Source organism: Ohtaekwangia kribbensis (assembly GCF_042676245.1).
Lineage (GTDB): Bacteria > Bacteroidota > Bacteroidia > Cytophagales > Cyclobacteriaceae > Ohtaekwangia > Ohtaekwangia kribbensis.
The window spans coordinates 230,686-288,356 of sequence record NZ_JBHTKA010000016.1; the positions used below are offsets into that span (position 1 = coordinate 230,686).

Annotated in this window: 41 protein-coding genes (2 of these 41 only partly in view); 23 read left to right on the forward strand and 18 right to left on the reverse strand. The window is 44.9% G+C overall.

Going from position 1 to position 57,671, the window contains the following annotated elements; genetic code table 11:
- From ACFQ21_RS29520 to ACFQ21_RS29530, 3 genes are all read left to right on the forward strand, one after another.
- Positions 1–1,099: the 3' portion of a S1C family serine protease gene (locus tag ACFQ21_RS29520; protein WP_377586270.1), read on the forward strand. The gene continues 335 nt to the left of window position 1, outside the view; the window shows 1,099 of its 1,434 coding nt (coding positions 336–1,434); the start codon falls outside the window, past its left edge; the stop codon is at positions 1,097–1,099.
- A gap of 156 nt (positions 1,100–1,255) precedes the next feature.
- Positions 1,256–2,797: an L-piperidine-6-carboxylate dehydrogenase gene (gene amaB / locus ACFQ21_RS29525; RefSeq protein ID WP_377586272.1), complete on the forward strand. Its 1,542-nt coding sequence runs from the start codon at positions 1,256–1,258 to the stop codon at positions 2,795–2,797.
- A gap of 53 nt (positions 2,798–2,850) precedes the next feature.
- Positions 2,851–3,258, forward strand: a complete 408-nt coding sequence (locus ACFQ21_RS29530) for a response regulator (protein ID WP_079690394.1) — start codon at positions 2,851–2,853, stop codon at positions 3,256–3,258.
- 82 nt (positions 3,259–3,340) lie between these two features.
- Here the strand turns inward: ACFQ21_RS29530 and ACFQ21_RS29535 are convergent, their stop codons facing one another.
- Entirely contained in the window at positions 3,341–4,786 is a 1,446-nt protein-coding gene (locus tag ACFQ21_RS29535; RefSeq protein ID WP_377586274.1) for a hypothetical protein, read from the reverse strand.
- A gap of 126 nt (positions 4,787–4,912) precedes the next feature.
- On the opposite strand from ACFQ21_RS29535, the gene ACFQ21_RS29540 reads away from it, so the two are divergent.
- Both ACFQ21_RS29540 and ACFQ21_RS29545 read left to right on the forward strand, forming a co-directional pair.
- Entirely contained in the window at positions 4,913–7,507 is a 2,595-nt protein-coding gene (locus ACFQ21_RS29540) for a hypothetical protein (protein ID WP_377586276.1), read from the forward strand.
- Between the two features lie 94 nt (positions 7,508–7,601).
- On the forward strand, positions 7,602–9,356 hold the full coding sequence (locus ACFQ21_RS29545) for a family 43 glycosylhydrolase (protein WP_377586278.1): 1,755 nt from the start codon (positions 7,602–7,604) through the stop codon (positions 9,354–9,356).
- A gap of 240 nt (positions 9,357–9,596) precedes the next feature.
- Here the strand turns inward: ACFQ21_RS29545 and ACFQ21_RS29550 are convergent, their stop codons facing one another.
- Positions 9,597–11,264, reverse strand: coding sequence for a carboxylesterase family protein (locus tag ACFQ21_RS29550; RefSeq protein WP_377586280.1), 1,668 nt, complete (start codon positions 11,262–11,264; stop codon positions 9,597–9,599).
- Positions 11,265–11,417: 153 nt separating this feature from the next.
- Positions 11,418–13,298: a glycoside hydrolase family 3 protein gene (locus tag ACFQ21_RS29555; protein ID WP_377586282.1), complete on the reverse strand. Its 1,881-nt coding sequence runs from the start codon at positions 13,296–13,298 to the stop codon at positions 11,418–11,420.
- A 134-nt stretch (positions 13,299–13,432) separates the two neighbouring features.
- Here ACFQ21_RS29555 and ACFQ21_RS29560 point away from each other — a divergent pair, with 134 nt between their 5' ends.
- On the forward strand, positions 13,433–14,185 hold the full coding sequence (locus ACFQ21_RS29560) for an NUDIX hydrolase (RefSeq protein WP_377586284.1): 753 nt from the start codon (positions 13,433–13,435) through the stop codon (positions 14,183–14,185).
- Positions 14,186–14,267: 82 nt separating this feature from the next.
- Positions 14,268–14,807, forward strand: a complete 540-nt coding sequence (locus tag ACFQ21_RS29565; protein ID WP_377586286.1) for a transposase — start codon at positions 14,268–14,270, stop codon at positions 14,805–14,807.
- 105 nt (positions 14,808–14,912) lie between these two features.
- Here the strand turns inward: ACFQ21_RS29565 and ACFQ21_RS29570 are convergent, their stop codons facing one another.
- The gene (locus ACFQ21_RS29570; protein ID WP_377586288.1) at positions 14,913–15,242 is read right to left on the reverse strand and encodes a hypothetical protein; all 330 of its coding nucleotides are present in this window, start codon (positions 15,240–15,242) and stop codon (positions 14,913–14,915) included.
- A gap of 714 nt (positions 15,243–15,956) precedes the next feature.
- Here ACFQ21_RS29570 and ACFQ21_RS29575 point away from each other — a divergent pair.
- Positions 15,957–16,952 (forward strand): alpha/beta hydrolase, encoded by a 996-nt coding sequence (locus ACFQ21_RS29575; RefSeq protein WP_377586290.1) that lies wholly within the window; start codon positions 15,957–15,959, stop codon positions 16,950–16,952.
- Positions 16,953–17,273: 321 nt separating this feature from the next.
- On the opposite strand, the gene ACFQ21_RS29580 is transcribed toward ACFQ21_RS29575, so the two are convergent.
- The 3 genes from ACFQ21_RS29580 to ACFQ21_RS29590 all read right to left on the reverse strand — a co-directional run bounded on the left by ACFQ21_RS29580 (position 17,274) and on the right by ACFQ21_RS29590 (position 23,077).
- Positions 17,274–18,011 (reverse strand): GIN domain-containing protein, encoded by a 738-nt coding sequence (locus ACFQ21_RS29580; protein ID WP_377586292.1) that lies wholly within the window; start codon positions 18,009–18,011, stop codon positions 17,274–17,276.
- Between the two features lie 110 nt (positions 18,012–18,121).
- Positions 18,122–20,512, reverse strand: a complete 2,391-nt coding sequence (locus ACFQ21_RS29585; RefSeq protein ID WP_377586294.1) for an ABC transporter permease — start codon at positions 20,510–20,512, stop codon at positions 18,122–18,124.
- A gap of 174 nt (positions 20,513–20,686) precedes the next feature.
- Positions 20,687–23,077: an ABC transporter permease gene (locus tag ACFQ21_RS29590; RefSeq protein WP_377586296.1), complete on the reverse strand. Its 2,391-nt coding sequence runs from the start codon at positions 23,075–23,077 to the stop codon at positions 20,687–20,689.
- Between the two features lie 5 nt (positions 23,078–23,082).
- Here ACFQ21_RS29590 and ACFQ21_RS29595 point away from each other — a divergent pair, with 5 nt between their 5' ends.
- The 4 genes from ACFQ21_RS29595 to ACFQ21_RS29610 all read left to right on the forward strand — a co-directional run bounded on the left by ACFQ21_RS29595 (position 23,083) and on the right by ACFQ21_RS29610 (position 25,373).
- Entirely contained in the window at positions 23,083–23,214 is a 132-nt protein-coding gene (locus ACFQ21_RS29595) for a hypothetical protein (RefSeq protein ID WP_377586298.1), read from the forward strand.
- Between the two features lie 64 nt (positions 23,215–23,278).
- Positions 23,279–23,842, forward strand: a complete 564-nt coding sequence (locus ACFQ21_RS29600) for an NADAR family protein (protein ID WP_377586300.1) — start codon at positions 23,279–23,281, stop codon at positions 23,840–23,842.
- A gap of 19 nt (positions 23,843–23,861) precedes the next feature.
- On the forward strand, positions 23,862–24,209 hold the full coding sequence (locus ACFQ21_RS29605) for a VOC family protein (RefSeq protein ID WP_377586302.1): 348 nt from the start codon (positions 23,862–23,864) through the stop codon (positions 24,207–24,209).
- 270 nt (positions 24,210–24,479) lie between these two features.
- Positions 24,480–25,373, forward strand: a complete 894-nt coding sequence (locus ACFQ21_RS29610; protein ID WP_377586304.1) for an aldo/keto reductase — start codon at positions 24,480–24,482, stop codon at positions 25,371–25,373.
- A gap of 65 nt (positions 25,374–25,438) precedes the next feature.
- Here ACFQ21_RS29610 and ACFQ21_RS29615 read toward each other — a convergent pair whose 3' ends face one another.
- The 3 genes from ACFQ21_RS29615 to ACFQ21_RS29625 all read right to left on the reverse strand — a co-directional run bounded on the left by ACFQ21_RS29615 (position 25,439) and on the right by ACFQ21_RS29625 (position 27,475).
- A complete protein-coding gene (locus ACFQ21_RS29615) occupies positions 25,439–26,602 on the reverse strand; it encodes a sensor histidine kinase (protein ID WP_377586306.1) in 1,164 nt (387 codons plus the stop codon).
- 89 nt (positions 26,603–26,691) lie between these two features.
- Positions 26,692–27,144 carry a response regulator gene (locus ACFQ21_RS29620; protein ID WP_377586308.1) on the reverse strand — a complete coding sequence of 151 codons (453 nt, stop codon included), beginning with the start codon at positions 27,142–27,144 and terminating at the stop codon, positions 26,692–26,694.
- Between the two features lie 133 nt (positions 27,145–27,277).
- Positions 27,278–27,475 carry a cold-shock protein gene (locus ACFQ21_RS29625; RefSeq protein WP_079690413.1) on the reverse strand — a complete coding sequence of 66 codons (198 nt, stop codon included), beginning with the start codon at positions 27,473–27,475 and terminating at the stop codon, positions 27,278–27,280.
- A 211-nt stretch (positions 27,476–27,686) separates the two neighbouring features.
- On the opposite strand from ACFQ21_RS29625, the gene ACFQ21_RS29630 reads away from it, so the two are divergent.
- Complete coding sequence (locus ACFQ21_RS29630; RefSeq protein ID WP_377586310.1) at positions 27,687–28,964, forward strand: DEAD/DEAH box helicase; 1,278 nt, start codon at positions 27,687–27,689, stop codon at positions 28,962–28,964.
- Between the two features lie 66 nt (positions 28,965–29,030).
- Here the strand turns inward: ACFQ21_RS29630 and ACFQ21_RS29635 are convergent, their stop codons facing one another.
- Together ACFQ21_RS29635 and ACFQ21_RS29640 are read right to left on the reverse strand one after the other, a co-directional pair.
- Positions 29,031–31,865: a PD-(D/E)XK nuclease family protein gene (locus ACFQ21_RS29635; RefSeq protein ID WP_377586312.1), complete on the reverse strand. Its 2,835-nt coding sequence runs from the start codon at positions 31,863–31,865 to the stop codon at positions 29,031–29,033.
- A complete protein-coding gene (locus ACFQ21_RS29640; protein WP_377586314.1) occupies positions 31,862–35,074 on the reverse strand; it encodes a UvrD-helicase domain-containing protein in 3,213 nt (1,070 codons plus the stop codon). The genes ACFQ21_RS29635 and ACFQ21_RS29640 overlap by 4 nt, the downstream gene beginning before the upstream one ends.
- A gap of 278 nt (positions 35,075–35,352) precedes the next feature.
- On the opposite strand from ACFQ21_RS29640, the gene ACFQ21_RS29645 reads away from it, so the two are divergent.
- The 5 genes from ACFQ21_RS29645 (at position 35,353) to ACFQ21_RS29665 (ending at position 45,594) form a co-directional block, all read left to right on the forward strand.
- Positions 35,353–37,656, forward strand: coding sequence for a patatin-like phospholipase family protein (locus ACFQ21_RS29645; protein WP_377586316.1), 2,304 nt, complete (start codon positions 35,353–35,355; stop codon positions 37,654–37,656).
- A gap of 194 nt (positions 37,657–37,850) precedes the next feature.
- The gene (locus tag ACFQ21_RS29650; RefSeq protein WP_377586318.1) at positions 37,851–39,797 is read left to right on the forward strand and encodes an AAA domain-containing protein; all 1,947 of its coding nucleotides are present in this window, start codon (positions 37,851–37,853) and stop codon (positions 39,795–39,797) included.
- A gap of 95 nt (positions 39,798–39,892) precedes the next feature.
- The gene (locus ACFQ21_RS29655) at positions 39,893–40,558 is read left to right on the forward strand and encodes a uracil-DNA glycosylase family protein (protein WP_377586320.1); all 666 of its coding nucleotides are present in this window, start codon (positions 39,893–39,895) and stop codon (positions 40,556–40,558) included.
- A 221-nt stretch (positions 40,559–40,779) separates the two neighbouring features.
- The gene (locus tag ACFQ21_RS29660) at positions 40,780–43,194 is read left to right on the forward strand and encodes an ABC transporter permease (protein ID WP_377586322.1); all 2,415 of its coding nucleotides are present in this window, start codon (positions 40,780–40,782) and stop codon (positions 43,192–43,194) included.
- Between the two features lie 30 nt (positions 43,195–43,224).
- The gene (locus tag ACFQ21_RS29665; RefSeq protein WP_377586324.1) at positions 43,225–45,594 is read left to right on the forward strand and encodes an ABC transporter permease; all 2,370 of its coding nucleotides are present in this window, start codon (positions 43,225–43,227) and stop codon (positions 45,592–45,594) included.
- Positions 45,595–45,653: 59 nt separating this feature from the next.
- On the opposite strand, the gene ACFQ21_RS29670 is transcribed toward ACFQ21_RS29665, so the two are convergent.
- Positions 45,654–46,457 (reverse strand): transporter, encoded by an 804-nt coding sequence (locus tag ACFQ21_RS29670; protein WP_377586326.1) that lies wholly within the window; start codon positions 46,455–46,457, stop codon positions 45,654–45,656.
- A 212-nt stretch (positions 46,458–46,669) separates the two neighbouring features.
- Here ACFQ21_RS29670 and ACFQ21_RS29675 point away from each other — a divergent pair, with 212 nt between their 5' ends.
- The 3 genes from ACFQ21_RS29675 (at position 46,670) to hutI (ending at position 51,702) form a co-directional block, all read left to right on the forward strand.
- Positions 46,670–49,186 (forward strand): GAF domain-containing protein, encoded by a 2,517-nt coding sequence (locus tag ACFQ21_RS29675; RefSeq protein WP_377586328.1) that lies wholly within the window; start codon positions 46,670–46,672, stop codon positions 49,184–49,186.
- Positions 49,187–49,295: 109 nt separating this feature from the next.
- A complete protein-coding gene (locus tag ACFQ21_RS29680) occupies positions 49,296–50,372 on the forward strand; it encodes a hypothetical protein (RefSeq protein WP_377586330.1) in 1,077 nt (358 codons plus the stop codon).
- A 91-nt stretch (positions 50,373–50,463) separates the two neighbouring features.
- The gene (hutI, locus tag ACFQ21_RS29685) at positions 50,464–51,702 is read left to right on the forward strand and encodes an imidazolonepropionase (RefSeq protein WP_377586332.1); all 1,239 of its coding nucleotides are present in this window, start codon (positions 50,464–50,466) and stop codon (positions 51,700–51,702) included.
- A 32-nt stretch (positions 51,703–51,734) separates the two neighbouring features.
- On the opposite strand, the gene ACFQ21_RS29690 is transcribed toward hutI, so the two are convergent.
- Positions 51,735–52,844, reverse strand: a complete 1,110-nt coding sequence (locus tag ACFQ21_RS29690) for a hypothetical protein (protein WP_377586334.1) — start codon at positions 52,842–52,844, stop codon at positions 51,735–51,737.
- The gene (locus tag ACFQ21_RS29695; RefSeq protein ID WP_377586336.1) at positions 52,834–53,472 is read right to left on the reverse strand and encodes an ABC transporter ATP-binding protein; all 639 of its coding nucleotides are present in this window, start codon (positions 53,470–53,472) and stop codon (positions 52,834–52,836) included. The genes ACFQ21_RS29690 and ACFQ21_RS29695 overlap by 11 nt, the downstream gene beginning before the upstream one ends.
- 146 nt (positions 53,473–53,618) lie before the next feature.
- On the opposite strand from ACFQ21_RS29695, the gene ACFQ21_RS29700 reads away from it, so the two are divergent.
- Positions 53,619–53,987: a T9SS type A sorting domain-containing protein gene (locus tag ACFQ21_RS29700; RefSeq protein ID WP_377586338.1), complete on the forward strand. Its 369-nt coding sequence runs from the start codon at positions 53,619–53,621 to the stop codon at positions 53,985–53,987.
- Positions 53,988–54,034: 47 nt separating this feature from the next.
- Here ACFQ21_RS29700 and ACFQ21_RS29705 read toward each other — a convergent pair whose 3' ends face one another.
- The 3 genes from ACFQ21_RS29705 to asnS form a co-directional block, all read right to left on the reverse strand.
- A complete protein-coding gene (locus ACFQ21_RS29705; RefSeq protein ID WP_377586340.1) occupies positions 54,035–55,057 on the reverse strand; it encodes a threonine aldolase family protein in 1,023 nt (340 codons plus the stop codon).
- Positions 55,054–55,770 carry a DUF1003 domain-containing protein gene (locus ACFQ21_RS29710; RefSeq protein ID WP_377586342.1) on the reverse strand — a complete coding sequence of 239 codons (717 nt, stop codon included), beginning with the start codon at positions 55,768–55,770 and terminating at the stop codon, positions 55,054–55,056. The genes ACFQ21_RS29705 and ACFQ21_RS29710 overlap by 4 nt, the downstream gene beginning before the upstream one ends.
- An 81-nt stretch (positions 55,771–55,851) precedes the next feature.
- Positions 55,852–57,285: an asparagine--tRNA ligase gene (gene asnS, locus ACFQ21_RS29715; protein WP_377586344.1), complete on the reverse strand. Its 1,434-nt coding sequence runs from the start codon at positions 57,283–57,285 to the stop codon at positions 55,852–55,854.
- A 291-nt stretch (positions 57,286–57,576) separates the two neighbouring features.
- Between asnS and rpoN the strand changes: the two genes are divergently transcribed.
- Positions 57,577–57,671 carry the start of an RNA polymerase factor sigma-54 gene (rpoN, locus tag ACFQ21_RS29720; RefSeq protein WP_377586346.1) on the forward strand. It continues 1,366 nt past the right edge of the window, so 95 of the gene's 1,461 nt are visible here — the first part of the coding sequence; it begins with the start codon at positions 57,577–57,579; its stop codon lies beyond the right edge, outside the window.

Sequence of the window (57,671 nt, forward strand, 5' to 3'; positions counted from 1 at the left end):
TGGCTATATCGTTACGAACAATCACGTGATCGAAGATGCAAACAGTATCGAAATCGTGATGAATAATAATCAACGCTTCTATGCGAAGCTTGTCGGTGCAGACCCTACTACCGATCTGGCTCTTCTCAAAATCCGCGGACGCGCACTACCTTTTATTCGCTATGGCGATTCCGATAAAATTACTCCGGGCGAGTGGGTGCTTGCCGTGGGTAATCCATTCGATCTTAACTCTACTGTAACAGCCGGTATAGTCAGTGCCAAGGCGCGCAACATTGGTATACTTCGCGATCGCAGCAATCTGCAGGTAGAGTCATTTATACAGACTGATGCTGCGGTAAACCCTGGTAACAGTGGCGGTGCCTTGGTAAATCTGCATGGCGAACTCATTGGCGTGAACACAGCCATTGCTACATCCTCCGGAAGTTATCAGGGATATTCATTTGCTATACCGGTAAGTTTGGTAAAGAAAGTAATGGACGATCTGCTGGAGTTCGGGCAAGTACAACGCGGCTTGCTCGGAATTGTAATTACCGATGTAAACGCGAATGTAGCGGAAGACTTTAATCTGAAAGTGAACCAAGGCGTATTGGTAAATCGTGTAAATGAAGGGAGCGCGGCCGAGCAAAGCGGTATACTGATAGGCGATGTTATTATAGGTATAGATGGCCACGCCGTAAATTCAGTTTCGGAATTGCAGGAGTGGGTAGCACGCAACCGGCCTGGTAAAGAAATAAAAGTCACATACCTGCGCGGAGGTGAGCGCAACGAAGTAAAAGCGAAACTCAAGAACAACAACGGAAGTGTGGAGGTTGAGACAAAAGAAATTCGTTATGAACTCACCGGTCTTACGGTAGAAGATGTTCCCTATAAAGAACTGAACGAACTGCAACTGGAAGGTGGCGTGCGCGCGAAAAATGTAACGGCAGGTAAATGGAAAGAAGCCGGCCTCAAAAATAATTTTATCATTGCCTATATCGATAAAGTGCCGGTTGATAATGTGGAAGATCTGAATCGGATTCTCGATTTTAAAAAAGGCGGCATCCTCATTGAAGGATTTTATCCCGGAGGTGAGAAAGGCGTCTATGGCATGGAGTGGTAATTAAAACGGTGTAGGTCATTTTCAATTTACTTTTTTAGCTTTGTGCCTTCATCTTGTGGACACATAAGATGAATGAGCAACGCACGTTTTGTTTACAGCAAATACTTGCATGAATGTGACCAGGTGTTCCCCCGGTCATCACGATAACAATTACGAATGAAGAACTTTGGTATAAAAGAAGCATTGGATGCATTGGGATTGAAGAAGAACAACCTCGGTACATCCACCGGAAAGAAATGGTATAAAACATCAGGACAGGCTATTGAGTCATACTCACCTGCTGATGGCAAACTCATTGGAGCGGTATATGCTACAGATGAAAAATCATTTCATGCAGTAGTAGAACAATCCAAGGCAGCATTTAAAGAATGGCGCAAGTGGCCCGCACCAAAACGCGGTGAAGTAGTGCGGCAGATCGGAGAAGCGCTGCGTGAGTATAAAGAACCACTGGGTAAACTGGTGTCGTACGAAATGGGTAAGTCATACCAGGAAGGACTGGGTGAAGTACAGGAGATGATCGACATCTGTGATTTTGCTGTAGGACTTTCACGTCAGTTACACGGACTCACCATGCACTCTGAGCGTCCCAATCACCGGATGTATGAGCAGTGGCACCCCATTGGTATAGTAGGCATTATATCCGCGTTTAATTTTCCTGTAGCGGTATGGTCATGGAACTCGATGCTAGCCTGGGTATGCGGTGATGTATGCATCTGGAAACCATCTGAAAAAACTCCGCTATGTAGTATAGCATGTCAGACCATTGTACAGCAAGTGTTTGAAAAAAATGAAGTGCCTGAAGGTGTATCATCGCTGATTAACGGTGATTATACCGTAGGACAGTGGCTTGCACAAGACGAAAATATACCCCTGGTTTCAGCGACCGGCTCAACCCGTATGGGTAAAGCTGTAGCCAGTACAGTAAGCGAGCGTTTAGGCAGGGCATTGCTTGAACTCGGAGGCAATAACGCTATCATTGTAACAGAACACGCCAACCTGGATATAGCCGTGCGCGGTGCATTGTTCGGAGCTGTAGGTACTGCCGGCCAGCGCTGCACAACTACACGAAGACTTATTGTACAGGAAAGTGTATACGATGAAGTGAAGAATCGTCTTTCAAAAGCGTATGCACAATTAAATATAGGCAACCCCCTCGATACACAAAATCATGTTGGGCCTCTTATTGATAAGCAGGCAGTGAAGTCGTACGAAGATGCACTGAAGAAGATCAAAAAAGAGGGAGGTACATTTGTGATTGCCGGTGGTGTGCTGGATGGAAAAGGATACGAATCAGGATGCTATGTAAAGCCAGCGGTTGCTGAAGTAACAAACGACCTGAGCATTGTGCAGCAGGAAACTTTTGCACCGATCCTTTATCTCATTAAGTATAAAACTCTTGAAGAAGCGATCGAATTACAAAATGGAGTGAAGCAAGGTTTGTCATCATCCATTATCACCTCGAACATGTATGACATGGAACGCTTCCTTTCGCACGAAGGCTCCGATTGTGGTATTGCCAATGTAAACATCGGCACATCCGGAGCAGAGATTGGTGGAGCGTTTGGTGGTGAAAAAGAGACTGGTGGTGGTCGCGAATCAGGTTCCGATGCCTGGAAAGTGTATATGCGCAGGCAAACCAATACCATAAATTTCGGAAACAGCCTTCCTTTGGCTCAGGGAATCAAATTTGATATTTAGAGCCTTTTGCAAATAAGTATCAATACTGTATTTTTATAAAGCATTAACTAACTATGGCAGGAAAAAAATATCGTACCGTCATGCTCATTGATGATAATGAGATAGACAACCTCATTAATCAGAAGATGATTGAAGCGGCTTCTGTGACTGAGAACATTTATACGCATACTGGTGCTAAGAGTGCTATTGAATTCTTGAAAAACATGGAGAAGCTCGATGTAGCGGACCAGGTTTTACCGGATGTGATTTTCCTCGACATTGACATGCCGCTGATGGACGGGTTCCAGTTCCTCGATGAATTCGAAAAACTTTCGAATACAGCGAAGAAGAAATGCAAGATCGTAATGCTTACATCTTCTATCAATCCACAGGACTTTAACCGTTCTAAAAAATACGACAACGTAAAGCTATACCTCAACAAGCCGCTTTCGCACGAGAGCATTGTGAAGCTCGAAGTATAGTATAACTGACTTCATAAATTCCACCAAAAAAACAAAAGCCCGCACATGGCGGGCTTTGTCATTATATGGGGTGTTTTACTTACTATATTTCTGTAAGCAGGTTTACAAAACGATCGTCAAGCTTCACCAGTTTGGTAGGAGCAAAGTACGATACATTCAACGAGTTAAGACGTGGAATCACAGCGTTGATCTTCTTGGCCTTCTCTTTCTTCGCTTCACTGGTAGATATCTTCAGGATCTTCAGGAAGAGCTGAATGTTTTCGCAGCTGTCTTTTCCGAACAAACGGATCTGGCGCTGGATACTGTTGGAGAGCTGGTTGAAAAGTTCAACATCGCGCATCAGCGTATACTGAAGTGCCAGCAACGATTTGATCTCAAGCTGTGCGTACGGATATTTCTTGAGACTTACATCGTTAAGCAAGCCATTGATGAGGCGGGCCGCTTCATCAAATTTACCTACGTAGTATGATGACAGCGCGCGGTACACGGTATATACTATGTGCTTGGGTACATCCAGTGTATCGATCTCGTAGTCTATAAATATACTTTCGTTCTCTGCGTATAATTCAGCCTCGGTATTGGTGCGCAGGTGTCTGTCCAATTTGGACAACAGGAACTGAGCCGGAAACGTATAGGTTGAATAATTCACCATCAGGTTGGCGCAGGCATCGTTTACTTCTTCGTAATACTTCTCAGCCTGGCGGTATACTTTATAGTGATTGTAGTATTCGAGTTTCAGGAATTCGAACACCAGGTTAATGTGGTAGTAAATCGAATCGAGGTGATAGCTTTCGAAGATCTTCTGTACTTTATCAAAGATATCTTCGATCGATTCGCCTTCCTGGTTCATGTTGTCATCCACTTCTACAAACAGGCGGTGGAAGATATACATACAGCTCTGGTATACATACAACCGGTGCGATTCGTATAGCTTGGCAACATTCTGCATTTCTTTCATCAGCAACCCTAGGCCCAGCTTCTCTACTTCACCTCCGTTCAGCATATAGTCGCCATACTTTTTAAAGTAATCGGCAAGCAGGTCTTCGGCTTTATCAACGGCCAGCATATACGCCACGTGGCGGTTATACAATTGCGAGTACTGAAAGTAATCGGGCGAGTTGATGTTGAGTTTCTTGAGCGACTTGTAAATGATAGTCAGCTCGTTCGCGAGATCGTAATCCAGAAGTTCTTTCTCCAGTTTTTTAAGAGTGGCAACAGAGATTGCTTTCTTTTTGGTGAAGAGTACTTCGGTAATGTTGGCAACTTTACGGAGAACATCTGTACGCGGACTTTCCAATTGTCCCATCAGGTATTCTTCAATCTTAAGATTAAGTCGTGAGCGTAAAGTATAATACGCGTTCGCGTTTACTTCCAGCTCAGACATAATTTTGTTATCGGAAAGTTGTCGTTCACGGAGTGACTTCAGCAGGTATGCTGATTTCTCAGCGTTGCTCTCAATCAGAGAGTCATGAATCGCCTTGAAGTCTTTCTCGGATAATTGCTTAATAATGTTCTTGAGTTTCGCCATGTCGGACAGTTAACATCCTGAAAATTTACAAAATTTATTACATGTTCCAATATTGACAAGCTTTGTCAAGAATAAATCTTACCGTGAAGTTTGTAGTTTTACCCCGACACGAAGCACCGAAAGACTTTGATCAGGAAATTTACCATACTATGCGTTGTCATGCTGTTGTCGGGATACCTCAAAGCACAGCTCTCTTCCGAGCGAAGTGCATGGAGCAGTCTGTCGAAACAAAAATGGGTGCGTGCACATGAACAATTAAAAAAAATTCTTGAGAAGGACAGTGCTAATGCAGCTGCGCACTATGTTATGGCCCGCTACTTTTTTGCCCCGGCCAATCCGCAGTTTCATATCGACTCGGCACACCTGCATGCCACCGCTTCGCTTCATGATTACAGCAGGCTTACGTCCAAACAGCGTGAAAAAATGAAGCGTTTTCCGCTAGACAGTATAATAATCATACGTCTTCTTGAGCAAGTGGACAGTGCTGCTTTTCATCGTGCGCAACAACTTAATACTGAGGCTGCTTATGCGTATTTTATAGATGTATTTCCCTCGGCCCGCGAGCATTCTGAGGCATTGAAACTTCGTGAAAAAGCAGCCTTCGCGGAGGCGCAAAGTATCCATACGCATCAGGCATTCTCCGCCTATATATATAAGTATCCGGAGGGTAGCCAAGTGGCAGAAGCGAGGTCACTCTATGAGAAATTACTCTTCGAAGAAAAGACCCGCGACAAACGACTGGAGAGTTATGACATATTTTTGCGGGTACATCCGCAGACTACACACCGGAAGGAAGCCGAGCAACATATTTTCGAGATAGCCACAGCTTCGGGAACGATTGAAAGTTTCCGTAATTTTTTACAACGGTACCCCCAGAGCATGTTTCGTGAGCGTGCCGAACAAATTTTGTATTATCTGCAGGTTGAAGAACCACCAGCCCAACCGTTGCAAGGTAACGGAGCCGATTCGAGCCGTGTTTATACTTCATTGCCACGCCATTATCTCGTGCCCTTTCTGCAAAAGAACGGCTATGGTTTTATGGACGAGAACGGCTTCGATGTCATTGCACCGGAAGTTGATGAACTGAACGATGAATACCGTTGTGGTAATATTGATGAAGATGTAGTGGTGTTGCCGGGCAGGGTAGTAAGTCGCAACGGAACCCTGGTATATAAAGGAGAAGTTACTTCCGTTGATGATCTTGGCTCCGGTTTTCTACTCATTGAAAATCAGCACTGCGTAAAGGTGATGCATAAGACCGGCTTCAACCCGGGCGATCCGTGTGTAGAGGATGCAAAAGTGCTGAATGGAAAGCTGCTTGCGCTAAAGAAAGATGGGAAGTGGTCGGTTCGTACACTAACCGGTTTGCAACTCATTCCATTCGAATGGGACAACATAGCCTATACCGGTGATGTACTGATCTTTCAGCGTAACAAACAATTCTGGCTGGCTACAACGGAGACTATATCTGCCATTGCCAACCAGGAGTCACCGCGATTAAAAGATGCCTTTGAGGAGGTGAAGCCCTGGCCCAACGGACGCATCTGGGCACGAGCCGGAAAATTTGAAGGCGTGTTCGATCAGCAACTCAATGTATATATACCCTTCCGGGAACAGCGGCTGCTGCCTGCATTCTTTGGTGCGCAGGCTCGTATAGAAAATCAATGGATGATCTATAATGCGCAGGGTGAATATACTGAGCCGTATGATACAGTGCTTGTAAGCAAACCATGGGCAGCGGCACGCACGCAGAACAAATGGCGTCTACTCATACCGTTGCAACACCTTACAGCTCGCGCCACGTACGACTCTGTTTTCTTTGCCGGTACGTTTGCCGTTGGTATACGAAACGACAGCACATTTATACAGAGCACCGAGGGAAAAACGCTGCTGAAAGTAAAAGGACTCGCGAGAATAGAATTTGTTCCGGCACAGGATTCGTCTGCGTTTTTTATACTCGATCACGCTGACAAAAGGATTTTATACAATCACGCAGGACAAAAACTTTTCGCAGTAGTATATGATCGCATCCACCATGCCGGTAAAAATATATTTGTAGTTATCAAGCGCGATAAGAAAGGCCTGGTTGCTGCTGATGGAAAATTACTGCTACTCGTAGAGTATGATGCCATTGGTATGGAGAGTCATGGAACGGTATCGTTGCTGAAAGCAAAAAAGTTTGGACTATACGATGTTCAACGAAAAAAACTGATCAAGCCCGAGTATGGTAAAAATTTGTCGCTATATAATGAACGCATACTCGTTGCGCTGAAGAATGGCTCTTATGGTTTTATAGGATGGGACAACAAGCCGCTGAGTAATTTTGAATTTGCTGAAGTACAGCCCTGGAATGATACGCTCGCCTGGGTAAAGAAAAATTTCATGTGGATGCTGTACAATCTGAAAACAAAAAAGACACAGCTCGACAGGATCAGGAATATGAAACTGATATTGGACAAGGCAAATGAACGGCTTGCCATTGTGCAGCAAGACAATGCTTACGGTGTGATACACAATACAAAAGGAATGATCATCCCGTTAAACTTCAGCGACATTGTTAACGTAGGCTCTCCCGAAAAGCCAATGTATTTTACCGAGAAGCATGTGGAGGAAGCTTCTGTTTTTGTTGTGATCTATTATAATCACGAGGGTAAATTTTTGCGCAAGGAAATTTATGAGCAGGATGATTACGAGAAAATCTATTGCTCTGATCACAAGTAATAACCGGTAAAACGGTTCAATAGCTTTTTTAGTAATTTAGATTTTCCGTTCGGATTTTTTCGCTCAACTCTGCATCCGTTTTTAACCCGATTGAATGATGATGAAATATAGTTTCATGCTCGTAATGGTTGCCTGTGCGTATGGGATAAAAGCACAGCCCGCAACACAAAAGACGTACTGCAACCCGATGGATATAAACTATCGGTACAACTACGAGCAACTCAACGATAGTATATCGTATCGCTCCGGGGCTGACCCCGTTATTGTGAATCATAAAGGCGAGTATTATTTGTTCGTAACAATTTCCGGAGGTTACTGGCATTCCAAAGATTTAGTGAACTGGAATTATATCGTTCCGGACAAGTGGCCGATGGAAGATATGTGTGCCCCGGCTGCCATCTCCGTTCGTGACACACTTTATTTGTTCCAGTCAACATTTGAGCAGCGCCCTATATTATTCACCACTACACCGGAAAACGGCAAACTATATTTCTACAACCGCTGGCTGCCGCGTTTACCGAAAGATGTAGGTCCGTGGGACCCTGCGCTTTTCTACGATGAGGAATTGGACAAGTGGTATATGTACTGGGGATCTTCCAATGTAAATCCGATCTACGGAAGTGAACTCGATAAAAACCTTCGTCTCAAATATAAAGGCGACTATAAAGAACTGATATACCTGCATCCGGAAGAACATGGATGGGAGCGCTTCGGTCGCGATCACCGCTCAACTATAACTCCGTTTACCGAAGGTGCCTGGATGACGAAGCACAACGGTAAATACTATCTCCAATATGGAGCCCCCGGCACTGAGTATAATGTATATGCCAACGGCACATATATAGCTGACCATCCGCTGGGGCCTTTTACCTATGCACCCTACAACCCTATATCATATAAACCCGGTGGCTTTGTTACGGGTGCCGGACACGGCAACACGTTTCAGGACAACTATGGCAACTTTTGGAATACCGGCACACCATGGATTGCTGTGAACTGGAATTTTGAAAGACGCATCGCGATGTTCCCGACCGGCTTCGACAAAGACGGACAGATGTTTGCCAACACGCGTTTTGGCGATCTGCCCCATTATTTACCTACTAAAAAATGGCAGAGCAAAGATGAACTCTTCACCGGCTGGATGTTGCTATCCTATAAAAAGCCTGCCACGGCATCATCGGTATTGGACACTTTTAAAGTAGCCAACATTACCGATGAGAACCCGCGCACATTCTGGGTAGCGAAACAAAATAAAGAAGGAGAAAGCGTTACGATCGATTTACAGCACGTACAAACTATACATGCGGTGCAAGTAAATTTCACCGACTATAAATCAAACATCTACGATGGTTTTGATCCGAAGATATATACCCAGTTCAGAATATATACTTCAACAGACGGCAAACAATGGAAAAAAGAATTTGACCTGAGCAATGAAAAACGTGACCGTCCCAATGCATACCTCGAGTTGTCTCAACCCGTAAAAGCACGCTATATCAAATACGAACATATCTATGTGGCCGCGCCCAACCTCGCGATCAGCGATATACGCGTATTCGGAAAAGGCAATGGTAAAGCCCCGAAGACACCTGCTAAATTCAGTGCAGTCCGCGACACCGATCCGCGCAACGCCTTTGTAAAATGGCAGAAAGTGCCGGGAGCAACAGGCTACAATATACTCTGGGGAATAGCCAAAGATAAACTATATCAAACCTACCAGGTCTTCGCTGATCAACCCGAATCCCTCGAAGTGAGAGCGCTGACGAAAGGCGTAAGCTATTACTTTGCGATCGAAGTGTTTAATGAAAATGGAGTGTCTTCGGTGAGCGAAGCAGTCTTGGTGAAATAGCAGTTGAGCTTTGCGCAGCGAGAAAATAGAAGTAAGAAGCCAGAAGTAAGAAGAGTTGCTGGCTACTGGCCGCTAGCTGCAGGTGGAGATAAAGGTATACTTGCGTTTATACTCCTCTCAGTTTGCTCCAGGCAAACTATAAATCTTCTTACTTCTGTATTCTAACCCAGGCAACGCGCTCGTTTACTTAAGTCGACTCAAACTAGCAACTAGTAGCTCGAGGCTTCGCCTAACATGATTTTATTTAGTAAAAACAACTGCTCCCGTAGCCGTCATCGCTTTGTTCGCTTCGGGCGATAGTTTCCAGTTCTGATCAAAATAGCCTTCGGATATTACCGATGCTGTGGTGCCTTTGAATAATATATAGTCTTTAAACTGGTTTAGTGCCAGCAGCGCGGGAGGCAGGAATGGTAATGCTCCCGGTTGTGCGCCAGTCCACCACGGTAAACCTGAACTTACAATGATATAGTGTCCATCAACCGGAAGTACGTAGAGCAGGCCATATTCATTTGCAGAAGCGTTGTTCAGTTGTATCGGTAGCTTGTCACTATATTTAGCAACCAGCGAATTGGTTTCTTTTGTTCCGAACAAAATCAGGTTGGAGCTTTCAAGATCGCTCGGTCTTACTTCTTTATCTGACAATACTCTTGGGAATACCATAATTCTGCCGAGGAATGCATTGCGATAGAACGACCAGTTCGCAGCCTGTGTAGCTACTTCTGCGCGCGCTTTCAATTCGGCTTCAGAAGGATTTCCTCCGGTGCCGTACACATAGACGTGCCGTTGTGAGAAGGCGGCACCGATTGGTCCTTCAGCACCGGTACGTTTCGCTGTAGCAGCAGGTTCATATTTACCCGTAGCCCACTTGCCTTGTGCTTCTGCAAATGAAATCGACTCAGCGGTAGCGGTCTTTACTTTCTTGCCGTTGACGGTAACCTGCAGTGGTTTTGAAGCATCGAATTTCGGATGACCTTTCAGTTGCAGGGTAAATGCACCGAGGTTGCTCGCAGTAATATCCAATTGATTCGGCGCTGTAAATTTAGCATCGATCGTAGCCAGTGTGCCGGGCGTTAACTGATCGAAACGAACCCAGTAGGCACTGCTATATTTATAGTTCCTGGAATTGAAAAGAACGCGATCCGGAAATTTGTTACGCTTGAATTTACTGAACCATTCAAAAGCAGCTTCATCTTTATAGGCATTCTCCCAGCTGTTATGGTTCACACCAGGATACTCGGTATAGGACACATTAACACCAACATCTTTCAAACGCTTTGTCCAATCGCGTGAAACAGAAACAGGCACCGCCTGATCCTGATCACCATGATGGAAGAACATCGGTAAATTCAGTGCGTTGGGAATAAGATCATCGGTTCCTTTAGGAGGAGCCGGGCATACCGGGAATAGCGCAGCCCATATATCCGGACGCGTTAATCCGATCCACAACGTTCCGCCACCACCCATGGAAAGTCCGGTGAGGTATATACGATCTTCATCGATCGAGAAGCGGCTCTTTACATCTGCCAGTACATCCATTACATCTTTCTCGGCCACACCCTGGTAGCCCATGGTGCCGCGTGCATACGGAGAAGCAACGATATACTCTACATCTTTCCACTCCGGAAAAATGCGTGTAGCTTCTACGTCAGTTTCACCATTGGCATTACTCTTTCCAAACACCCTGCGTAAAGAGAGGCGGTGATTCGAGCCGGCACCATGCAGCATGATCACCAGTGGATATTTTTTCTTCTCATCGTAGTTCTTCGGGAGATATAGTCCGTAAGGTTGCTCGGTGTCGTCAACATCCGAGAAGAATGTTACTACCTGCGGACCACTTTTCAGTTTTTGTGCGGTTGCTGTCATTGCTGTTGCCAGCACGAGCAGTAAAATTAAGCGTATGGTTTTCATTCGGTCAATTGATTTATGGGAGTTGATTGTAATTTCAATGTAACACATTTATAGCACCACTATCAAATGATTTTTTATTAGAAAGATGCATACCAAAAGCAAGGCCCGGAATCACCCGGGCCCTGATAACCTGTAAGATGAAAAAAGTCTCAATCAATATGAAAGTCCGTGGCCGAACTTATATAGCGGCTCTTTCGAATCGTACGGAACATCTTCCTGCTGGTTGCGAACGGCTTCCATCGATGATGGGAGTTCTATAGGCAGTTTGCCTTCCGGTTTCGCTTTACCGAAAATAACATCCAGCACCGCAGCGTCACTCGCACCGAAGTCAGCCAGTAGGCCTTTTGCGTTTTCATTGATCTCCGGAATTACTGCGGGTCTGTCTATATAGATATCAACAATAGTTGGTATTGTCTTTAACAACATGAGAATGCTATCCTTTTGTGTTCCTTTAAAATCAAGATCACCATGGTGAAAACCTCTTGCAAAAAAGTTCTTGGTCTCAACCGGGTACCAGGGAGTATTCAGACGAACAATCGCTATATCTGCCTGCTCCGGTTTGGCAACCACTTCGCCATACTGTGCTGCTACCGTAGCATTTATATTCTTGATATATAGTTTGAGCTTACCAGACTCCAGCGGCAATACAGTTTTATCTTTTACCTTATCATTCTTTAATAGTGTGATCGCTCTGCGTTGTGCTGCTTCACCGGCTTTCATAAATTCATCTTTACCAATGGTAGCTACAGCTTCGTCTACATTTACATAAGGGTTCTCGAATAAGCCAAGCTCAAACTTCTGACGAAGTAATCTTCGTACGGATTGATCGATACGTTCTTCGGTGAGTTTCCCATCCTTTACCAGTTTCACAACGTGATGAGCACAATCTTCTCCACCAAACTGGTCAACACCGGCATTCAATACTTTGAGTACGCGATCTTCTTCCGAGAGATTCTCAACGCCCCATGCACGTGCAGGCCATACTACATCGCCCATCTTGGCATCCGTAATTAAACCCCAGTCGGTACATACCACACCATCATATTTATACTTATCACGAAGCAGTCCGGTAATTATATCTTTATTGAAAGAGAATGCAACGTTCTCGCTGGTCTGATCAGTCGGTATACCATAGTAAGGCATGATCGCAGCGGTGTGTGCTTCGAATGCAGCCTCGAACGGAATCAGGTGATAGCTAAAATTCTTGCCGGGATATACCTGTCCTTTTTGAAACTCGAAATGTGGATCGAGTCCTTCCTTCTGCGGGCCGCCTCCTGAAAAGTGTTTGGTCATACACGCCACACTGTTCGAATCAAGCTTGTCACCTTGAAAGCCTTTGATATAGGCCTTCACTAATTTAGCCGACAGCCTGGCATCTTCACCAAATGTACCGCTGATCCGAGGCCAACGCGGTTCTGTAGCAAGGTCAGCCATGGGGTGTAAAGCTTCGCGTATACCTGCCGCTATATATTCCTGGCGTGCTACATCGGCATGCTGCTCCATTAATTTTTCATCACCTATAGCAGCAAAGCCTAAAGGCTCTGGCCACTGCGAAAAATCATTGGCCGTCATGGAAAATATATTATTGCTAAAGGCATTGCGCGGATCAGACGCTATCGTCAGGGGTATACCAAGTCTTGTTTTCTCTTCTGCAAATTTCTGCAGGTTGTTATACCATGTTGCCAGAACTTTTTTAGGTGGTACAGCCCACACATTAAAGTGCGTCATGTACTTCTCCGTCATCAGCTTGCTCGCTACAGGCGCGAAGGCGAACATACCTTCACCGGGTTTATCATCAATAGAGCCATCGCTGTTGATGCGCGTTCCGTTGATAAAGAGCATACCTGCTTTTTCTTCAAGCGTCATTTGTTTCAACAAGTCATCGATGCGTTTGTCGATGGGCTCGCGTGAATCCTCATATACATCGCGTTTGCCATTTTTATTGAGATCACGATAGGGAGTATTATCCGAGCAGGACGATAATGCGGCCAGGGCGATCACCGAGCCGTATAGTAATTTAACTGGTTTGATCATAGAGTCTGGTTATTGTGTTGTGTATACACAATGATAAGTAATATTCATTGTGTTATCAATACGCAATGATAGGTGTAGAAACATTTTTATAGTATCCTGTAAAAATCCGCGTCCAATCGCGATATTTGAACGATATGGATAGGGAAAAACAGTTGCGGGATTTTTTGCTGAAAGGTGATAAAACCTATATGCCCCGGGTGTCAGTGGATTGCGTAATCTTTGGATTTCATGAAGACCAGCTAAAGGTGTTGCTGTTGCGCTGGAAGGATGGACGCTGGTGTTTACCGGGTGGATTTGTAAAATGGGATGAGTCGGTGGATGACTCTGCCGTGCGAACTTTACAGGAGCGTACTGCACTGAATAATATATACCTGCAACAGTTCCATACCTTTGGTGCACCGGATCGCGAACGTGGTAAAAAACTGAAAGGTATACCTGATAGCAAGAAGAGCTGGATGCACGACCGTTTTGTTTCTATCGGTTATTATGCACTGGTGGAGTTCTCGAAAGTAAACCCGATCCCCGACTGGCTGAGCGATGCCTGCCACTGGTGGGATCTGCATAAAGTGCCGGCCCTGATCTACGATCATAATGAAATGGTAGAGAAAGCGCTTGAGAAATTGCGCCTGAGTCTCAACGATCACCCGGTAGGGTATAATTTACTGCAGGAGAAATTTACCATGCCCGAACTGCAGCGACTCTACGAAACCATTCTTGACAAACGACTCGATCGCAGAAATTTTCAAAAAAAAATGTTGAGTCTCGGTATCCTCGAACGACTCAAGGAACGCAAGACCGGGGGCGCACACAAAGCTCCCTTTCTGTATCGGTTCGATAAAAAGAAATACGAACGCGCCATGAAGCAAGGTCTCAAACTCGGCTTCTGAAGTATAGACGGGAAAAATCCGGTATAGTATGCTATCAGGCATTTACTATATTTGAACCGTTTGCTTTATAAATCACCGTTACATGCAGCTAACAGCAGGAAGCATTTACCATGTATATAATCGCGGAAACAGTCGTGAACGTATTTTCTTCTCTTCAGAAGATTACCGACTCTTTCTGAAAAATGCGCGTCTTTACCTCAAACCACAGGCAGATATACTGGCGTGGTGTTTAATGCCAACGCATTTTCATTTTCTTGTTCATGCCAATGAAACCTCCGTGCAGGTAACGGAAGAAACTGGTTTTAGACGCCAGCAATTTTCGCAGGCGATGCGTCAATTATTGAGTTCGTATACGCACACGGTTAGTGAGCAGGAGGGAAGAGCCGTAGGACTTTTTCTGCAACGTACAAAAGCAGTTTGCGTATCGGATGACCGTGAGCATGCCGCCATCGCATTCCGGTATATACATCAAAGTCCGGTGCGTACGCGTTTGGTGGAAAAGCTGGAAGACTGGCCGTTCAGTTCTTTTGCAGATTATGCCGGCATACGCGATGGCAAACTTTGCAACCGGCTATTGGCCACTCGCCTGTTGGATCTTCGGGAAGAAAGCGTTCTGGTGTGAGAGTTCCTGTTGCAGAAGGAGGGAAGATATGTTGCAACAGATGTTTTTTTGGGGAATTTGATGAGATAGAGAAAAGAAGTGCAAAGTCACTTTTTAAAGACGACCTTACACTTCGTGCTCGTGCATGTAGTTGATGAGTTCAATTTCTTCCGGAGTAAATTTATCCTTGTCTTTTGCCGTTCTTGACTCGATAAAGTCTTCCAGCGTGATATAAAACCGCAGTCTGTACTTCCAGATCAATTTGCTACCGATTGCTTCCTTCAATTCTCGAAGGTCGGTTTCGTCATCGATCCAGTACATGTCATGCATATCGCGCGTGTCAGAACCTCCCCCTGTATAACCTGGCATAAAGCTGATACGGGAATGTTCCAGCTTTCGCAGAACTTCATTTCTGAAGTCCGATCTTCCGGAGATATATAATGTTGTCCAGTTCATTGTTCTTAGTAATAAAGTTGTACACAGCGTTTAAGTTTAAAAGATTGTATGGGTGCTATGTATAACTTCGATACAACCTTTTGTGCAGGTATATATTTATATGTTCGTAACATCGGTTAAAAAATCCCTACACTTAACCATACGCAAAGAAAACACCGAAGGTTTACTGCGAGCAACAAAACTTTTTACATTTTATTACACCCGACAAGCGAAAACGTGTGTGTGAAAGGAAGAGCATTTCGTGTAGATATACCGTTGTGTTTTGGGGAGGCTTTGGGACAATGTTGTTGGAAGCCGCTAGCTGCTAGTAGATTGCTATAGGTTGAAGTTTTTGCTATTCGGTAAAATGAGTAAGAACTATATAATTTTAATGTGACTATTTGGGTGACTTTCGTCATCTGTTAAATCTAAAGTAAATATATACTCCCCTGCCATCTCACAGGCGACACAAGGATATCGATATTAACTTCTTGCGTCTCCCGTCCACAACCAGAAGCCGTCCTTCTTACGTCTTATTTCTTACTTCTGGGTCTTACTTCTAATTCGCAGCTCACAACTCAAAGCTCGCAGCCATAAAGTATCCCAAGCCCCAACGAGAATTTTCCAGCAGCCGGTAGCCTGCAGCCAGCAACTTCTTACTTCTGGCTCTATTCTCACAGCTCAAAGCTCACGGCTCGCAGCTAATTTTGACTATCTTTAGCAAAATCTACCCGTATGACTTCGAAGCGCATTATTAAAATTACCTTCCCTATCTTGTTGTTGGTTGGAATTTATTTCCTTGGTCCTGAGCCCGCTACTCCTGTGTTCAATCTTACGTTGCCTCAGGTACCTGATAGTGCTCAGGCACTGGAACAATATGTAGCTGCCAATGAGGCAAAGCATAAACTAAAACCGAATAACGAAGCGCGCATTGTTTGGAATGACAGCACGCACAAGAAGACTCCGTATGCTGTGGTATACCTGCACGGGTTTACCGCGAGTCAGATGGAGGGATCTCCTATACATGAGCAGTTTGCTAAGAAATTTGATTGCAATTTATACCTTTCGCGACTGGCCGATCACGGCATCGATACAACGGATGCCCTGGTGAATTTTACTCCTGACAGATTATGGGAAAGTGCCAAGCAGGCCCTGGCTATTGGCAAGAAGCTGGGCGATAAAGTTATCCTGGTAAGTACATCTACCGGCGGAACACTGGCACTGAAACTCGCTGCCGAATATCCGGATGATGTACATGCACTCATCAATCTTTCACCCAACATTGCGATCAACAATGGTGCTGCGTTTTTGTTAAATGATCCATGGGGACTATATATTGTACGCGCGGTGAAAGGTGGTAAATATAGTATATCCGAAGACGACACCGAGGAACAGGCTAAATACTGGTATACCCAATACCGACTGGAGGCTACTACACAACTGGAAGAACTGGTAGAATCAACGATGACGGAAGAAACCTTTAAACGTGTCAAACAGCCATCGCTTACGCTATACTATTACAAAAACGAAGAAGAGCAGGATCCCCAGGTAAAAGTAAGCGCCATGCTGGACATGAACGCGAAGCTAGGCACACCGGAAGCATTAAAACAAACCGTAGCCTTCCCCGATGCAGGCAGACACGTAATCGGATCATCGCTCACCAATCCACACTATGAAGAAGTATATAAAGCGATGGAGAAGTTTGCTGTGGAGAAACTGGAATTGAAATAGCTGCGAGCTGTGAGAATAGAGCCAGAAGTAAGAAGTTAACCTTTTGTGGTCAACCTATTTCAGGGACTGACAAGTTACTGCTTCAACGATATACTTTTAGAAAAATGATAAGTATAGAGCAGCTGCGAATTGCGAGCTTTGGGCTGTGAGTAATTTTTTGTATTGTACTAAGTGCGTTGCTAAAACTAGGATATGGTACATTATGATACACCAACCTGAAGCCCCTTTAACGTAATCGTTAAATTCAGAAACTCTACCAGCAGCCAGTAGCTCGAAGCTTTAAAGATAGCAGCGAGCCACGAGCTGCCAGCACCAACACTGCTAGTAGATCTTGTCAATGTGCGCTCTTCCAAAAATAAGGCCTTTGCTTACCTGGGCGTCTCCGTTGTAAGATACGCGTGACTCACCGAAGGAATTTACGCGGAGTTCGTCTTGTGTGGTGAGTTTGATTTTACTCTCACCATATATATTCGTGATGGTAGAGAAACTCTTCAACGCTTGTGTATCGATCTTGTTTTCACCGAAGAGTCTGTATTTCTGATATTCGGCTGTGCCGCCTTTTATTTTTAATTCGTTCTCACCGTAGAAGCTTGTCTTGAGGTACTCGGTATTGATAGAAGCCAATGTTATTTCATTTTCACCATACGCTTTCAGTTTAAACTTCTTAGCCTTCAGTTCGCTCTTGCAGGTTAGCTCCTGTGCTCCGCGAATCTCGAGGTGTTTCAACTGACGATAGGTAACGTACGCTGTTATGGTAGCATTTCTATAAACACTATTCTTTCCCCAGTTCTCACGCTCTAGTTTGTCTGTTACCCTGGCATCATCCAGGTAGAGGCGGAGTGTTTTTCCTTTTACTTCGATATTGATCTTATCGGCTGATACATTGGAATATACCAGGCGGATACTTTCGTGATCACCTTCTTCGAGAATAACATTGATCCTGGGAGAAGCAATAACCCGGTTAAAGGAACGGAGGTCTTTTGTAATTTCTTCCTGTCCGTAGGTGAGGGTGGCGATAGCGAACAGAAGCGAGGCGAGGGTAATTTTAATCATTTTCATAAATCCTTTAATAGTGTTTCATTTCAGACAGCCGACTTGGTGTTTACCCCTACGTGATGATGAAAAGTTATCCGTTATCCGTATTTGCTAATAACGATTCACGAATAACGCTACTCATCCCGAAGGGAATTAACCGGATTGCCCTGCGAGGCTTTCCAGGCGCGGTAGCTGACCGAGAAGAAGGCAATGGTAAATGTAGCGAGGCCGGCTACTATAAATATCCACCAGGCCGGTTCTATATGATAGGCAAATTGCTTGAGCCACCGATGCATAAGCCATCCGCTGATGGGCCAGGCGAGGAGGTTAGCGATCAATACCAGCTTCAGGAAATCTCTATTGAGTAAACGAATGATGCTGCTTTCTGTTGCACCCATCACTTTACGAATTCCAATTTCTTTTGTTCGTTGTTCCGCCATGAAATTCGCAAGACCGACAAGTCCCAGGCATGCTATAAAGATGGCGAGCACAGTAAAGATGAGAAAGAGTTGTCCGATACGTTTTTCGGTTTGATGCTTGCGTTCAAAATTCCGGTCGAGGAAAGTATACTCGAAGGCGGCTTCGGGCGAATGTTTTTTCCAGAGACTGCGAATGGTGTCCAGTGTTTGTTCAATATGGTTCCCCTGAATGCGGATCGCCATCTCCCAGTTGGGCTGCTTGCCCAGTACAATAGCCATCGGCTGGATCGGGTCTTTCAACGATTGAAAATTAAAATCCTGCATGATGCCGATCACCTCATGCTCAATTGCTTTTTTATGTCCGCCATATATACTCCACAAGGTTTTACCGGCCAGCGTTTTTATACCCATCTTTTGTGCAGCGGTTTCGTTGAGGATCATCGCGGTTGAATCCGAAGGGAACTCTGGGGAGAAGAATCGCCCGGTGATCATTTTATACTTCATCGTCCGCATGTGATCGTAATCCATCTCATAAACATTCAGCATATAGTCGCGTGCCGGGTCGGTAGTGCTAAATACAAATTGCCAGTCGATGTTAGGAGGGAGGCGATTGCAATAGCTTGCGGCTACTATAGATTTATGCTGCAGTAATTCTTTTTTAAAAGCAGCACCGTTTTCACCAAGGTTGCGCGTATGCAACAGGTTTACCAGGTTGCTCTTGTCGAACCCGAGACTCGCCTGCTGTATATATTGAAGTTGCTGGTATACTACGAGGGTAGCAATGATCAACCCTGCAGAAATGAAGAACTGAAATACAACCAGTGCATTGCGGATACCATACGTGCGCCTGCGCGAACGGATGCGTCCTTTCATTACTTCGATGGGAGAGAACGTTGTGAGATAGAATGCCGGGTAACTTCCCGCCAGTAAACCTACGATGATCGCGAAGACAGGTAGCCCCAGTAGGAATAGCGGTGACAGAAACACGCGCATGCTCAGTTGCTTCTCGGCAAGTATATTAAAAGGCAATAACAGTATACTTACAATGAACAACGCGAGCAGTACAGCAACCACTATATAGAAGAAGGATTCGAGCATAAACTGACCGATGAGACGCGACACCGGTGCGCCTACGGTTTTACGCACGCCAACTTCTTTCGCCCGACTGGCCGAGCGTGCTGTAGACAGATTCATGAAGTTGATACAGGCCAGTAACGTGATGAAGGCTGCTATAGCACTGAACAAGTATATATACTGAATGTTGCCGTTGGTCTCGATCTCATCTGTAAATCGGGAGTAAAGATGTATATCGGTGAGACGCTGTGTGAAATATGCAATCTCGTTGCCCTGTATTTTTGATTGATCGATGTTTACTCTTCTCAATTCTTCCAGTTCCGGATCAACGTGTTGCCTGACAAAGGTGTGCAGCATTTCGTCAACCGGTTCGATGGAGGCATCGGGCTTAAGTTTGAAATAAGTGATCGTGCGGCCTGTTACCCAACTTGAAGTGTGCACATCATCCCAGGAAGTAAGTGAAAGTATACCGGTAAAATGAAAGTGACTGTTGGCAGGCGGATCAACAGCAATACCGCTTACCTGGACGGTATATCCTTGTGCGAGCACCATGGTTTTTCCAATCGGTGTTTTATCGCCTGCACCTTTATAGTCGAAGTAACGTTTGGCCGCAGATTCGGTGATGACGAGCTTACGTTGCCCATGCAATACTTCATTGCGATTGCCTTCTATCAATTGAAAATTAAAGAAGTGAAAGAAGTTGGAGTCGGCCAGTAAAAGATTGGGTTCGGTAAACGACCGGTCTTCATAGCGCATCGGAAATGTAGCCCAGCTTGCCAGTCGTGTAGTAGATTCAATCGCATTGCTTTTACGTTGAAGAGTCTCCGCCAGCGGAGCAGCCGTATATACCGATAATACTTTTTTGCCTTGCAGCATGCCACGAAACGCGACACGGTATATACGGTTGGCATCGGGATGAAATGTGTCGTAGCGCAGTTCGTCATGCAGGTATAGCACAATGAGAAGGCTACATGCTATGCCAATGGTAAGTCCGGCAATGTTTATGAACGAGAAGCCCTTGTGCCGAAGCATATACCGTAATGCTATGGATAAGTAGCTTTTTATCATACCGATTTACGGTGTGAATATACGGCTCCGGAGTGGATAGTGCATCATGGTCCGCAGCCAGAGGTCGTGGTACAATCAGAATGGATGCTCGCTGACGTACCAGACCACGGCTATGGAATTCACTATGTAAACTAAAAACTATTCACTGCGAAGGGCATCAACCGGATTGCTGAGGGCAGCCTTCAAGGCCTGAGAGCTGATGGTAAGCAAGGCGATAGTGATGGACGCTATACCTGCTATAATAAAAATACCCGCTCCGATCGTGATGCTATATTGAAAGTCGGCCAGCCATTGATTCATAACAAAGTATGCAATCACGCTTGCTACGATAAACGATACGAAGATAAGCTGAACAAACTCAGCCGATAATTTATACAGGATGTTGCCGTTGCTGGCTCCCAATACTTTGCGTATACCGATTTCTTTTCTACGTTGCTCGGCTGTAAACGCAGAGAGTGCAAAGAGGCCCAGGCCGGCAATGATCATGGCCAGCGTTGTAAAGTGTGTGAACATACTCGCGAAGGCCTGTTCATTACGATACAGGTTTGCGAACTGTTCGTCCAGGAAAGCGTATTCGAATGTAGTACCCGGATTTATTTTCTTCCACGTGTCTTCTATAAACGCGATGGTCTCTTTCATGTTCGCTGATTTTACTTTCACTGCCATCGATCCATTGTCCTTGTTATAGAGCATGAACAGTGGTTCGAGTTTGTGCCGTATAGTGGCGAAATGAAAATCTTTTACAACACCCACCACGGTATAGGTGGTGAGATCATTGATGGTAGCCCCCGATTGTAAACTTATCTTTTTACCTACAGGGTCTTTCCATTTGAGGAAGCGTGCCATCTCTTCGTTAATGATCATCGAAAGCGAATCATCGTAGTCAAGCGAGAAGTTCCGTCCGTCCATAACTTTTATACCCATCGTAGGAATAAAACTTTCGTCCGCTACCATAATGCTGGTAATGATATTTGTCTCGGCACTCACTGCGCCCTCCGGGAAAATATTGGTACGTCCCAGTTGTTGTCCCATACGCGAAGACGATGTACCGGCCGCTACTATATTCGGGTTATGCAGTAATTCATTTCTCAATGTGGTGGCGTTAGCAACGATCTGCCCGTTCTGCTGCAAAGTAATTACCTGCTCACGGCTATAGCCCAGATCGGTAGTATAAATAAAACGCATTTGCTGATATACTATACCGGTGCCTACCATAAGGGCAATGGAAATTGTGAACTGCAACACTACCAATGCTTTACGCAACCGTATACCTCCGGCAGAATTTTTAAAGGAGCCTTTCAGTACCAGTATAGGCTTGAAGGATGAGAGCACAAACGCAGGATATAGTCCGGCCAGCGTACCAACCATCAACACCAGTGCAGAAAGTATAGCTATACTCTGCGGCTGCATGAGCACCGTTACATCAGCAAATCGATGGTACGTGTTGTTGAGCAACGGTACGGCTACCAGCACGGCAGCAACCGCCAGCAACGCTGCTATACAGGTTACCAGTATCGATTCAATAAGATGCTGTGCAATGAGCTGCTGGCGCACGGCACCAATTACCTTGCGCATCCCTACTTCCTTCGCGCGCCCGGTTGATTTGGCTGTAACCAGGTTCATGAAATTTACAGCCGCCAAAATCAGGATCAGTATAGCAATGGTAGAAAGTACATATACATTCAGTACATCCGATTTATTCGCGTTTGTCTCGAAGAGTATCTCTTTCGATTTCAAATGTACATCCTGCAACGGCTGCACAACAGGCGTGAAGAATTCATACGCGTTGTTCTTGGTGCTGATGGCTTTCAGCTTTGTGTTCAGGTCGGCAGGATCAACGGGTTTATCGAGTAACAAATAGGAAAAGCAAAATATACCTTGCCATGTATCGAGTGCCTGTCGTAAGCCATCTTCATTTTGTCCGGGTACAAGTGAGTGCAACAGATCAAATTGCAGGTGTGAATTTTTTGGAAGGTCAGCAAGTACCGCTGTTACATTCAGGTCAGTGGTCTGGTTGAGCTTAACGGTTTTACCAATCGGATTTTCACTGCCAAAAATCTTCTTCGCCAGTGTCTCGGTAATTACAATAGAGCCGGGTTTATCCAGTGCACCCGTTGTGGCGCCATCAATGATCCTGAAATCGAATACTTCAAATATAGCCGGGTCAGCTCGGAATGCAGCTTCACATTTCAACGGTTTATCCTGGTAGCTTAAATCATAGCGGCCACCGCCCGTGAGGCGCACACTTTTTACTACTTCCGGTAATTCTTCTTCGGCAGCAGGCGCGAGGCGAGGCTGCGTAACACCAACCAGTTTACTGCTCACACCTTCAGCACTATCAATGGTAAGAAGGCGAACAATGCGTGAGTAGTTGGTATGAAATGTATCGTATGAAAGATCTTCGGCAACGTACAGGTAAATAATCATACTGGCAGTAAGTCCGAATGCCAGACCGGTGATCTTGATAAATGAGTATCCTTTTTGCTTCAGCAGGTTGCGTAGGCCCGTAATGAAGTAGCTCTTGAACATAGGTTATGAGATTTGTTACCCGTAAAGTCAATTGTGATGCCATGAAAAAAAGCGCAGAAATTGATAACGGCAGACGCGATTTCCCAAGCTGGGGGATGGACGTTTATGTACGGATTTGTCCGTGGGCGGGCATTTAATTCGCGATGGCCATTGAATGAAATATGGCTGTTCCGTTAATTTGAAAATTGATTCTGTATACTTATGAAGTACAACGTTCAGTGGCTTGCTGATAAATTTGATCGTGAAGAGAAACTGGAATTTATATTCTTCTGGGGCCACACCAATAATCGAGGTGACTCGGTGGGTAAATTCATATTCAGTCAATGGTACCCCTCGTCATTTATTGTGGATGGCGTTACGTATGCCACCGCTGAGCATTGGATGATGGCGCAGAAGGCAAAGCTGTTCAACGATGATGATATATTTCAGAAGATCATTTCAAGTGCGAAGCCTGGAGAAGTAAAAACGTTCGGCCGGCAGATCCGAAACTTTGATGAAGAAAAATGGAATGCACGCAAATATGAGATCGTTACGAACGGATCCATTCATAAATTTCAGCAGAATAAAATCCTGAAAGATTACCTGCTTAACACAGGCGACAAGGTATTGGTTGAAGCGAGTCCTTCCGATGCTATCTGGGGAATCGGACTACACCAGGATGAAAGGCAAATAGAAAACCCTCACACCTGGAGGGGCACAAATTTACTCGGCTTCGCTTTGATGGAAGCGCGGGATTTTATCAGGAATAAGGACACAGGTCAATGACAATCGATAGAGACTTACTATGCATCTGAATCTTCTTGTTCTTAAAAGTGCCCGTATGGAAAGGCTTGTCTCATTCTACAAGACGCTGGGAATACGTTTTGAACATCACCAACATCAACGCGGTCCTTTTCATTATGCAGCAGAGGTTGGTGATATGGTTTTTGAAATATACCCGTTGCCTGAAAATGAATCAGTAAATACGTCAATCCGACTTGGTTTCTCGATCGCGAATTTAGATACTGCCATCAACCAGTTAAGGAATGCCGGTGTAAAAATTGCGCGTGAACCGAAACAAACCGAATGGGGATATATAGGTATAGTTGAAGATCCTGATGGGAGAAAGGTAGAGCTGAAGCAGCTGACATAGTGAATGCTTTGCCGCAGAAGGAGCAGATTAACGCAGATAAAAAGTACAGACACGCATACTATACCCGACAGGAACGCAGCAAGGAATGCTACACCGTAACTATACAAACAAAAATCTGCGTCTATCTGTGTCCTCTGCGGGCAAAAAAGGCAGCATGTAAAAAGCTATATCGCAGATGCAGCATTCTCCGCAGGTAAAAACTATAGCACCGCCTGTTTTTTTGTTTACATATTTAATGCGATACTTGTAGTATAACCGAATAATGCGCGTATGCAAAAGATTTATTTAAGTGATGCTGGTCCGAAGGTTTCTCCCGCTGTATATGGTTTTTACCGCTGGGATACCGAACTGGAAAATGCCCCGGCATCGATGGAACGTATCGTTGCCCTTTGCCTTGAACTCGGCATTAATACTTTCGATCATGCTGATATATATGGTTCTTCACAATGCGAAGAATTGTTTGGCGCACTCCTCAGCAAGAAGTCGTTTAAAAGAGAAGATATAGTACTGTTTACCAAATGCGGGTTAAAGGTTCCGCAGGCTGGCGACTCATCCATACGCGTAAAGCATTACGATACTTCGGCTGCGCATATCAACCAAAGTGTAGAAAACTCGCTGCGTAAACTCAAGACCGACTATATCGATATATTTCTACTCGATCACCTCGACCATGTTTCAAACCTGGAGGAGACAGCTATAGCACTTGAGAAACTGATGAAGTCAGGGAAAATCAGGAATATTGGTGTTGCAAACTTTTCAGTGTTCCAGCACCAGTTGCTGGCATCGTACCTGCATACTCCTATAGTAACGCATCACCTGGAATTGAACCTACTCAATACGTCTGCACTCGACAACGGCCAGATAGACTATATCAAGCAACGCTATATGCGTCCGCTGGTTTCCGCACCAGTGGCCAGTGGCAGAATAGCTACCGGTACCGATGAACAGGCTGTACGTGTACGCAAGAAATTACAGGAGATGGCTGCGAAGTATACAGTAGATATAGAATCAGTAGCGGTTGCATGGCTCATTAAGCTCGGAGCACTTCCGCTGATTGGTACTCGCGAAGAGCAACGCATCCGTAACATCGCCAATGCCTTCAACATTCAGCTCGATCACCAGGATTGGTACGAACTTTATACCGCTTCACGCGGAGACATTTAGTCGTTGACTTGTTATCCGTGAATCGTTATTAGTAAAGACGATTAACGATTCACGGATAACGATTATCAACGCTCCACAGGAATATAGATGTGAAACGTTGCGCCCTCATTCAGCTTTCCCTCGGCCTGTATAAACCCATTGTGGTTATCCAGAATTCTTTTGCAGATGGAAAGACCTATACCAGTGCCGCTATATTCACTTTGCCCGTGCAGGCGTTGAAATACTTCGAAGATCCGGTTGCTATAGGCTTCATCAAACCCGATACCATTATCTGCTATTACAATATGATGAAACCGCTTCGTCATATCTCCGGTATAACCTTTAATCTGATCGGCCGTTACTTCATCAGCCCGGATAAGTATGTGCGGTCGTATATCTTTTCGTGAAAACTTGAGCGCATTGCTCAGCAGATTTACAAACAACTGCTGGAACTGAAAGCGTATCAAATCAAGTACAGGCAGCGGTAAAGCTTCAACCACAGCATGCTTGTCGCGAATCGTTTCATCGAGATCGCGCTTAACAATTTCAATGATCTCGTTCAGATCGACACGTTCAAAGTTACGTTCCTGTGTTGACGTTCTCGAATAGGCGAGAAGATCTTCAATGAGCGCCTGCATGTGTGATGTTGTGTTCACAATACGCTGCATATACTCTTTGCCTTTGTCGGAGAGAGTTTCTCCATCCACCTCCTTGATCCGGTGAATGAACGATTGTATTTTCCGAAGAGGAGCCTGCAGATCGTGACTGGATACATACGCGAAAGAAGTAAGTTCCTGGTTCATCTGCTCAAGCTCAGCATTCTTCTTTTTCATTCTGTCTTCAGCAGATTTACGCTCGGTAAGATCACGTGTTACTTTCGCGAAGCCGATCACATCGTGTGCATCATTGTGAAGTGCTGTGATGATCACGCTGCTCCAGAACAATGTTCCATCTTTACGTACGCGCCACCCTTCATACTCTGCTTTTCCCTGTTTGCGCGCCTGTTCTATAAATTTTTCAGCGAGGTGTAGCTCCTGGTCTTGTTGTGTATAAAATATACGGAAGTGTCGTCCGATCGCTTCTTCGGCCGTATAGCCTTTCAGTGTTTCGGCTCCCTTGTTCCAGTCAATAATATAGCCATCGTTGTCGAGCAGTATAAAGGAATAATCCTGCACTTCCGAAATCATCTTCTCCCAATATAAACTGGTCAGTTGGCTTCGGTTGCCAAGTGCTAGTTTTTTTTGAGACATCGAGCTCATAATATTTGTATTCTGATAAGAAACCTGTTCTACGAAATATAGTAATTCTGGTGTGAATACGATATCCGATGCTTACACCTTCAGTATATAATGCTGCTGACAGCATTCGGATGCCGACACTTGAGCCAGTAGCGCAGAATGAGGTGCATGGTTTTCTTTAATTCTTCGAAGCTGTTCTCTTTCAGAAAAAATCCCTGAACCGTAAGCTCGTAGGCTCTGCGTACCTGAGCCGGGCTTGCTGCCGTGGAGAAGAATATGAAGGGTATACTTTTTCGTTTCAGAAAGTGATCGTTATTGATGTGCTCCAGTAACTCAAGTCCATCCATCAACGGCATATTTATGTCGCAGATAATGAGCAGAGGCTTTTGCGTTGTCCGCTTCAGGTACTCAAAAACCTTGTTACCATTATTGAAGAAGAGGAGGTGATCTTCAATGCCGATTTCGGAGCAGACGGATTTCAGAATATCCTGATCGTCAGGGTCATCTTCAACAATTAGAATCGGTGAATTTAGAGGAATGATCAGTTGGTCCATCCGTGACGAACCATAAAATATAATGCCAGTTGAGGCTCGGACCGGGTATCCTCTGCGTTGTTTTTTCGGGGTAGGTGCATAAACAAAAAAAACCAGGAGCAAGCCTGGTTTTTTTCTATAGCTGAGCGTTTGCTTAGTTTGCTAACCGAACATTTACTGCATTTACGCCTTTTTTTCCCTGTTGGAGTTCAAAAGTCACTACATCGTTTTGACGGATTGAATCAACAAGCAATCCGGAAATGTGTACAAAGTAATCTTGTCCTGTTGCTGTTTCTTTGATAAAACCAAATCCTTTGGCTTCATTAAAAAATTTTACTGTTCCTTCTTTCATTGAATTAAATAAAAATCGATACAAAGGTAAGAGATAAACCTTAAGGCAGTACACCTTTTCTTGGCTTATCCGGAAATTAACGTTAAAGTATCACATAAATTGCTTACTTTTGTGTTTCGATTCCGCTAATTCCCCGAAAAAAGAACTTTAGGCGTCAGAAATTTTTTTTAGCTAATCCAATTGACAGCCTCTCTTTACACAACATTTTAACATGACATTTGAAAATTTGAATTTAATAGAGCCTCTTTTGCGTGCTCTAAAAACAGAAGGATATTCCAAGCCCACACCCATTCAGGCACAGGCCATACCCGTTTTACTGGAACGGAAAGATTTGCTCGGCTGCGCCCAAACCGGAACCGGTAAAACGGCTGCGTTTGCGCTGCCAATCCTTCACCTTCTTCATCAGGACGAACTGTTTGTGAAAGGACCTGTAGGTATAAAGGCCCTGATACTCACGCCAACCCGCGAACTTGCCATACAAATTGGTGACAGCTTTACAGCCTATGGAAAACATCTCCGTCTGTCGCATACCGTTATCTTTGGTGGCGTATCACAACATACACAGGTAAAGGCGCTACGTGATGGTGTTGATATACTCATTGCTACTCCGGGCCGACTACTCGACCTGATGGACCAGCGCTATGTAAAACTGCAGCACCTTAAAATGCTGGTACTCGATGAAGCCGACCGCATGCTCGACATGGGTTTTATTCACGATGTTAAAAAAGTTATAGCGCGTGTTCCAGCCAAACGACAAACTATTTTCTTTTCGGCTACTATGCCTCCGGAAATAGCTTCACTGGCTAACACCATTCTGAGCAACCCGGTAAAAGTAGAAGTAACTCCGGTTTCGTCTACTGCCAATACTATTAACCAGTCTGTATATTTTGTAGAAAAGGGCAACAAGCGCAAGCTGCTGCACCATATTTTACAAGACCGTTCCATTGCAACAGCGCTTGTGTTTACCCGCACTAAACATGGTGCCGATCGTGTAGCCAAGCAGTTGAATGAAGCCGGTATACGCGCGGAAGCTATACATGGCAATAAATCACAAGGGGCCAGACAACGTGCACTCAGCAATTTCAAATCGCGCAAGACTCGCGTGTTGGTAGCGACCGATATCGCGGCACGCGGTATTGATGTGGAAGAACTCACACACGTGATCAACTTCGAGCTCCCCAATGTACCCGAAACGTATGTACACCGCATTGGTCGTACCGGTCGTGCCGGAGCCAGCGGTATATCGATATCTTTCTGTGACGAAGAGGAAAAGGAATTCCTGGATGACATCCAGAAAATAATCGGCAAGAAAATTCCTGTGGTAGACGATCATCCATACCCGATGATCCGTGCCGGCATGCCGAAACCCATTTCACAACCCCGCACCGCCACACAACGCAACGGCCATACGCAGAACTCCCGCCCGAACGGCAACCACAACCCACAGACCCCTGCGAAGAGGAAAAAGAAGTGGTATCCGAAGAGATAGTGTTGACGTGTTGATGTGTTGAAGTTAAAGAACCCCAACACATCAACACCCCAACACATCCGCACATCACCGCGAACAGATTTCCCGATAATCACAAAAACCGCAAACCTTCAGGTCATCGGTTTGATCGAAGGGCACGGTGGGGTTGAAGAGTTCGTGGAGGAGTGTGAGTAGATGCTTTTCGAATTCCGGAAGGTATGGGGTTGCATCATCAATACGATGTTTGCCGAGGTATAGGCCATATTCAAAATCATCTTTGAAGATTTCTTTTCGATTGATAAGTCCTGGCTGGATTTTTACTTCGGGCGATCGTGTTGCATTTCGCTGCGCATATACCCATGCATAGAGCATTGCCTGAAAGGCTGCCTTGTTCCGTTTGGGATCGCGCCTGAAGAGCGATTCTATACTCTCAAATTTATTCTCGTCCTTCCCGGTTTTATAGTCCAGGATGCGAACGGTGTTTGCTTTCTCATCCACGCGGTCGATAAGACCTCCCAGTACAATGGAAAGTGTTTTGTCACGTTGCGTGATGTTAACTGGTGTGGTGAAATTTTTGGCTTCGAGAAACTCGATTGTGAAAGGAGTATATACCTTGTCGTACGAAAGTACTTTTAATGCAAACTTCTTTACCATTTCCTTTACTACCAGTTGACGACCATCGTATTCAAATACTTTGGTGTCGGGTAAATGAAAGTGTTGGCGGAATGCGAGTTCAATGAATCGCTCCAGCTTTGCATTTACATTTATAAAGTGTTCTTCCTTTACAGCCCACTGTCCTGCCGGTGGACGAAGGTCCTGGTAGAACAACTCCATCACCTTGTGAAATATATTTCCAAAGATGCGCGCATCGGCTTCTTCTTCTACTTCATCCGGCTCGCGTATTTCGAGCAGGTGCTTGAAGTAAAATTTCAATCGACACTCCAGGTATGTATTCAGTGTAGAAGGAGTTAGGGCTTTTCCAAAGTAACGTTCAAGCTTTTCCAGTACGTCAGCTTTCTTGTCTATTGCTATAGGTTTGGCTTCATGTACCTGCACCGGGTTATAGAGTATCTTCCGTTCGTGCGCCCAGTCAGTTTCATAAATGAGCTGGTATAGATAGCGACTCATCTCACCTGTACCCAATACATCGGGCTCGGTATTATAGTATAGATCGATGGTTTCAGCACGTTGTAACAGCCGATAGAAAAGATAGGCATACATAGCATCCTGGTGTTCGGATGTAGGCAAGCTATAGGCTCTGCGGATGTTATGCGGTATATAAGAACCTTGTCGAGGCGCAGAAGGCCACAAACCTTCGTTCAGCGAAAGTATAATAACGTGATCGAAGTCCAGGTTACGCGTTTCAAGCACCCCCATAATTTGCAAACCCTTCAGCGGCTCACCGGTAAACGGTACTTTTTCAGTGCGCACGATCTGGCGGAACATACGCTGCTGCATGCGGAGTTCCATCGGCTCGCTGAGGGTAAGTTCCTGCACCCGCGACAGTATACGATGAAAGTGAAAAGCAAATTCTTTCTCCATCAACCCACCGGCATCCGGTGATGTAGCAAGTGCTTCCACTACGCGAATAAGATACGCGAGAAATTCTTCAGTCGGTACAATGCGGAAAACCTCTTCGAGCAGTTCATGTTTCTTCTCGAAGAATGATGGTGCTATATGTACCTGGTTGTTCTTGTGTATAAACTCCCGCCACTGCGCTGCTTCTTCGCCCACACGTGCCTTCAGGTAGGGGTGGTTGAGAAGGGCCAGTACATAGCGGTAGTAAAATTCATCTTTACGTTTATGCAGGTGCAGCTCAAACAGGAAATCAATGAGCGAATAGTAAGGTGTACTCACCAACGGAAAACCCATGGTGACATTGATAGACTGTAGCGAAGGCGGCAAAGCATAAAGCACCGACATGAGCATATTTTCATCGGGAAGCACGATCACGGTGCGCTCCGCTATATTCTGTTCGGCCAGTAGGCGTAGCGTTGTATCAAGTTGTTGTGCGAGTAATTTAGGTTGACCGGCTTTTTGCGGTACACCCAATACCGTAATTTTCTTGGCTTGTCCTAAATACGTTTTCGGTTCAGGCGGAAAAGTTTGTCCGAGCACCGTATGTTTTCGATACTGTCTGAAAAATGTACCGGCTTCACGGTGCGGTTCATTTACATAGAATGCATCTTCATCCCAATATATACGTGTGTCACGATGTTCTGTAAACCACGTCAGGATTTTCTCTTCGGCTGATGTGAGCGCATTGAAACCGGCAAACACATATTTAGTATTGACTTCTTTCTTCTTAGCGGCTGGTACGAATTTGTCAATGTTCTCGGCTACATGGCGATGGATCATGCCGGAGTAACCGATCTTCTCCTCCATCAGTTGCTGGCGAAACGCTGTATATACCGGGTATAAACTCTGCCACAGCTCGAGGAACTTTCGTTTACTGGCCGAAGAACCAAAGTCGATGGTTTGCCAGAACTCGATAAGGAACTGTTTCTGTTCTTCGGTGAGGTAATCGAAATACTGATCGAGTTCTTTTTGATTACTCAGATCTTTAAACAGGCCCGCAGCATGTACCAGGTATTTATCGAGTTCATCAAAATCACGCAATAGCATTTCTCCCCAGAAGTAAAAACGATCGAGGTTTTCATCCGAGTTTGTAATGCGTTTAAATACGCGGTATAAACTGACAATAAGCGAAAGTTTATCAGCTTCCTGCAGATCAGAAAATGTACCAATAAATTCTTCAATGCTTACAATATTGGGTGCCCACCGCGGGGTGTCCAATTGTTCGGCAAGCGCTTTTCTGAAATATAGCGAAGCACGCTTGTTGGGAAAGATCACCGTGAGGTTGTCCCAATCGGTATATTCCTTTCTGATGGTATCGGCTATTTCCTGGATAAATGTTCTCATACTGTTTTGCACACCCGCTCATTTACATATACCAGATAACCTTTTATTTCTTCCAGGCCCATGGTTTTCAGAATGGATATATACTCGTTTACCTGATGTTCGTCTTCTTTTTTCGGTGCACCCGTTTTATAGTCAATGAGGATGGCCCGTTTTTCTTGTATAGCAATGCGATCAATTCTGCGTTCACTTCCATCCGGCATGATCAGCGATGCTTCGCGCTTTAATACCACATCTTCGGCAAATGCCGGTCGCAGTGGAGGATGTGTTACAATCCACTTGACAGCGTCTTCTATAACGGCATGTTCATCTTTGTGGATGAGTCCTTCCTTCATGGCCTGCTCCAGGGTTACTGCTATATCTGCTTCCGTTTTGATGCGCGCCATCAGCGTATGCAGAAATATACCATAGTTGATTTTCTTGCGCTGCTCGGTCTGCTGGAAAAATTCTTTACCACGCGTTCGTATCTGCAGGCGCTCCCGCCATGGAGTAATATAATAGTGTTTCAGAATGAGCGAATTGTTAACAGGCGCCTCATTGCTTTCATCTTCAATCGTGCCGATGGTAAGTGTCCTGTTGCCTGAAGACCAGTATTGCTGAAACGCATCGCTTGTCTCAACGGCACGCTCGGTCAATTTACCGATATGATTGATGCTGCCCGATTTGCTATAGGGCGCCAGCGCAATCAAACCCTGCTCCGCACGCGTAAAGGCAACATACAGTAAATTGAGGTTGTCAAGGTATATACGTTTTCGCTCTTCGGTATAATATTCATGAAAGCACGTGTTCTCCAGCTTGCTGCTATACTTCAGCGGCAGGTAACCTATATCTTTAAACAACGGCTCATCCGAACGACACCAGAGTATAGGCGATTTCATAGGCGGATGGTTCAGTTCCCAATTAAGAAATGGTATAATAACATAGCGGAACTGAAGTCCTTTGGATTTATGTATCGTAATGATCTGCGCGGCATCCACACCACCGGCAACCTGTATAGACTTTTTATGTTTGTTATCGTCCCACCATTGTAAGAAAGAAGCCAGATCACTTTTCTCGCGCATGCTGAATTCCAGCACTACATCCTGAAATGCCTGCAGGTATGCAATCTCGGTAGAGAGCTTGCCGAGGTTAAACATGTGAATGAGATTTTCAACCAACTCTACTAACGGCAACGCAGCCAGTACATCCTCCTGGTCGGTGAACGGTGGAGGCACCAGTTTGGCAAACTCTTTTGTTTTACTGTTGGAAAATAATTTATGCTGATTCGGAAATGCCTGTTGTGGCCAGAGTTTCTGATACTCGTATGCGAGCTGTGCGCGGGCAATTAAATTCTTGCCGTCTTCCAGCAGGCGCATGGCATTAATGAGCACCACTACGGACGCTGCCTGATCGAGACGAAGCGATTCGTTGGACACCACATCGTATTTATACTCCGGCTTAGCCTCAGCTGACGACCGGTACTGCATGAAATACTGCGCGATCATCTGGCCTTCGCTGTTATCGCGAACCAGGAACGCTATATCGCGCAACGCTATACCTTTTTGCTGCAGGTTTTCCAATATACCGGGAAGCTGCTCCAGCGAAACATCTTCAAATTTTACTTTACCTTTCTCATTCTCTTCATCTCCATTTTTTTGTGCAGCTTCGACTGTATCTAAAAACTGAATGGATATATAGCCCTTGCCGGGATGACGGAATACTTTTTGCGATGCATCGCTATACGACTGCTGCGGAAATATAGTATTGGTCTCTTTACTGATGATGTTGGAAGCTGCCGCAAACAAAGCGTTGTTGAATGTCACTACGTTTCCCGCACTGCGGTAATTGGTATCCAGCGGAAATGTATCGATCATCAGTTCGCCTACGTCCTGCTTTACTTTTTCCTGTAATATATTCAGGTCACCACCTCGCCAGCGATATATAGATTGTTTAATGTCGCCTACAATGAGACTTCTGTAATTTTGCGCTATACCGTTCTTGATGAGTGGCAGTATATTCAGCCATTGAAAGCCCGATGTATCCTGGAACTCATCAATCAGAAAGTGGCGATAGAATGAACCAACCTTCTCGTATATAAACGAAGTGTCCTGACCTTGCATAACGCCTTGCAAAAACTGCGGAGCATCGGAGAGCAGCATCAGGTTGTTCTCACGAAGATACTCTCGTAGTGTCTTTGAAATATCCGAAAGCAGTCCGAATACATATAGATTACGCAGCGCCTGTTCGGCGGAAAAATAAGATATACTTTCTTTTTCAATGTACCCGATCAGCGAAGCCAGTTGAGACAACCACGCCTGATTACCTTTGGAGACAATAACCGATGCATTAGGACCTTTGGATGGCCACTCGGCTGCGTCAACCATCATTCCCATCACACGCGTACCCGGAAGTTTGATTTCTTCTTCGAGGCCTGCTATATACGAATATATACTCCCGGATTTGCCATACTTGAAATCGGTGATGGCAAGTCCGTGGTCGTGAAAATCTTTCAGCAGGTTGCGGGCATCCGAGCGTACCCTATTCTCAAATTGTTTTACGACACGTTGTAATTTTTCGCGCGTGCTTTTAAAGAACTCTTTGTTCTCGGTAGCACGCAGCACCTGCTCTTCAATTACTTTGAATTCTTCTTTGAAAATCTCTTTGGAGAAGTCGAGCAGCGCAGAACGTATGTCCCAATCTTTACCTTCCACCAGTCGCTCGAGTGAAAATTCCAGCACCCAGCCGCGCAGTTCATCGTCATCCGAAAGGTTATCCATTACCTGGTCAATCACCTCTTCCAGTACTAAGTCATTATCAACTTCCAGGCGAAAATTACCGAGCAGGTTTGTCTCGCGCGTAAAGGAACGGATCACCCGCTGAAAGAAAGCATCGATGGTGCTGATTGAAAACTGCGAGTAATTATGCAGAATAAGCGAGAGCACTTCGCGACTGCGATCTCTAAACTGTGCAGGTGTAAAAAGTTTTCCTTCCTTTTGAAAGTCACCCTGTATCTCTGTTGCCAGATCTTCACTCTTACCGTGAACAAAATCATCCAGGTACCGGATGATGCGGTCTTTCATCTCCTGCGTACTCTTGTTGGTAAAGGTCATGGCCAGGATATACCGGTAGTACTCCGGGTAACGCAGCGCAAGCTTGAGGTATTCCTTTGCCAGCGTACGCGTTTTACCCGAGCCAGCAGAGGATCGATAGATATGGAAGGTCTTTTCGGTCACGAGGCCGAAGTAAATCTAATCGCAGCACTTACGCAATGTACAGGATGCAGAATACTACGTTGAAAAGCAATCAGTCTCAAAGTGACTCGTGCACAGGCAGTTCATCACACCTGTGTATCACTTTTCAAACGAGCCGTATGGCGGAATTACCGCGTGCGGAATTTTCGCGCATCATTATTAAAAAAGTAACCACCGAAATTGAAACTTAACTTTTAATTTACAGCCGTGTTTTCATTAAAAGACTGAACAAAAAACAGTATCTTGAATTAAATCTGCCTATGCTGCGCAAGCTTTATTTACTGGGCCCGAAGATCGCTTATTCCTTCCCGGTTCAGTTATTGTTTAACAACATCAAGCGTAACCATGTGTTAATGCTATGCTGGGTGGTGCTTTTTGCCATGGTTACCGGCAGCTTTGGTAAATATCTCGGTATACCGTATCTCTTTCTGGATCCCGAGTATCTCAATGCGGTAAATTTCAGAAGCTTTTTTATCATGGGACTTGTAACGGCAGGTTTCATTACGGCTTTTCACATTACCTGCTATATAACCGATGGACATCGTTTTTCTTTTGTAGGAACCTTGTCGCGTCCCTTCTCACGATTTGCGCTGAACAATAGTATTATACCGGTGGTATTCATGATCACCTATATCTACGAGATTGTAGAGTTTCAAATCCACAACGAATATAGTTCGCCCGGCATTCTTGCGTGGAATCTTACCGGCCTGTTAACCGGCTACGTGGTAATGACGCTGATCTTCTTTATATACTTCTGGTTTACCAACAAAGATATCTTCAAGTATGTAGTGTGCCGCATTGATGAGAAGATCAAGCAGAACGTACAGGTAACGCGCGCCAGTGTTATGAAGAAACTGGATATAGCGCGCAAGAAACAGGTGCGTGTTGATAATTACCTGGACTACGATCTGAAGGTAAAGGAAGTGGAGGAGCATACGTTCTACGACAAGGCTACCATTCTGCAAGTGTTCGATCAGAATCATTTTAACCTGGTGGTGATTGAGTTGATGATCTTCATCATTATTACTGTACTCGGTATCTTTAAAGATTACCCGATGTTTCAGCTTCCGGCAGCGTCCAGCTTTATTATATTCCTTACGGTTTTTGTGATGATGGCCGGTGCATTTTCATACTGGTTCGGAAACTGGTCTGCAACGGTAGCCATACTGCTTTTCCTCATCTTTAATTACCTGGTAGGCGAAGAATTCTTTACCAAAAAATACGAAGCATTTGGATTGGACTATCAGCGACATACTGCCGAGTATTCGATCCGGTCGTTGCAACAACTGAATGACAGTACACATATTCAGCGCGATCGCCAGGCTACATTTGTTATGCTGGAGAACTGGCGTAAAAAATTTCCGGCAGAGCGTAAACCTAGAATGGTTTTTGTCTGCGCGAGTGGTGGCGGTAAACGTGCCGCGTTGTGGACACTCACTGCGATGCAGGCGTCTGACAGTTTAACGAATGGTAAATTACTGGAGAACACCATTCTGATTACAGGAGCTTCCGGTGGATTAATTGGCGCAAGCTATTATCGTGAGTTGAAGCTGCAGCAAAAGCTGGGAAATAATGTTCGTCCCAATGCGATGATGCACAGGCGCAAGATTGCTACCGATAACCTGAACCCGCTCATATTTAGTCTCATGGCCAACGATCTCTTTGTGGGCTTCACTAAATTTGAATACGGTGGCAACTTCTATTACCGCGATCGCGGCTATACCTTTGAAGAACAGCTTAACCAGATTACCGAAGAGTATCTGAATAAACCCATTGCAGCATACGACAGTGCCGAGCGTAATGCTGTGATCCCAATGATGATTCTGACACCAACCATTGTAAACGATGGCCGCAAGCTATATATAGCATCGCGCCCCGTCTCGTTCATGAATTATGATATTCTCAATTTCCCGCAGCATGCTTTTCCGAAAATAAGTGGCGTTGATTTTCAGACCTTGTTTGAAGATCACAACGGTGCCAACCTTCGTTTCCTGTCGGCATTGCGCATGAGTGCTACGTTCCCCTATATTACGCCTAACACAACATTGCCTACCGAGCCCGCTATAAAAATTATGGATGCCGGTATATCCGATAACTTTGGCGTATCGGATGCTGTGCGGTTTTTGTTTGCCTTTAAAGACTGGATTGCCGAGAATACTTCCGGAGTAATTTTCGTTTCCATTCGCGACTCTCCTAAACTCGATAACGTAAAACAAAGAACAGGACAAACCATTGTCGATGATTTCACGCAGCCGATCAGCAGTGTCTATAATAACTTTGAAAATTTTCAGGATATAAACAGCGATATGCTGATAGGACACGCCAAGTCATGGTTCAAAGGTTCCATCGATCGTATCGATCTTCAATACGAAACGGAAAACTACGTGCCGATTCTGCAGAATATGGATAGCATCCGTCAACACAATTCACGCGCATCCTTAAGCTGGCGCCTCACCACCCGCGAGAAATATAGCATCGAATACACGATCAACTCCACCGAGAACCAGGCACAGCTCATGCGACTAGCCGCGCTGCTGGGAGATTCGTTGCTGGTTAGTCGTTAGTCGTTATCCTTGAATCGTTATCAGGTAATCGTTAATGATTTACTGGCAAACTGTAATATACTTCTGAAGTGATTGCATGAAGGGAGTGTATATTGTTCTACACTTAATAATGTAGCGATAAAGTATACTCTCTTAAACTCCCCTAGCAACCAGAAGCTCGCAGCCAGTAACTTTTAAACTATATTGCATGCCGAATGACATCACACGAACAACTGCAAAAAACATTCGAGCTAATTAAACTCGAGCGGCAAGCTGATCTGGAGTATTATCGTCAGAAAGTTTTGTTGCGTTCTATTCACGAACGTACCAAAGAAGGTACAACGTGGTATCCACTTCGTTTCAACCGCGACTATATCGGTACAGGCGAGCGTCTTATTATTGAAGTAGAGCGAACCAATCACCTTGATCAGCCGCATGCTTTTCAGAGTGGTAAATCCGTGAGTGTATTTTCCAATGCATCGGGTAAACCGGAGAAGGAGCATGTGAATGGAGTGGTAAATTATGTTCGTGATAATGTGATGTCCATTACATTGAACAGCGATGATGTTCCCGATTGGATCGAAGATGGTTTGGTAGGTGTAGATGTGATGTTTGATGAGATGAGCTATCGCGAAATGGAATTCGCACTGAAAGAAGTGATGAAGGCCGAGGACAATCGCGTAGCGATGTTGCGCGAGATTTTGTTGGGAGGAGAGAAGAGTTTACGGTTGAAAGTGGAAAGTGTCAGGACAGCAGATGGCAGTATACAAGCTATACCAACAACTTCGCTATTAAATAGCAGTCAGCATGAAGCACTCACCAAGGTAATGGAGACTGCAGATATAGCGTTTGTTCATGGTCCTCCGGGAACAGGCAAAACTACAACGTTGGTGCAGGCTATCATTGCAACGGTACGGCTGGAGAAACAGGTATTGGTTTGTGCGCCCAGTAACGCTGCCGTTGATTTACTCGCTGATAAATTATCGGAGCAGGGCATGAACGTTTTGCGTATAGGGCATCCCGCCCGCGTAACGGAACAATCGCTGAGTAAAACGCTGGATGCACGTATAGCGGCTCACAGTAATTATGGTGAACTTCGCGAGATACGCAAGCGCATGGAACAAGTGCGCAGCATGGCTTCCAAGTATAAACGTAACTTTGGTTTTCACGAACGCGAGCAACGCAAACTGCTGAAGCAGGAAGTAAAACTGTTGAAGTCTGATGCCGACATGCTGGAGTTCTATATCATCAACGACCTGTTGCAAAACAGTGATGTGATCTGCGCTACGCTGGTAGGGTCATCGCATCCGACACTGCGCGGTAAAAAATTCAGGACAGCATTTATAGATGAGGCGGGCCAGGCACTGGAGCCTGCCTGCTGGATACCGATACTTCGATCGGAGCGAATAATTTTTGCAGGCGATCATTTACAATTACCGCCTACTATAAAATCAAATGAAGCGGCAAGAGCAGGTTTGTCTCAAACGCTTTTTGAAAAAGGAATCGAGAAACATCCCGGTCAATCGTCCATGCTACAGGTTCAATATCGCATGCACGAAGACATTATGAAATTCTCTTCGCAATATTTTTATAAGGACGAGCTTATTGCTGATGCTTCTGTGAAGCATGAATTACTTCGCCCCAACCAGGCACCGGTAGAGTTTATCGATACCGCGGGCGCAGGTCATGCCGAGGAACAGGACAAGGAAACACTTAGCCGTTTTAATCATGAAGAAGCACAGGTATTGATCCGCAGGGTCGAGAAGCTCGTGGAAGAAGTTGGTATAGAAGAATGGGCTGAGCAAAAAATTACGCTCGGTATAATAACACCGTATCGCGCGCAGGTAGACTATATATTGAAACTCACAGAAGCATCTTCTATACTAGAGCCGTTACATGGTCTTATATCTATTAATACCGTAGATGCTTTTCAGGGACAGGAGCGCGATGTGATCGCCATAAGCTTTGTACGCAGCAACGACAAAGGTGAAGTCGGTTTCCTCGGTGATATACGAAGAACCAACGTAGCCATGACACGCGCACGCAAAAAACTCATTATGATTGGCGACAGCGCAACGCTGGGCTCACATCCTTTTTATCTTGAGTTGATCGAGTACGTTCAGCAAAAGGAATTTTACAAAAGCGTTTTTGAGATTGAATAATTTTTAAGCCTGCAGAGGATACAGATGTTCGCAGAAGTTTTTTAAATATAATATCTGGGTTAATCTGTGCCTTCTGCGGGCAAAAGGTATTAGTTATGGTTTATGCAGAGTATATATTAAAGTTTTACAAGTCGTTGTCGATTGATGTAGAGTTGCCCGAAGGGGTAGAGGTGATGAATCCTTACCAGGATACCGTTGCTTTTGACTTAAGCCGACAGTTCTACGAGAAGTTTTACAACGATAGCAATCCGCGAACGCTCATCTTCGGTATTAATCCCGGCAGGTTTGGTGGAGGTATAACGGGTGTTCCTTTTACTGACCCGGTGAAATTGGAAAAGCTCGGTATAGTCAACAACCTGAAAAAGAAAGTAGAACTCTCCGCAGATTTTATATACGCTATGATTGACGCCTATGGTGGCGCTGAAAAATTCTATCATGATTTTTACATCACGGCACTCAGCCCGTTAGGGTTTGTGAAAGACGACAAGAACCTCAATTACTACGATATAAAATTTTTGCAACAAACGGTAGAGCCTTTTATGCTGAAATGTATTCGACAGCAACTTGACTTCGGGGTTAACCGCCAGCGATGCTATTGCCTGGGTGAAGGCGAGAACTTCAAATACCTTTCCTCGATCAACAAGAAGCATAACTTTTTTGAGACCGTTATACCGTTGGCACATCCACGCTTCATCATGCAGTATAAACGCAAGAGTATCGATGTATATATCCAGGACTATATGCGCAAGTTTCGAAGCTGACCCGCTGCACTCGTTGTTGTTATTGTAATAAAAAGAGTCACGTTTTAGAGTTTCATTGCTACCCTGAAATATGCCCGCCTGCGGACAGGTACGTTCACATTTGACCGGACTTATTCTCAGATAATGCTTTAAATCCCGCAGAATCAGGGATTTTTTCCATGGCATCGATCTTGGACTTACCGGGAACCCGTGGACACTATATTTGAATTAAACCCGGTTATATGCTATTCAACTACATCAAAATTGCTTTCCGTTCCATACTGAAATTTAAAGGTTATGCAACTATAAACCTGCTGGGACTTGCACTCGGTCTTGCCGTTGGTATACTTATCATGCTATATGTGTTCGATGAGTTGTCGTACGACAAGTTTCATGCGAACAAGGATCGTATTTACCGGGTAGAAAGTCTGTTTTATAAAAATGCTTCCGGTGAGAAGGACGCGATAGCAACCAATGCCTGGCCGGTAGGAGTAACGTTGAAAAAGGATTTCCCGGAAGTAGAATCGGTGCTATATGCGAAGAGCGGCTCGATGCTCTTGTTGAATCATAATGATAAACGGCTCAAGCAACGCATACACTTTGTATCACCGGAGTTTCTCTCCATGTTCTCTTTTCCGCTGGTAAAAGGAAATCCGGATAAAGCATTAACGGAACCCAACACCGCAGTGCTGACGGAGTCGATGGCTGAAAAACTTTTTCCGGGTGGTGATGCCCTGAACAAAAATATAACACTGGCAGATACACTGCAGTTTATGGTAACGGGTATATTAAAAGATATACCTTCCAACTCGCATATTCAATTGGACATTGCTTTGTCTTTCTCATCGTATCCGCTGCTGGATAAATATTTTACATACGATGAAGGCTGGGGAAATATCAACGTATCAAACTATATTCTTCTGAAAGAAGGTACAGACATTGAGACATTCCGTGCCAAAGCAGAAAATGTTTATACAGAGCACGCCAGCGACATGCTGAAGCAATGGGGAACCGAAGGCAAAGTTGTATTTACACCGCTGTCGGATATATACCTTCGCGCAACAAATGAAAACCGGATGGGCTCCACCGGAAGCATTGATCGCGTTTACCTGGTATCGGCTATAGCAGCGTTTGTGATTCTGCTGGCCTGTATAAATTTTGTGAACCTTACTACAGCACGCTCAGTATACCGGGCTAAGGAAGTTGGACTCCGTAAAGTGGTGGGCTCAACCCGCAGTATACTTATTCGCCAGTTTCTCAGCGAGTCGTTTGTACTTACTTGTATAGCACTGTTGTTTGCTGTAACACTGGCGGGTGTATTGCTGCCGATCTTCAATCAACTGCTGGATAAATATTATACCCTGAATACATTGGTGAGTCCGGCTATACTGGCGGGTATAGCATGCCTCGTAATTGTTGTAACGTTTCTTTCCGGTTATTATCCTGCCTGGGTTATGTCAGGCTTGCGTCCGGTAGAAGTGCTCAAAGGAAAAATGCAGTCGAGCGCGCGCGGTGTGCAGCTTCGAAGAACACTCGTAGTGTTTCAGTTTGTTATTTCACTGAGTCTTGTATTGGGTACACTCATTGTTATCAACCAGCTTCGCTTTATGCAGCAGCAGGAGCTGGGCTTTGCCAAAGATGAGATCTTCGTGGTGAATGCAGCACGTGCCCGGTCGGTAAACGCAGAAGCATATGAGACGTTCCGGAATGAAGTACGATCGCTCGCCTTTGTAGACGATGTAACGTTTACCAATTCATTGCCGGGTAATCCGGGTTGGTTAGGACAAGTATCTTTCCCGGAAGGTAAATCCGGTGATGATGCGATCAGTGTTGAGTATATGGCCGTGGATGATCATTATATGCAAACACTCGGTCTTGAACTGATCGCGGGCGAACGTTTCAGTAAAGATCATGCTGCATTGTTAAAAGATGGTTTAGTATTGAATGAGACAGCAGTCTCGGATTTCGGCTGGGCATCGCCTGAGGAAGCGATCGGTAAGAAGATCACATCACCATCAGGTTATCCGGAAGGTGAAGTAATTGGTGTTGTAAAAGATTACCACCAGTTCGGATTGCAGCAAAATATAGGGCCTATGGTAATGGACTTCAATCCGAACGCGAGTTATATGTATGCTATCCGATACAAAGCTGCTGATACACAACAATTGATCGAAACGCTGGGCACACTTTGGAAGAAGCACTTTCCTGGCTATGATTTTAATTACTTCTTCCTCGACCAGGATTTTGAAAGACAATATCAAACAGAACAGAAGCTCGTCAATGTCTTTGGATTGTTCTCGGTCGTAACCATTGTCATTGCTATGATCGGCCTCCTTGGACTCGTTTCCTTCATGGTACTGTCTAAAACCAAAGAGATTGGTGTCCGCAAAGTATTGGGTGCAGATATACTCCAGATCACCACGTTGCTCTCGAAGGAATTTATAGTGCTGGTAGTTGTCGCGAATGTAATTGCTATACCACTCGCGTGGCTTACCGCGGCACGCTGGCTTGAAAATTACGCCACCCGCATCAGTGTAAATCCGCTGGTGTTTATAATTGCCTTTATTGTTTTATTGTTGATTACGTTGGTTACTATAAGCTTCCAGACCGTGAAGGCGGCATCGGCCAACCCGGTCGACTCGCTGCGAAGTGAATAATATATAGCATTTGTCTTATATACCTATGATATGATCCTCAATTACATTAAACTTTCACTCCGGAATTTACTGCGCGACAGTGTCTATGCTGGAATTAATATAGGCGGACTGGCGCTGGGGATTGCTGCCAGTATTATGCTGATGCTGTGGGTACAGGAAGAGCTGAGTTACGATACTTTTCACAGCAAGGCTGATCACATCTATAAGATAAATGCAAAGTTTAATAACAACGGAACAGAGACCGTTTGGAGCATAACTCCCGGACCTATTGCAACCTTTGGTAAGCAAAGTATACCTGCCATCAAGGAGGCAGTGCGCATCTCCGACTATCATAGCACAGCACTGTTTACTTATGGTGACAAGAAAATAACGGAAGACCGTTTGAAGGCTTATATTGATAACAGTTTCTTTAAAGTGTTTGATGTTCATTTTATAAATGGAAATCCTGACAAGCCTTTCACGGATATAAACTCCGTTGTTATCTCAGCGTCTGTTGCCAAGAAAATATTCAACACAACAGATGCGGTAGGCAAAGTTTTCAAGCTCAATGAAGAGAAGGACTATACGGTAGCCGGTGTGTTCGAAGATTTTCCGCAGAACTCAACCTTGCAGTACGTTGTATTCTTTCCGTTTGAAATATTAATCAAGAACTATAGCGCCAATGTTTACTGGAAAAGTCTCGAGTCTGACTGGGGTAACTATGACTATCATACATTTTTATGGTTGAACGAAGGTGCTTCAGCAGATTCTGTAGCCAGTCAGCTAACCGCAATTCATCACGCTAATCAAAAGGAAGCCGAGTCCCTTTCCTATATAGCACAACCGCTGTCGAAGCTTCATTTATATGGGGCCGATCTGAGTGAAGAAGGTATACAGACGGTTCGTATATTTTTTATTATCGCCCTGGCTATACTATTGATTGCGTGTATCAACTATATAAACCTGGCTACGGCCCGCGCCACCAAGCGTGCCAAAGAAGTAGGCGTGCGTAAAACGGTTGGTGCCGACCGGACCAAACTTATTGTGCAGTTTCTCAGCGAGTCTGCAATCATCTCGATACTGTCGTTGTTGCTGGCCATGGTGTTTATTCAGCTTGCTATACCTTTTTACAACATACTGGCAGGTAAAACACTTTCGTTCGATCTGACCGATGCTACTGTGCTATATTTAGTGTCGGGTTCGTTATTGGTTACATGGCTGGTGTCGGGTATATATCCGGCATTAGTACTTTCGGCATTCAAGCCCATGGAAGTGATTCGCGGTAAACTTACCATTAGCGGTGGCAACTCTACATTCCGGAAAATACTGGTGGTTACACAGTTCTCGTTGTCGATCATGATCATCATCGGTACGTTGGTAGTAGGCGAGCAGCTCGCCTTTATCCGCGATCGGAAGTTAGGCTTCAACAAAGAGAATATATTTACGTTTGGCATGCGCGGCAAAATGTACGATAATAAGAATACTATTCGTAATGAACTGCTTCGAAATCTTGCTATTGAAGAAGTAACATTCTCTAACCAGAACGTACTGAACATTGAGAATACAACGAGCGATACCGATTGGGATGGAAAAGTGGAAGGCACCGAGTTTATGGTGCACGGTATGGCTATTGATGAAAACTTTATGAAGACCATGGGTATGGAGATTACCACCGGTGAAGGTTTTCGTGATGCTGTAAGCGACACCGCCACCTATATATTGAATGAGACAGCCGTGCAGGAAGCAGGCATTGAAGATCCGATTGGTAAATCATTTACACTCTGGCAAACCAAAGGGATTATTAAAGGCGTTGTAAAAGATTTTCATCACCGGTCTATTCATAAAAAAATAGAGCCTACTGTATTTCTATACAGGCCTAACTGGTTCTGGCTGGTATATGTTAAAACCAACGGAGCGCAAAATCAGGAGGCTGTTGCCGCTGCCCAGGATGTGTGGAAGCAGTATAACCCGGCATATCCGTTCGAGTACAAATTTATGGATGATGCCTATGATAAGATGTATAACAACGAGCAACGTCTGAGTAAATTATTTACCGGCTTCTCTGCTATAGCGATCTGCATCTCATGCCTCGGGCTGTTTGGTCTTGCAACATTTACAGCCGCGCAACGCGTAAAGGAGATTGGTATACGCAAGGTTATGGGTGCATCCATTAACCAGATTATTATACTGTTGTCTAAAGACTTTTTATGGCTGGTGATGATTGCGTTTGTTATAGCAGCACCGGTTTCATGGTATATCATGGAGCAATGGCTGGCAGACTTTGCTTATCGTGCTCCCATGGCGTGGTCGATATTTGCGGTCACCGGCAGCATTGTGCTGGCGCTCGCATTTTTAACCATGAGCTTTCAAACCATCAAGGCTGCGTTAGGCAACCCGGTAAATTCCCTGCGTAGCGAGTAATCAGAATATATATACTTGTACTATATAAAAGGGTAGCGATCGCGCTACCCTTTTTTTGTTTAGATGCGAAACGAAAGTCCGAGATATACTTTAGTAGGCGCTTCATCCGTTAACGCCACGTTGGTAGCTATATCTACTTTTACATTAGGGGATACGTTATAGATCAACCCGCCATTGGCCGTAAACCAATTGCCACCGGAATAGAATGTACCCATACCTTCTACATAAAAATCAAGATTGCCTGCCAGTGGTCCGCCCAGCACAACTGTCTGGAAGTAACTGAGTTCGCGGCTGCCTTCATCATCGGGTACAAAATCAAACTGCGCTTGTGCACCGAGTCCCAGTTTTTCAGAGAGGTCGTACGAGAAAGGAAACCCGACACCATAGATAACATCAGAGTCGAACGGGTTGCCCGAGAGAAAAGTAACGTATGGTATAACACCCAATGCTGTGCGTGTATCCCCATCGTTGCCCCAGAAGTTATGCTTCAGGCGAATGGTCGTTGCGCCAAAACCTTTGTCATATGTATCCGCATGTATATCCTGGTAAATGTTGTAAGCCTCAATACCAAAGTGAATATCCCACGAAGGAGTGAGTCCTACTTTATACAAAGCATTCACAACATTAATCGTGCGCTCACTTTCTCCCTGCGTGTCTTTGCTCCACTTCACAATATCACCTTCAAATTGAAAATGGCCCGGGTCTACGGTGATGGGAGATTCCGTTACATCCGGACGGTCAATACTGAACTCGCGCATTTCGCTGCGCGGAGTCGGATTAAAGAGTGAATAGCGTTTCGATTCCTGGGCGCGAACCGACTGCATGGTTCCGAAGAGCACTATAAAAAGTATACATGAGCGCATGGTACTTAAGGGGTTGTTGATATCACAAACATATTATATTTAGACTAATCTAAAAAAAATATTTCATGGTTCTAAATAGCAATGCGGCATGGGCCGGTAATTTAAACTTTGGTAAAAGTTGCTAATTCGATTGAAACCATACACCATCTTTTCTTTTTGTCGGTCATATTGCTAACTTTTCCACCCCAAGCTACGCTTCAACATAAGTTTACATGAAAAACCGTGCTCTTAAATACACGATTGCTTTTGGTGCCATAGGACTGCTCATTGCTGTTCTTATTGCGTATGTGGAACGAAGAACCGTTTCAACCTATCAGCGAAACCTGCCGTATATTTCTTTAGGCGACAACGTTAAAAACCGGGTGACTCAGGGTCATTTGTGGTTTGAGGAACTCATGGCCGGTGATGCTTCGCTTAATTTTGAACGTGATGTACTCACGGTCTTCAACTCATCCAAAGACATTCTGCAATCTGCGTATGATGGCAAGGAAAACGAGCTTGGTAAATTTGCCAAGAGCGATGACGAAGAAACACAAGTGATAATAAAAGAGTCGCTCGTAAGTCTCGATAAACTTTTGAGTACAGCCAAAGAGCGCTGGAAGTTTAAGCAGCAGGCTAAAACAACGGTATCGACACCCGCAGTGCTGGATAGTACAGGGGCGGTGATTCAACCTGCAATAACCACGAGCACCGGTGAGGAAGCCGGTGGTGTATTGGACCAGGAGTTTGATACCAACTACGCTAACTTCCAAAGCAAGATGGACCGGCTTATCGATCACATCAACGTGAACGTGAAGTCAGACGCTTCTTTCATTGATACACTTTCATGGATCTCCATCATATCCCTTCTTATAGCTTTTGCATTTCTCTGCGTAATGCTATACCGCCTGCAGGCCAGCAGTGATAAACTGGTGCAGGAAAACAAACAACGTCTGGATTCACAAAGTAAAGACGTAGGCGCACTTACCGGTTTTGTGGAATCAATCTCGGCAGGTAATTATAATGTAGAACTTGATGCACTTGCCGATGAAGATCTGGGCAATACGTTGTTGACCATGCGTAACAAACTGCGCAACAATGCCGAAGATGATCGTAAGCGTAACTGGTCTACTACCGGCTTGGCACAGGTTGGTGAGATATTGAGAACTTCTACCAGCAGCACTGAAGAATTATTCGATAACATTATACGCTTTGTAGTAAAATATACCAAGAGTAACCAGGGCGGTTTGTTCATTCTGAATGAAGATGAGAATGATAAGTCGCTTGACCTTGTTGCCTGCTATGCCTTCGAACGCAAGAAGTTTCTGAAGAAGAAGGTTACGGCCGGTGAAGGACTGGTAGGCCAGTGCTATATGGAAGGTGAACGTATTTACCTGCTCGAAGTGCCACAAGAATATATATCCATTACATCCGGCCTGGGAGGTTCTAACCCCAACGCGTTACTGATGGTGCCGTTGAAAGTTAACGAGCAAATATATGGTGTAATCGAGTTGGCTACATTTGGTAAATACCAGGATTACGAAATTGAACTGGTAGAGAAACTTGCCGAAAGTATAGCCTCCACTATATCTACAGTGCGTGCCAACGAGAGTACACGCGTGCTCCTGGAGCGTACACAACAACAGGCTGAAGAAATGCGCGCGCAGGAAGAAGAGATGCGCCAGAACATGGAAGAGCTCGAAGCTACGCAGGAAGAAATGCGCAGAAAAGAGAAACACATCCAGGCTATGCTCGATGGTGAGAAACAACGTAACGAGATCAGCCAGCGCAATCGTAAAGTATTAATGGAGCTCACCAAGAACCGCGATGTACAATCCGGTAACTGGAATGCAGCACTTGAAAAGATAACGTCTGCCATCTGTAATCAACTACACGTATCACGTTGTAGTGTGTGGTCGATCAACGATCTGCGTAACAGACTGAAGAACGAAAAATTATACTCACAACGCGATCGTTCCTTTACATCCGGAAATGAATTGCTGGCGAAAGATTACCCGGGATATTTTGAAGCCCTTACCCGCGAAGATGTAATTGTAGCGAACGATGCATTGACTAATGCAGCAACACGCGAATTCGCAGCAACGTATTTCAACACCCTGGATATACAATCATTACTCGATGTGCCTTTCTTCAATGAAGGCCGCATTGCCGGGGTGATCTGCTGCGAGCATCAGTACGAACAGAAGCAATGGACGGAAGAAGATATAGAGTTTCTGAAATCATGTGCTGACCTTGTAACCGTAGCTTTCAATACCATGAAGATCAATAGCATGATTGAAAGTCTCAACGGGGCGCAGGAAACCCTTCAAACCATTATCGATAATATACCGCGCGCTGTATTCTGGAAAGATAAAGAACTCCGCTTCCAGGGATGTAACCGTATCTTTGCACAGGTGGCCGGTAAGAAATCGCACAAAGAACTTCTCGGTTTCACAGACTTCGATATGCCATGGAAAGACCATGCTGAAGCATACCGTGCCGATGACCTGTCGGTGATGAACAGCCGCAAGGCGCGCATCGATATGGAAGAGAAGAACACAAACAGCAACGGAGAGGTATCGTGGGTGCTTACCAGCAAGGTGCCGATCATGAATCAGCACGGCGAAGTAACGGCTGTGCTGGGTATGTTTGAAGATATTACGGAGCGTAAACGCAGGGAAGAAGATATCCAGGGCAAGCTGAAGGAGCTCGAACAGCTCAAAAAGATGCTCGAAAGCAGGACAAATTGATCTTTTTTTAGAGAAAGTATTACATCTGTCGTGCGGGGAGTATTCAGGTAAAACAATTTTTAGCCTGACTTTTACTATTTTTACTGATTATTACTCAACTACCCGTAATATGAATTATCGCTTTTTCATTTCTATGGCTGCGTGCATGACGCTTAGCGTCTCCCTTTTTGCGCAGGGCGAACGTAAAGATAAAACGGCCGTTACGTACGAAGAGATATATGACGAGCCGTATTCCATCAACAAATTATTTGTTGGGATTATGCCGTTGTATGGTGAGTTGTTTGCTACCAACGTAAACGCTGGCTTTGGTGCAGAGGCTGCATACTACTACAAAGACAAGCTCGATTTTAAAGTTCACTTCCGTAAAACCTATAGTCAGCAGTTCTTTGATTTTGCCCGCGACCTGTCGGTAAAGCAAAGCAGTGTTGATAACCGCGCGGAGGTATATAACTACTACGAATTTGGTGCTACGTATCACGTAAAGGATTTCGAAGAGAGCTCCAAAACCAAAATGTTCCTCTACAAGAAAAGTTACCGCGGTGATAAGTGGGCGGCCCGCGTTCCGCTGAGTGCTGATGTTCCTTGTAAAGTAAGAAAGATATACGGTGTACGCCTCGGTGGTATAATATGGGATAGTTCTACAGACCTGGCACGCGCGCTCGATGCACAAGGCCTCAACAACAACGCGCTGGTAACGGCAGAAGGTAAACCGCTACCGCTGGAAGAATACAACACCAACGGTAAACTTCAGAAAGTACACGCCTTCACCAACATAGCATCCAAAGGTTTATACCTCGGAGGTTCAATGACCTGGATCAAGAACGTAGCAGTAAACTTCGACAAGTTCGAAGAAGGTGTGGATGACCTGATGTTTACCGCATACGCAGATATACTCTTCGCACCATCTATCACACTGGATGATGTTATGTATACTGAAAAAGATGAGTTCGGTGCAGCGATAGCAGGTTCAACAGCAACCTACGCGGTAGATGCTGTGAAGACTAAAAAAATAGGTTTCCGTTTGGGAGTGGATGGCCGCTTTAACCGACAGTTTGGTTGGTCGTATGGAGCGGAGGTAGGTTACCGTCCTTCGGTTGAGAAGCGAGGTTTTTATGCTTTGCTGAAGATCAGCTTCCCGGTATTCGGCACCAACCTCGACTATAAAGTTGAGTCGTTCGGTAAGTAAGTATATTTGTTAATGGATATATGGAAAGGGATAACAAATCTGTTATCCCTTTTTCTTTTGATTCGGTCGAACAGTTGCTTTACTTCGCTTCATGGGTAATGTATTGATCCGGAATATAAAAGCATTGGTGCAGGTGCGCGAGCAAACTATAGCACGTGTAGCAGGCAGTACCATGGCTGCGTTGCCGGTAATTGAAAATGCATTTCTATACCTGAACGATGGTGTCATTGAAGTCTTTGGAAAGATGGATGAACTTCCATCGCTGCAGGCGGAGCAAGTGATCGATGCTACCGGCCGAATGGTGTTCCCTTCCTTTGTTGATTCGCATACGCACCTTGTTTTTGCTGCCAGTCGCGAAGAAGAATTTGTGATGAAGATCAAAGGTGCTACCTATGCCGAGATTGCTGCGAAGGGAGGAGGTATACTGAACTCGGCGCGTAAACTTCAGCAGACTTCTGAAGATGAATTGTTTGAGCGCAGTGTAGCACGGGCACATGAAATTATCCGGACGGGTACCGGTACCGTTGAAATAAAGAGTGGCTACGGCCTTACTACACGCGATGAACTGAAAATGTTGCGCGTAGCAAAACGCATTGGTAAAGAAACTCCGTTAACCGTTAAGACAACATTTCTGGGAGCACACGCTGTTCCGGCTGATAAATCGAAAGAAGTATATATACAGCAGATCATCCAGGAGATGATTCCCGCAGTAGCGGAAGAAAAGCTTGCTGACTTTATTGACGTGTTCTGCGAACAGGGATTTTTTTCCGTGGAGGACACCGAGCGCATTGTGGAAGAAGGAAAACGTTACGGAATGCGACCGCGTATACATGCTAACCAGCTTCATCGCTCGGGCGGTGTGCAGGTAGGTGTTAAAACCCATGCACTGAGTGTAGACCATCTTGAAAATATAGGTGATCAAGAAATTGAAGCGTTGAAGAATAGCAACGTGATGCCTACTGCTTTGCCGGGGGCAGCATTCTTTCTAGGATTGCCCTTTCCGCCTGCGCGACAATTGATCGATGCAGGACTCCCGCTCGCCATTGCATCAGATTATAATCCCGGTTCAGCACCCAGTGGCAATATGCCGTTGATGATGGCTTTTGCCTGTATAAAAATGAAAATGACTCCGGAGGAAGCGATCAACGCTGCCACCATCAACACAGCAGCCGCGCTGGGTGTGGAGCATACTCATGGAAGTATAACAAAAGGTAAAGTGGCCAATGTATTCATCACAAAGCCTATACCTTCGCTTGCCTTTTTACCATACGCTTTCGGTAGTAACCTTGTTGATACGGTAATCCTGAACGGAAAGCTATACCAATCCTGAATATAGCCTGTTATATTCAACATCAGTGCTGATTATTCTGTGGAGGTGATATGCTCAAACTGGTAGTAATTCCGTTGCCAGATAAATATGCCAGCGAACAAGTGGATAGCAATGAATAACCATAACGGAATTTTGAATAACACCAACACGATCAACACCATGGTCAGTATAAATACGCGCGACATCAGTTGTTCCTGTGTATGATCTTTTGCATACAGTAATCCTTGCTGAAAGACAAGCATGGATATGAAAAACAAAATGCACTGCAGTAATGTCGTTACCGGAAGAGAAACAGAGAAGTGAGTTATCAGCAACCCGATCTCAACCAGTGTCAGTAACAGTATAGTTGTTAAGGTATATAACAATCTTTTATAGAAGGGCAGAGGCAATTGTCTTACAAAACCAAAATGAAAATTCTCAAACTGGTGTAACTCAAGTAACAGCGGAACCTGCGCAGAAGCCGCAATCACAATGCCCATCGCCAACAACCGGTGATCATATACATCGGTGCTATAGAGGTATATAACGGCCAATAACAATGCACCGCTAAATGCTTTGCAACCGATCAGCATCAAGGGTTGTCGTCTTAGTATCCACTCAACAAAAAAAGCCGGGTACGGTTTACTAAAGGTCCGGTCGAAAAAGCGCTTGATGCGATTGACCTTACGCTCCTGGTCAGGATGATTCAATATATAGTATAATTTCGCAGTGGCCAGTATCATCAATACCAGGAGCATGAGCACAACGAGCCCAATCGATAGTATAATTTGATGCTTTGCCGCAATGGCAATCAGAAATATACCATAGAGTGAAGCCGGAGCTGCCTGGATAAAGATGGTAAGGAATGCTGCCGTCCATTGGTCACTGCGCTTTAGCATTGCGAAGGCGAATAGAAATTCGTTTTCGCTTCTGCGTAGTGTCTCGGTGTTGAAGGTTATCACCTTGAGTATATATAGCGTCCAGAGGGTGAAAGGTATTAATAACAGCAGCGGACTGCCTACAAAGAATTCGGCCAGTGCTATATGATCGTGGCTGCGCATAAAACCACCGGCAAGTCCTATTATCAGCAGAAAGAAGCTTGCATTTTGCCGGTAATACTCGCGAACAAATACGCGCTGCGTGATAATATTTTCAGGCTTCATCCGGCACCAGCGTTTGGTTAGCAACCGTATATGTACCCTTTACGGGAAGCTGTTCACTTTCCAGCACCTGGTGAGACGACAGCAGGAATGTTACGCCCTCGCGGGTAATGCGATCTTCTATGAGGTGTAACAGTATATTTCTGGCAGCCTCGTCCAGCGTGATCAACGGTTCATCCAGTATAATCAATTCCGGAGCTCCCAGAAATGCAAGTGCCAGCGATACTTTCTTCAGCATACCACTGGAATGTGTCTCGCAGGGTTTCTCATAATAAGCCGCGATACCAAATGAATCAACCAAAAACTGCTGCTGCGCTGCCGAAGCTCCTTTAGCCTTGCCAATAAAGTTGAACAGATCTTTAGGTGTAAGAAAACCCGGGTACTGTGGTTCGGCTTCGCTATAGTTTACCTTTTTACGATAGGCCACGGGCTGCTGGTGTAACGATGGTCCTCCCTCGAAACGAACGGAGCCACGGCACGGGTGCAAACCTGCCAATGCCTTGAAAAATGTAGTTTTGCCCGAGCCATTCTTGCCCTTGATCCAGTAGACTCCCTGGGTAAAACTGACCTCAGAAAATTCCAGAATCACCTGATCGCCATAACTTTTTGAGAATTTTTCGATAACCAGCATACGAGCTTCTTAGGGGTGATGAAAAATATTTTGGCGTTTGTCTTAAACTTTTTCGGGTTTGTCGCATCTAATAGTAAAGAAAGCGGCTTAAGCCCGAACTTTGGTTTAATATTTGTCGTACATATCGAAAATAGAATTACAAAAACATGCGCTTGGGAAGAATACTTATGGTGATGATCATGGCCGGGGCAGCCGCTCTGGAGGTGATCGCGCAGGAGCGCGAACAAAACAATCCGCCGGTACAATCTGAACATATTGATATTGCAAAGTCAGTACGAATATTTCCGAACCCGGCAGTAGAATTTGTTCACGTACGCATTGATCAGTTCAAAGCAGAAGATATCAAATTATCGCTCCACAATATTATTGGTAACGAAGTAAGCACTGAAACCGAGATCGTTGATGAACACGAGATTCGCGTTCGCGTAAAAGATCTGGCTTCCGGTTATTACCTGTTAGCTATGAAGGACAAAGATTCCAAATTTACCAGTACGTTCAAGTTCGTTAAGAAATAGAAAGTCTATCGAGAGATCCTTACTATCCTTTTCATTTACGGGCATAATTACTTCAGCAGTCTTCGTAACGCATTACCGAAGCTTTTCACTTCGTCTTCGGTGGTGTCGAACGAACACATCAGCCTGACTTCAGAAGTCTTTTCATCCCACACATAGAAATAATGTTCTTGTTGCAATGCCGGAATAACCTCCGGAGGCAGCATGGCAAAAATTCCATTGGCATCTACCGGTCGCGTTATCTGCACGCTGGCACTTTTCAATTCAGCTTCCAGTAATTTGGCCATTCGGTTTGAATGGCTCGCATTTCTTTTCCACAGATCGTTACTTAACAGCGCTTCGAATTGTGCGCTGATAAAACGCATTTTTGAATGAAGTTGCATGCCTTGCTTGCGGATATACTTGAAATATTGGGCAGGCTCCGGATTAAAGAATACAATCGCCTCTCCGAACATCATACCGTTCTTGGTTCCTCCAAATGAAAGTACATCTACACCGGCATCGCGGGTAAACGAAGCAAAGTCTTTACTTAAACTCGCAGCAGCGTTGGCGATGCGCGAGCCATCCATGTGTAAAAAGAGATTATTCTTTTTTGCTACTTCGGATATAGCTTTCACTTCATCTATAGTATATACAGTTCCGTACTCAGTAGACTGCGATATCGAGATAACCTTTGCCTGCGGGTGATGCTGATCATCTACCCGTTGTATTTTATTCTGAATTTCGTGCGGGTATATCTTGCCGTCTTTGGTAGGGATGGTAATTAACTTACTGCCCAGAAATTTTTCAGGTGCAGTAGATTCATCAACGTTGATGTGCGCGAGGTCTGAACAGATAATCGAGTTGAATGAACGCGTCAGTGCACTAAGTCCTAAAACATTGGCACCTGTGCCGTTGTATGCAAAGAAAACTTCAATGTCGTTACCCAGGTATTCCTTGAATTTCGCGATCGCGCGGTCGGTATACTCATCGGCACCATAAGAGCCTGCATGTGCTGTGTTGGCGCGGAGTAATGCTTCCATTACTTCAGGGTGTACACCGGAGTAATTATCGCTTGCAAAAGTCTTCTTCATGCGTTCTTGTCTTTCGTTTTATGATTGAGCTTCTCCAGTATATCATCCATCAGGTCTACCTGCAACTGCTGGATTTCCATCAGCCGTTGATTTTGCTGGAGTAATAAGTGATCGATCTTTTCATGCAGCAACCTGATCTCAAGTTCTGCTTTCAGGTTTATTTTGTAGTCGTGCTCAGAGCGGATGCGGTCTTTCGCTTCCTGCCGGTTCTGACTCATCATAATGATAGGAGCCTGAATAGCTGCCAGACACGAGAGTATAAGATTTAGTAGAATGAAGGGATAGGGATCGAAAGATCGGGATGCCAGGATAAATATATTGATACCTATCCATAACACAATGAAGGAGAAGAAGGTGATGATGAACGTCCAGCTTCCTCCGAATTCAGCAATGCGGTCTGCAAGACGATCACCAAGGGAGAGCTCTTTGTCCAGCGCGGGCTCGATGTTCTGTACGAGCAATTCATTTTCATTTACACTCTTCAGAACATCACGTTCCAGTTTCGATAGTTCTTTACCCTCTGCCCGCAGCATGTGCTCCATGAATTTCTTGCGATACTTCATGAGCTCATCAAGCGATATATAGGAGTCACCATTAAAATTGTGATGCTCAGACTGGATCATCTTGAGCATAGCAGGCCGAAGCTGATGACCGGCCACAGCATCTGCAGCCGGTAACTCCCGGTTAGTAATATGACACTTTACCTTGCGCATGGATATATCATGTTAAATACGAATGTCCGCCAAGCTATAGGTAAAGGAAATACCGTCAATGGAATTTTGAATCTTTCTCTATCAGAACTCTGCATTTCCGGGGAAGCGCGGATACGCAATCACATCGCGTATGTTTGTCATGCCCGTTACGAAGAGTATCAAGCGCTCAAAGCCCAGACCGAAGCCACTGTGAGGAGCTGAACCAAACTTGCGCAGGTCGAGGTACCACCACAATTCTTTTTCAGGCAGGCTGAGTTCGTTCACACGCTTTACCAAACGTTCATAACGTTCTTCACGCTGCGAACCGCCAATGATCTCGCCTATACCCGGGAAGAGTACATCCATCGCGGCCACCGTTTTATCGTCATCGTTCTGGCGCATGTAGAATGCCTTGATGTCTTTCGGATAGTTATATAGTATCACCGGCTTCTTGAAGTGCTTCTCAACCAGGTAGCGCTCGTGCTCCGACTGCAGGTCAACACCCCATTCTTCAACCAGGTATTGAAACTTCTTCTTCTTGTTCGGGTTGGAGTTCTTCAGTATATCAATAGCCTCTGTATAAGATAACCGTTGGAAGTCGTTATCGGCAACAAACTTTAAACGATCGATGAGGCTGAGTTCACTGCGTTGATCCTGCGGCTTGCTTTGCTCTTCTTCCTGTGCACGCTTGTTCAGGAACTCAAGATCTTCTGAACAATTCTCCAGTGCATAACGCACCAGGTATTGCAGAAACTCCTGTGCAAGCTGCATGTTATCGCCAATATCATAGAACGCCATCTCCGGTTCAATCATCCAGAATTCCGCGAGGTGTCGCGTGGTGTTAGAGTTCTCGGCACGGAAGGTCGGACCGAAAGTATATATATCGCCTAATGCAAGCGCGTAGGTTTCACCTTCAAGCTGTCCGGATACAGTGAGGTTCGTTTCACGACCAAAGAAATCTTCCTTGAAATTTACTTTACCCTGTTCGTCACGAGGCGGGTTGTTAGGGTCCAGTGTAGTAACACGGAACATAGCACCGGCGCCTTCGGCATCCGAGCCGGTAATGATCGGTGTATGGATATAAAAGAACCCGCGGTCGTTGAAAAATTTATGTACGGCAAACGCCATCGCGTGACGCACGCGCATCACAGCACTGAATGTATTGGTGCGTGAGCGCAGGTGAGCGATCTCGCGTAGAAATTCGAGTGAATGTTTTTTTGGTTGAAGCGGAAATTTTTCAGCATCGCTGTCTCCAAGAATTTCGAGTTCCTTTACCTTTAATTCTACAGCCTGACCTTTTGCCGGAGATGGAATCAGCTCGCCTGTAACCGATAAACATGCTCCCGTAGTAATACGCTTCAACGTTTCATCAGCGACCGAATTCAACTCCACCACAGCCTGCAGGTTATTGATAGTCGAGCCATCATTCAGTGAAATGAACTGGTTGTTACGAAAGGTTCTTACCCAACCTTTTGCTGTAACTGTTTGACCTTCAGGTTTTGTGAGGAGGAGTTCTTTGATCTTGATGCGTTTCATGATGTATAATATTATCGTTGTTGTCTGCCTATCGTATCTAACTTTAAGAGCATCAGCTAACGGTTAACGATTAACTGATAACGACCCGCGCCCAACAACAGGGGACGCAAAAAACGAAAAAACTTGCGAGTTTTGAAAGGAGTCGATCATCTATAGTCAGGCGGAAAATGTCGATTTTACTTTCGGAAGACCATACAATTGACTGCTGGACCGTGCTCTTTTAACTATAGACTGGACTATTTTTCTAAATTTGCATAGTCTTTGATCAAGTGATCTAAACATGGATTTTTAATGCAGAAACTCGGATTAAGTCAATCGTTACAACAAAAGCTATCGCCTCAGCAGATACAATTCATCAAGCTGTTGCAGGTGCCTACAGCCGAGCT

Coding starts and splice junctions, on each gene's coding strand:
- ACFQ21_RS29625 (WP_079690413.1), bottom strand. CDS start 27,475: ATGAAAGAAGGAACAGTAAAATTTTTTAATGAAGCCAAAGGATTTGGT.
- ACFQ21_RS29705 (WP_377586340.1), bottom strand. CDS start 55,057: ATGAAGAAGACTTTTGCAAGCGATAATTACTCCGGTGTACACCCTGAA.
- ACFQ21_RS29710 (WP_377586342.1), bottom strand. CDS start 55,770: ATGCGCAAGGTAAAGTGTCATATTACTAACCGGGAGTTACCGGCTGCA.
- ACFQ21_RS29535 (WP_377586274.1), bottom strand. CDS start 4,786: ATGGCGAAACTCAAGAACATTATTAAGCAATTATCCGAGAAAGACTTC.
- ACFQ21_RS29555 (WP_377586282.1), bottom strand. CDS start 13,298: ATGATCAAACCAGTTAAATTACTATACGGCTCGGTGATCGCCCTGGCC.
- ACFQ21_RS29600 (WP_377586300.1), top strand. CDS start 23,279: ATGAAGTACAACGTTCAGTGGCTTGCTGATAAATTTGATCGTGAAGAG.
- ACFQ21_RS29665 (WP_377586324.1), top strand. CDS start 43,225: ATGATCCTCAATTACATTAAACTTTCACTCCGGAATTTACTGCGCGAC.
- ACFQ21_RS29605 (WP_377586302.1), top strand. CDS start 23,862: ATGCATCTGAATCTTCTTGTTCTTAAAAGTGCCCGTATGGAAAGGCTT.
- ACFQ21_RS29630 (WP_377586310.1), top strand. CDS start 27,687: ATGACATTTGAAAATTTGAATTTAATAGAGCCTCTTTTGCGTGCTCTA.
- hutI (WP_377586332.1), top strand. CDS start 50,464: ATGGGTAATGTATTGATCCGGAATATAAAAGCATTGGTGCAGGTGCGC.
- ACFQ21_RS29655 (WP_377586320.1), top strand. CDS start 39,893: ATGGTTTATGCAGAGTATATATTAAAGTTTTACAAGTCGTTGTCGATT.
- ACFQ21_RS29660 (WP_377586322.1), top strand. CDS start 40,780: ATGCTATTCAACTACATCAAAATTGCTTTCCGTTCCATACTGAAATTT.
- ACFQ21_RS29675 (WP_377586328.1), top strand. CDS start 46,670: ATGAAAAACCGTGCTCTTAAATACACGATTGCTTTTGGTGCCATAGGA.
- ACFQ21_RS29615 (WP_377586306.1), bottom strand. CDS start 26,602: ATGTCTCAAAAAAAACTAGCACTTGGCAACCGAAGCCAACTGACCAGT.
- ACFQ21_RS29590 (WP_377586296.1), bottom strand. CDS start 23,077: ATGTTCAAGAGCTACTTCATTACGGGCCTACGCAACCTGCTGAAGCAA.
- ACFQ21_RS29595 (WP_377586298.1), top strand. CDS start 23,083: ATGAGATTTGTTACCCGTAAAGTCAATTGTGATGCCATGAAAAAAAGC.
- ACFQ21_RS29645 (WP_377586316.1), top strand. CDS start 35,353: ATGCTGCGCAAGCTTTATTTACTGGGCCCGAAGATCGCTTATTCCTTC.
- ACFQ21_RS29585 (WP_377586294.1), bottom strand. CDS start 20,512: ATGCTTCGGCACAAGGGCTTCTCGTTCATAAACATTGCCGGACTTACC.
- amaB (WP_377586272.1), top strand. CDS start 1,256: ATGAAGAACTTTGGTATAAAAGAAGCATTGGATGCATTGGGATTGAAG.
- ACFQ21_RS29650 (WP_377586318.1), top strand. CDS start 37,851: ATGACATCACACGAACAACTGCAAAAAACATTCGAGCTAATTAAACTC.
- ACFQ21_RS29620 (WP_377586308.1), bottom strand. CDS start 27,144: ATGGACCAACTGATCATTCCTCTAAATTCACCGATTCTAATTGTTGAA.
- ACFQ21_RS29545 (WP_377586278.1), top strand. CDS start 7,602: ATGATGATGAAATATAGTTTCATGCTCGTAATGGTTGCCTGTGCGTAT.
- ACFQ21_RS29565 (WP_377586286.1), top strand. CDS start 14,268: ATGCAGCTAACAGCAGGAAGCATTTACCATGTATATAATCGCGGAAAC.
- ACFQ21_RS29680 (WP_377586330.1), top strand. CDS start 49,296: ATGAATTATCGCTTTTTCATTTCTATGGCTGCGTGCATGACGCTTAGC.
- ACFQ21_RS29550 (WP_377586280.1), bottom strand. CDS start 11,264: ATGAAAACCATACGCTTAATTTTACTGCTCGTGCTGGCAACAGCAATG.
- ACFQ21_RS29690 (WP_377586334.1), bottom strand. CDS start 52,844: ATGAAGCCTGAAAATATTATCACGCAGCGCGTATTTGTTCGCGAGTAT.
- ACFQ21_RS29635 (WP_377586312.1), bottom strand. CDS start 31,865: ATGAGAACATTTATCCAGGAAATAGCCGATACCATCAGAAAGGAATAT.
- asnS (WP_377586344.1), bottom strand. CDS start 57,285: ATGAAACGCATCAAGATCAAAGAACTCCTCCTCACAAAACCTGAAGGT.
- ACFQ21_RS29700 (WP_377586338.1), top strand. CDS start 53,619: ATGCGCTTGGGAAGAATACTTATGGTGATGATCATGGCCGGGGCAGCC.
- ACFQ21_RS29570 (WP_377586288.1), bottom strand. CDS start 15,242: ATGAACTGGACAACATTATATATCTCCGGAAGATCGGACTTCAGAAAT.
- ACFQ21_RS29695 (WP_377586336.1), bottom strand. CDS start 53,472: ATGCTGGTTATCGAAAAATTCTCAAAAAGTTATGGCGATCAGGTGATT.
- ACFQ21_RS29530 (WP_079690394.1), top strand. CDS start 2,851: ATGGCAGGAAAAAAATATCGTACCGTCATGCTCATTGATGATAATGAG.
- ACFQ21_RS29575 (WP_377586290.1), top strand. CDS start 15,957: ATGACTTCGAAGCGCATTATTAAAATTACCTTCCCTATCTTGTTGTTG.
- ACFQ21_RS29560 (WP_377586284.1), top strand. CDS start 13,433: ATGGATAGGGAAAAACAGTTGCGGGATTTTTTGCTGAAAGGTGATAAA.
- ACFQ21_RS29580 (WP_377586292.1), bottom strand. CDS start 18,011: ATGAAAATGATTAAAATTACCCTCGCCTCGCTTCTGTTCGCTATCGCC.
- ACFQ21_RS29610 (WP_377586304.1), top strand. CDS start 24,480: ATGCAAAAGATTTATTTAAGTGATGCTGGTCCGAAGGTTTCTCCCGCT.
- ACFQ21_RS29670 (WP_377586326.1), bottom strand. CDS start 46,457: ATGCGCTCATGTATACTTTTTATAGTGCTCTTCGGAACCATGCAGTCG.